The following is a 53950-nucleotide window of genomic DNA, read 5'->3' as shown; positions in this document are numbered from 1 at the left end:
ACCATCTAAATATCGTTTCACCGCTTGGATTTTTTCTTTTGAAGAAAATTTAGCCATAAAAAATGCACCTCCAATTGTTAGACTGTGTCTAACAATTGGGGTGCACTTCATGTTAAGGATACGGCTTTCTCTTATTTTTGACTTGTACGAGCTGAAATGCTAATTGCTCTATCTGTTGCTTTGGCAGCTTCATCTAACGCTTCTTTACTATTCTTCCCGTCATACATCGCTTCTAATGCTTTTACAACTGCATCTCGTGATTCTGGGAATACACTAATTAAAGCACCTTGTGTTGCTGGAGATTGCTTCGTTGCTTGCAGTTGATCTACTGTTACTTTCAACTGTGGGTATTTTTCATATTGCTCTTTTACTAATGGCTCATTATATGCATCTGGATTAATTGAGAAATAGCCTGTTGCCGTATGCCATTTCGCTTGTACGTCTGGCTTCGTTAAATATTTCATAAAGTCCCAAGCACCTTGTTGCGTTTCTTCTGAAACCATATTCGTCATCCATAATGATGCGCCTCCAATGACAACACCATTTTGTTTCGAATCCCCTGGATATGGAATATATGAAACACCTACATTAAACTTAGATGCATCAATTAAATCACGAACACCTGCTGAAGAATCTAAATACATAGCAACTTGTCCAGACTGGAACGCGGCACGAATATCATCCCAACTTGCTCCATACTTTCCAAGTGCGCCAGCTTTATTTAAATCATCTAACATTCCAAATACTTTCTGTCCTTCTTTACCGTTAAATACCGCCTTCTTTGCAGCATCCTTACGACCGTTTTCGTTATCTATATATAAAGCACCTTGTGTCGCTAACAATTCTTCAAAGAACCAACCATAGTTAAGCATGGAGAATCCATATTGTTTTACATTTCCGCCTTCTTTAATCGTTAACTTTTTCGCTGCTTCTTGTAATTCCGCATATGTTTTCGGAGCTTTCTCTGGATCTAAGCCCGCCTTTGCGAAAGCATCTTTATTATAAATTAATACTGGTGTAGATGAATTAAATGGCATAGAATACATTTTTCCATCAACTGAATAATAATTTGTAATTGCTTTTTCTAATTTTGACGTATCGTACTTATCTTTTTTTATCCAGCTATCAATTGGTGTGATTTTTTTACTATCAATCATATATTTCGTTGTAATTTCACTCGATTGAACAAGAGCTGGCGCTTCTTTCGTTGCAGACATCGTTCTAAATTTCGTTAAAGACTCTTCATATGTTCCTTGGAACTCTGCCTTTATCTCATATTTATTTTGCGACTTATTATAGTCTGCAACAAGACTATCTAGTACACCTTGTGTTTTTCCACCCATCGCATGCCAGAAGCGAATTACAGTTTTATCACCATTTTTTTCAACTGGTGCTACTTTTGCCTGTGCTTCAGGTTTTCCTTCTGTTTTACTATTTGAACAAGCGGCACTAGATAATGCCATTGTTGCTACCATTAATAGAGCAGCACCTTTTTTAACTAGACTCATTTAAATCTCACCTTCTCTTAGTTATTTAATTGCACCTTTTGTTAATCCTTGTTGTAATTGCTTTTGCCCTAAAAATAGTAAAATCAATGTTGGAATAACGATAACCGTAACACCGGCCATTACGCTTCCCCAATCAGTTGCAACTTCTTGAGACTGAAGCTGCTTTACACCGATTTGCACTGTTCTTACTTTTTCATCAGTGGTCACTAAAAGTGGCCATAAATACATATTCCATGTTGTTAAAAAGCTATATACTCCAAGCGTAATAAAACTCGTTTTACAATACGGAATTACAACGCTGAATAAAAATCTTATATTTCCAATCCCTTCAATAAATGCAGCTTCTTTCAGTTCATTCGGAAGTGTCATAAAATGTTGACGTAACAAGAAAATACCGAAAGCTGTCGCAAAAAACGGCACTGTCATCCCAGCGAAACTATTGATCCAGCCAAAGTTTTGAATCGTTAAAAAGTTAGGTACCATCGTTGCTTCCCACGGAATAAGCATCGTCGAAATAAACAGGAAGAAAATAAGATTTCTTCCTTTAAACTGAAGAAAAACAAAAGCATACGCCGCTAAGCTTGATACGATAAGTTGTCCAATCATAACGACTATCGATACAATTAAACTGTTATATAAGTATGTAAAAAGCGGTACTTTTTGAAAAATATTAATGAAATTATCAAAAGTAAATTGAGTTGGAAATAACCTTCTCATTTGAATATCGTCTGGTGTCATAAAGCTTATTAAAAACGCATACAGTACAGGAAAAAATACCATTACTGCACTAATTATGAGCAGCATGTATAATAGGAAATTTTGCTTCCACTGTTTAACAATCATTTATAATGCACCTTTCTCTCAGCAAACTTAAATTGAAGTAATGTAGCAATGAAAATGAAAACAAATAATACCATCGCTTGTGCACTTGCTGTTCCAAATTGATGATTCACAAACGCCTCTTTGTAAATCGAGTACACAATTAAATTCGTTGCATCATTCGGTCCACCGTGCGTTAAAATATCAATTTGTCCAAAGCTTTGGAACGCACTAATTAACGTTACGGTTACAATAAAGAATAAAGTTGGCGATAGCATCGGTAATGTAACACGGTGAAGCTTATATAAATAACTAGCACCATCTATAGATGCACTCTCATATAAAGACGTATCGATATTTTGTAAACCACCTAATATAACTAAAAATGCAAATCCTGTATTCACCCAAACTGTTGTAACTGATACAGAGAATAGTGCCCAGTCCGGACTCGTTAACCATGCGATTGCAGGAAGATTCATAGAGCCTAATATATTATTAAATAATCCTACACTTGGATGAAATAAAAATAGCCAAATCACTGCACTAGCAGCTACTGATATTCCCATCGTCGAAGAAAACAGAACTCGGAATAACCCAATACCTCTTACCTTTCCATTTGCAATCAATGCAAGAAACAAAGCAAATATAATACTCGTAGGCACTGTATATAAAACAAATAATAAAGTTGATTTTATACTTTTGTAGAAGGCTGGATCAGAGAATAAATATTGATAATTTTCTAAGCCAACGAAAAGATTAGCTTCTCCATGTATATCGGTTAAATAAAAACTATAGTAAATCGTCCTAAACAATGGATAGAACAGAAAAATCGAAAATAGCAAAATAGATGGTGCCAAAAACAATAATCCTATTCTTAAATCTTTCGTTCTCCCCCATAATTTTTTCTTTTTTGACACCTTTGTTTGAACTGGTAACTTACTTACTTCGATCATTATTCCGCCACCACTTTCAACTCTTCTTTAGCTACCACTTTTAAGCGTTCATTCGTGTTTTCGTTAAAGAAGCATAACTTTTCTTGCGAGAATAATAATTTTACTTTGTCACCTTTGTTCAAGAGTAACTGTCCGATAACTTTCGCACTCCAAGTTGTTCCATTTACCGCAAAGTTCAATATAGATTCATTCCCTAATACTTCTACAGATTGCAACGTCACTTCTTGTCCTTCCTCAGACAGTGCAATATGCTCAGGACGCATGCCTATGCGAATTGTTCCTTCTGGTAATTGCTTTAACTGTCTAATAGATAATGGAACTTGCAATTTCCCTATATGTAATACACCTTTTTCTTTATTCACTTCCCCATCATTTATATTCATAGAAGGAGAACCTATAAAGCTTGCAACAAACTCGTTTGCTGGTTCGTTATATATGTCAAGTGGTGTTCCAACTTGCTGTATACTTCCTTTATTTAAAACCATGATACGATCTCCCATAGTCATCGCTTCTATTTGATCGTGGGTAACGTAAATCATCGTAATTCCTAATCGCTGCTGAATTTCTCTAATTTCTATTCTCATTTGCGCACGTAATTTCGCATCCAAATTCGAAAGTGGTTCATCCATTAAACAGATTGGTGCCTGACTCACAATTGCCCTGGCTAGTGCAACACGCTGTCTTTGTCCGCCTGATAATTGGCCTGGTTTCATTTTCACATACTCTTTCAGTCCTACCATTTCAATAGCTTCCATTAATCGCTTTTGTCGCTCTTCTTTTTGTAATTTTCTTACCTTAAGTCCAAATAAAATATTTTCTTCTACAGATAAGTGTGGATATAATGCATAATTTTGAAATACCATTGATAGATTACGTTCTTTCGGCTCTAGATCATTTGCAACACATTCATTAATAATTAAATCTCCCGAAGAAATCTCTTCTAAGCCAGCGATCATTCGTAATAATGTGCTTTTCCCGCATCCCGAAGGTCCAACTAAAACAAAAAATTCGCCCTTCTTAATATGAACCGATACGCCTTTAACCGCTGTCTCTTCTGCATTTTTATATACCTTTGAAACATTTTTCAATTCAATCACAAGGTTGCACTCCTTTTTTCTTCTTGTATCCATACTTCATAATGACTTGTTGAAATCGCACTTGCTCCTGCACGAATTGCAATTTCCGCATCTTCTCGAGTTTGAATCAGCCCGCCTGCAATAATAGGAAACTCTAGTTCCTCTACTAGCTGTTTAATAATAGAAGGCATAATCCCCGGCATAATCTCTACTGCATTCGGTTTAGTCGTTTTACAATTTTCAATTGATTTAGTAAGAGATAAAGTATCTACAATAAAAATACGTTGAATTGTTTTCAATCCAATTTTATTAGCATTTCGAATTGTCGAACCTTTTGTTGAAATAATACCTTGTGCCCCGATAACATCTTGAATATACAAAAGCGCTTCCTCTGTATTCGTATTTAAGCCTTGTATAAAATCACAATGAAGAAATACATCATGTCCATGTTTCTGCAATTCATATACACGCTCTGGTAATTCCAGCATTGAACCAGTCATAAGAAAAACTGTTTTCGGCAATTTTTTGTATGCTTTGTATCCTTCCCAATCCTTTATCATCGCAATATAAGGTTTTTCAAACATTCATTCCACCTAACTGTTCTATTTTTATCCAAACTAAAAACACCTACTTACATAGAACGCCTTTCTCCTTATTTGAACTCTAGGGAATAGAGCACACCTAAGAAAGTGGCATATTATATGTAAGTGGGTGTTCTCAAATGTTCTCTACCCTAGTTATTTTGTTACCTTTACTATATTACGCATTTATTAAGTCAGTTTTGATAGATTGTTAATTAGGTGTTAATCGAATGTTAATATTCACCACATCATCATTTACATTAATCTATATATTTAAATATAAAATTATAACGAAACAATACTTAAAATTCAATCAATATGTAAATTAATTCCATAGTTAATGATTTTTAGTTTGCTTACCACTGCTTGCAAAGCAAAGTTATCCCAAGCAGTACTATAAAGTGGAATGCGCCTTTCCTCTTGTATTGATATAGCCCAGGCTGTAACAACATCAGTACCATATCCGGTCCCTTCAAACTCCGCTAAAGTTTCCACACTTGCCTCAGCAGCTACGGGCGTACTTCTTGCACTGCAACAAACAGAAACTACCTTTTCATTTTTTACAATTGCAAAATAAGGCTTCCTCCTTATTTACTCCATTTACCATCCATTCATAATCTATTTTTCATGTTCAAAACAAAAATCCCATTCAAATACACATTACTGAATCCATCATACTAACTGATTTCTTCATTCTGTCTATCTAAATGGGATTATTTTTCGTTTTTTACTCTACTGGCTGTTGTGGCTGTACTACTTCATTCGCTCCAGCTACCCTCAACATATTTACAATATCTTTAAAACCTCTTTTTTCAGCGTATTGCAGTGGCGTCAGATGTTCCTTGTTAGCCATGTTTACATCTGCACCGTGATCAATAAGCAATTGAATTACTTTCTTATGGTTTTCACTACCATTTCCTAATACAATTGCTTCTAATAACGCTGTTCCACCACGTTCATTTTTATAATTCACATCAATATCTGTATGCTCTAATAATTCTTTAACAACCTCTACATGGCCACGCTCAGATGCAGAAATAAGTGCTGTCCCACCTGACCTAGTCGTTTCTTTCGTATTAACTCCTGCATTAATTAATACTTTTACAATATCCGTATATCCTTCTCTACTTGCATAAAGAAGTGGATTACTTTTTTTCTCATCTTTAATTTCAATATTAGCACCTGCACCAATTAATGCTTTAACTGTCTCTACATGATTTTGGTACGTCGCTGCAAGAACAGGCGTTTCTCCGTTGTCACCTTCTACGTTTATATTCGCTCCATCCTGAATCAACTTCATAGTTGTCTCTGTGTCTCCAAGAGTAGCTGAAAGTAACAACTGTTTGTCCATTAAATTTATACTTTTCTCTTCTTTAGATTCTTCCTGTTCTTTATGCTTCTCTTTTTTCTTTTCATTTTTCACATGAACCGGTCTCGATTCTGGTTCTTCTTGCTTATCGCAAGCCACTACCGTCATTAAAAGTCCTAATAAAATACATAATAAAATTTTTTGTTTTCTCACAACTACAGCTCCTATGAAAGATAATGTTTTCTTAACCATTCCTCCATCACATACAATAACTCTTCTTGAGTACATTTATCCATAAGCCCTTTAGATTCCTTCTTTAAACGGATTATCTTAAGCTTATACTATGTTTCTCAACCTATTGAAATGATACGCCTGATGGCCCCATCATTAACATTATGAAGCAATTAGTTTAGCACGTTTTTACCGCATTTGTATACATTTCTAAAAAGTACATAAAGTGAAACTTTAATTAGTGGGGATTTTGTTCATCCACCACTAATTATTAGCCCACACCAGTCGGGCTTTTACGGGCAGCCCGACTCCACCTAACTTCTTTGCTTTCACTAAATTTTGAGGTGGAGATCTTACTGCCCGTTAATGCGGGATAAACGATTGCTTTAGGTTACTATATTCCATTGTAACCGTTCTTCTAAAAATTTTACACCTTTTCTATATTTGCACCTGAGTAATAATAGAAAAAGACAACTATATAGTTGTCTTTTTCTATTATTAATGATGTCCACCATGATTTCCTGCTTTCGGTTTCCCCATCATCTCTTTATTCATTTCCCATTTATGCTCTGCTAGCTCTTTATACGAAAGAACTTTCCCCTTATAGTTAGATACAAAGCTCTCTGCATCTTTTTTATTTTTAAATGAAATGACATTATAAGCCATCGGTGTCGTTATTGTTTTATCATATACGTAAGTAGCGTCTTCTAACAAAATCCAATCTTTCGAATCATAATCTCGGACAAATTTCTCTTTCGTCTTTTCATCTGAGTTAATCTCCATCCATTTATACATACAACCGATATCATCAAACTTTAACGCTTTTCCATTTTCTAAAATAATTTCTGTTGCAAATTGATTATCTGTTACCCCAATTTGGCAAATATCACATTTATCATGTTTCTCATCAATGGCAACAGCTGCTGTTTCCTTTTTCCCACACCCGACTACCATAAATACGAAACATAAACATATAGCAAGTACGACATATTTTACTTTCATCAATATCCCTCCCTAGAAACCGTATACTCCACGAAAAGAATACCAAAAGGTTGTGTGAGATTTGTGAAAAAACAATGTGCTTTTTGTAATATAGGAAACAAACAAAGATGTGTAGTTATTTCTACACATCTCTCATCACTCGCAACCTGTAATTAACAAATCATCTTCTAACTTAACTAATAATGTATCCGCACTAATTTCCTGTCCAACTTCTACATTTACCAATCTTATATTTCCACTAATCCCGACTGCGATTTTTTTAAGCTCACCGTCATTTTTTCGGATCATCAGTAATTTTTCCCATTCATATACGTAAGAAGATTCATTAATAAAAATCTCCTCTACTTTTCCTTCATAAGAGCTATAAATCTCTTCAATTCTCGTTTTCATATAACATCTACTCCCTATTTCACACTTCACTATTTTCATCTTATTCTACCATTCTTACGAGGAGCAGCTTACTTTTTAAAAATTCAAATTAACTACCGTGAACAAAATGAACAAAATAAAAATTATGCTTCTAATGATGTTATTTTTCAAATTATTTACCATTTGAATAGATGCTTTTATTATAAATAAAAAACCTTTTTCTGAATTTTTATTCTATTTTGAAAGCGCAATCATTCTTTAGAGGGGGAAATTACATGTTAGCACTACTTGGATTTGCGATGGTATTTGTCTTTATGTTTTTAATTATGACGAAACGTATGTCAGCGCTAGTAGCATTAATATTAATTCCGAGTGTTTTTGCATTAATTGGCGGATTCTATGCCAATATGGGGCCTATGATGTTAGAGGGGATTCAAAAGTTAGCACCTACTGGTATTATGCTTATGTTCGCTATTTTATATTTTGGGATTATGATTGATAGCGGTTTATTCGATCCTGTCATTAGTAAGATTTTAAAATTTGTAAAAGGAGATCCTTTAAAAATCGTTATCGGAACGGCTATATTGACTATTATCGTTTCTCTAGATGGTGACGGTACAACAACATACATGATTACAGTTTCCGCAATGTATCCACTATATAAGCGCCTTGGAATGAACCCCCTCATATTAGCTGGAGTTGTTATGTTAGGGGCGGGGGTAACAAATCTTACACCTTGGGGTGGACCCACAGCTCGTGTTATGAGCGCACTTGGACTTGAGGCTTCCGAATTATTTACACCTCTTATTCCAGGAATGATTGCTGGTGCAATTTGGGTTGTTTTCGTTGCCTACTATCTTGGAAAAAAAGAAAGAAAACGTTTAGGAATTATGGATGTACAGTATTTAAAACAAATGCAAACAATGGATGAGCAAGCTGCAACTGTCGAAGCCGCAGTGCATAAACGTCCTAAACTTCTATGGATTAACTTTTTATTAACCGCTACATTACTTGTCTGTCTCATACTAGAAGTTATGCCGTTACCTGTTTTATTTACAATCGCTTTTGCTATTGCTGTTATGATTAACTATCCAAACTTAGAACAACAGAAAGAACGTATTGCTTCTCATGCAGGGAATGTATTAGCAGTTGTTTCTCTCGTATTTGCTGCCGGTATTTTCACTGGTATTTTATCTGGAACAAAAATGGTAGATGCCATGGCTAACAGTGTAGTAACTCTTATACCAGATGCACTTGGACCACAATTGCCAATTATTACAGCACTTCTCAGTATGCCATTCACATTTTTCATGTCCAATGATGCATTTTACTTTGGGGTATTGCCTATTTTAACGAAGGCTGCTGCTACTTACGGAATTAGTGCAGCTGAAATGGGACGCGCTTCCTTACTTGGGCAACCCGTTCACTTATTAAGTCCTCTTGTCGCTTCCACTTATTTATTGGTCGGAATGGCCAAAGTTGATTTCGGTGAACATCAACGCTTCACTTTATTGTGGGCCGTTGGAACGACAATGGTTATGTTAATTACCGGTATTGTAATTGGGATTATTCCAATATAAGATGCAAAAAAACAGTAGAAGAAATAAAATCCTCTACTGTTTTTTATTATGAAGAAGTAAGAAAATAACGCCTCTCCGGTCTCCCAACACTTCCATATATTAGCTCTGCGTGGACTTTCTTCCCAGATATCAAATACTCTAAATAGCGCCTTGCAGTTGATCGACTTACGCCTACCATTGAACTTAGTACCTCTGCTGTAATCCCTTCTTCATTAACTGTTAACATATGTTTTTTTATTTTTGCTAAAGTTAAGGGGTCTATCCCTTTCGGGGCATATTCCATTTCATTTCCCTTTACGCCTCTTTGAGACCATAAATGTTCTATTTGTTCTGTAGATAATTGATTATTTTTCTTCAGCTGCATAATCTTTTTTTGATAACTTTCCAAACTCGCCTTAAATCGATCAAACATTAGTGGCTTTACGATATAATCTGTTACTCCGCCCCGCAGGGCGTGCCTCACTACATCTGTTTCCGATGCCGCTGTAATCATAATGATATCTGTATCGTGCAAATGATTCCTAATATATGTGACAAGTTCCGTTCCTTGCATATCAGGTAAGTACACATCTAATAACACGAGCTGTGGCTTCACAAGCTCTAGCCATTCTTTCGCTTGTTCTCCAGTCGTTGCCGTTCCAATTACTTTAAATCCCTCAATTTTTTCAGTAAAACGACGATGAATGTCAGCAATCCGAATATCATCTTCTACAATTAATACTTCAATCTCCTCACCCATTACTATTCGCCTCTCTCTTTCGGTAGTGCAATAATAAATAACGCACCACCTAAATCCCCTTTTTCAATTGCAATACTTCCATTTAAATCTTCTACTAACTCTTTCACTTTTGCTAATCCATATCCTCGCTCTCCTCCTTCTTTCGTCGAAAAGCCTTTATAGAATATGCTAGTAATTATTTCATCATGAATCCCTTGCCCTGAATCTTCCACTTCAATTACTATTTCTTCTCCAATATCAGTTACAAACATCCTTACTGTCTTATCATTCTCTTCATTTTTTTCAATTGCTTCAAATGCATTCGTAATTAAATTTCCTAAAATAGAAACGACATAATTACTCTCAATATGTGGACTTAATTTGTCTAAACCACTTTCTCTATCTAGCATAAAATCAATCTTCAACTCTCGTGCTCTATTATAAAATCCAATTAAAATTCCACCTAGCCATGGATTTTGAATCCGCTTCATAATAAATTGAACAAAATCTTGATATACCGCTGTTTCCTTATGAATAAGCTCTAAAGCATCTTCGTATGATTCTAATTGGATAAGACCTGAAAGCGTATACAATAAATTGTTATATTCGTGCGCTTGCGCTCGTAATGCCTCTGTATATTGCTTCGTCTGAGATAATTCTGCTGTTAACTGATCCATTTCAGATTTCAAACGTAAGCTCGATACAACGCCAGTTACTTTATTCTTTACTTTAATAGGTAGACGGTTCGCAATAACAGCCTGTCCTTTTATATTTAATTGGCGATCAAACTGTTCTTCACCAGTTTGAAGTACATCTAGTATCGTTGAATTAGGAATTACATTTAAAGTAAATTCCCCAATAATATTTTGTTGTTTATCTAGCGAAAGAATATCATAGGCTGCTTGATTGACTAAACTAATCATGCCATTTTTATCGATTACAATAATCCCTTCACGTACAGATTGAATCACTGTACTATGCTCTTCATATAAAGATGAAATTTCTTCTGGTTCCATACCGAACATCATTCTTTTTATACTTGCCGCTAAATATATAGAGCCGATTACTCCAATTAATAGCCCTATTATTGTAATCCAAAATACACGCTTTCCATACACCTCTACCGCTCCATGAATATCATCCATTGAAAATCCAACAGACACCACACCAATGATTTCATTTTCCTGATTACGGATTGGAACTTTTCCACGTAATGAAGGGCCTAATGATCCAGTTGCTTTCGAAACATATGATTTTCCTTCTAATAAAACACCTTTGTTATCTCCACCAATCATCGCTTCTCCTATTTTATCTCGCTCAGGATGCGCATATCGAATCCCCTCTTTATTTCCAACTACAATGAAGTCAGCCTCTGTATCCATTCGAATTCTTTCTGCAATCGGCTGAATGATAGAAGCTGGGTTTTCTTTTTGAAAAGCTTCCTTTATTTCAGGTATAGCAGCAACTGTTTTCGCAACATGCAAAGCTCGTTTCCCAATTTGCTCTTCTACCGTTTCAGATAATATGTAATAAAATAAATAACTCGTTAGCATAAGTACAACTAAAATAAGTGTACTTATAGTTAATGTAATTCTCGGTTGGAGTTTTAATTTTTTAAATTTCAAAACCATTCCCCTAACATGATTAAAGATGGAATTTAAAGAATATACAGTCTCTTTAATTATACTTAATCATAACACGGTTACTCTATATCTCTTTCTTTTTCTCTTCATAAAAAAAGAAACGAAGTAAAATTATTACCTCGTTTCTTAATATTTGTTATTATACTTTAAACTTACTAATCATCTCTTGTAATTCTTCTGCCATTTGTGATAAATGGACTGCTGCTGCATTTATTTCATCTACTGAAGCTAATTGTTCCTCAGAGGAACCAGCAATATTTTGAACACTTGCTGCATTTTCTTCAATCGTAGCTGCAATTTCATTAATAGATGCACTTACTTGCTTTGCATCTACCGTCATTTGTTTTGCTACATCTACCATGCTATCAATTTGTACAACTGTATCATTTGTAGACTTCAATATTTCGGCAAAGCTTTGCTTCGTTTCATTTGCAACTACAAGTCCTGATTGTACTTCTGTTCCAACTTGATTCATAGAGCTTACTGTTTCTTTTATATCAAATTGAATCTCTTTCACTAGTTTCCCAATTTCCGTAGAAGACTGTCCTGATTGTTCTGCTAGTTTTCGCACTTCATCTGCTACAATTGCAAATCCTCTTCCTTGCTCTCCAGCTCTCGCAGCCTCAATTGCCGCATTTAACGCTAATAAATTTGTCTGTTCTGCAATATGTTGAATCACTTCGAGGATTGCTCCAATTTGTTTCGACTTATCGTCTAATAAACCAATGATTTTGTCTGACTGTGAAACAGACTCATGAATTAATTGCATTTGATTCACTGTTTGTTCAACTAACTTCCCACCATTTTCAGCTTTTTTCTTCGTATACATAGAGGCTGTAGATACTAATGAAGAACTATCTGCAACACGCTGAATTCCTTCTGTAACTTCTTCTAACAATGTTGCTCCTTCTTCAACTTCTTTCGTTTGTATTTCTGCACTACTTGATACTTGCTCTATCGCCTGTGTAATTTGTTCCGTTGCTTCGCTTGTCTGCTTCATACTAGCTGTTAATTCTTCTGAAGATGCCGCTACATGACTTGCTGAAGTGTTTATATTGGAAATGACACTTTGTAACGATGCAGCCATCTCGTTAAAACTTTCTCCTAGCTGTCCAATTTCATCTTTAGAATGAACTGTAATTGATTCTGTTAAATCACCTTCACTAATCTTCTTCGATGATATGACAAGTTGTTTTAACGGTTTAATAATAGACGCAATTATGAAGTAAATTACAATCCCACCGATTATTAGTGAAATTCCAAGAACAGTTATTGTTTTATAGAAAATAGGTTCAGCCGCTTGGATAATTTCTTTGGAAGGCATAATTCCTGCTATTTTCCATCCAGTTTTCTTATTCGTTTTAAAAGTGATATTGCGATCTTCACCATCTAATGAATAATGAACATCCCCAGCTTCCTGTTTATACAATTCTTTACTAAGTTTCTCTTCTAATTTCTCTCCTGGCTTCAGTGTCGGGTGCGCTACTACATTTTTATCTTGATCAAATATTGCTACATACCCTTCCTTACCGATATTAACCATCTTGGAAGTAGTAACAATATCATTAATGATTAAGTCAATCCCAAGAACGCCACTTTTATCCTCGTTTTGTTTTGCTAGTGTAATAACAATATTCCCTGTCGTTTTTGACTTATATGGAGGAGTTACAATTACTTCTCCGCTTTTCTTCACAGCCTCTTTATACCAATCTCTTTCTGTAGGGTTATATCCATCTGGCATCTGAATAGCTGGTGATTGAATGAACTGTCCATTACTAGATCCTGTATAGATTGCTTCCATTTCTGGATGCAGTTTATTGTATTCTTCTAGTTTATTTTGTATGTTTTGAATTTGATCTGCTTGGTAACTTGATTGTGTGAATAATTTCGTAAAATAAGTTGCATCTACTTTTTTACTATCCAATTCTTTATTAATTACATTATCCAAAATTTTTATATTATCTTTAGCCGAGTTTAAAATCGTTTCATTAAAATTCGTCTTCGCCTGTTGATAAGACGTCCAACCAATTACAATACTTGGAAGAATTAAAATAATAATAAATGATACAAGTAACTTTGTTTTTAAACTACTACTCCTTAATTTCCCTTGAAACATACTTCTACCCCTCCATGCCGTTTTAAATGTAATTAATTAACATTTAATCTTTCTATAAAAATAATACGATTTAAATGCATCGATGAGACTCTCTATTTTTTCTACATCATAAAGAATCGATACATATCTTTTTCATTCTATATAAATTAAATAATTAAAACAATGTATAAAAATGTATATTATTCGAAATATTATAATTCATGGAAGAACCTCTAGTATTTCACTTACTAGAGGTTCTTTCCACCTTACTATTCTTTATCTTTTTCTACTTCTTTTTTCTCATCTTCTACTACAGATACAACAGGTTTATCGCTTGACAATTGTTGTACCGCTCCTTTTCCTGCAAATCCTTCTAATAGCTCTTTTAAGTCAATTCCAGAAGAAGCTTTTAACGTTTCTTGCATCGTTGCCATTAAATCAGTCGCATAACCTGCAACTTTTCCGGCCCCGCTATTTTTACCACCGCCGCCTGTATCGACAACTGTGATTTTATCAATGTTACTAAGCGGACTTGCAACTTCCTTCGCATAACTTGGAAGCATTTTAAGAACCATATCCATAATTGCTGCTTGACCATATAATTCAAATGCTTCGGCAATTTTTTGTTTCGCTTCTGCTTCTGCTAAACCTTTTAATCTAATAACATCTGCTTCCGCCGTACCTTGTGCTTTTTGTACTTCCGCTTTTGCTTGACCTTGCGCTTTTTCGATTTCCGCCTTCGCTAAACCTTCTACACGTACTTCTTCCGCACGAGCTCTCGCTTCAGCTTCAATCTTATATTGATCCGCATCTGCCTTTTTAATTTGTTTTACTTTTTCTGCTTCCGCTGATTGCTCAACAGCATAGCGATCTGCATCTGCTTTTTTCTTAACTTCTGCATCGTATTGCTTTTCACGACGCGCAATCTCTTTTTCTTCTAACTCGATTTGCTTTTCACGCTCAATGATTTTAACGCGCATTTGCTCTTCTGTAACACCTTGTTGTGCTTTCGCTTGTTGTAATTCGTAAGAAAGATCCGCGTCTGCTCGAGCTTGTTCTTGCTCTCTCTTATAAGATTGTACTTTTAATTCTTTATGTTTTTCAGCTTCAGCGATTTGAGCATCACGTTGATATTCAGCTTCTTTTGCTTCTTTCTCAGCACGTGCTTTTTCAATACGTGCTTCTTTTTCACGCTCTGCGTTCGCAATTGTTGCATCACGCTTAACGGTAGCAATTTGCGGCTGACCAAGCGCATCTAAGTATCCGTTTTTATCCATTATTTCTTTAATTGTGAAAGAAACAATGCGAAGTCCCATCTTCTTTAAATCTGTAGAAGCTACTTCATGTACCTTTTGAGCAAATTGCTCTCTATTACTATACGCATCTTCTACTGTCATAGAAGATAAGATTGCACGTAAGTGACCTTCTAAAACCTCTTTTGCTTCTACTTTTAACTCTTCCGTTTCTTTTCCTAAATATTGCTCAGCTGCAGTAGATACTTCTTCAATTGTAGAACCTACTTTAATAATAGAAACACCATTTACTGTAACTGGAACACCTTGCTTCGTATACGTATCGCGTGTACCAACTTCTAATTTGTAGTTTAATAGGCTTAAAGGTTCTGCTCTTTGCATAATTGGAACTACGAAAGTACCGCCCCCGCGGATAATCTTAATCTTCTTTCCATCATCAGTGGTAACAACATTCTTTCCTCCACCAAGCCAGTTCCCTGTAACAATTAACGCTTCATCTGGACCAACCGTACGATACTTCGTAATGAATACTAAAATGAGTAGAATTAAAATTGCCAGTAAAACTCCACCGATAATTAATGGAATCGTCATGTAAATTCCCCCTTATAATTTTGGTTTCTTTAAAGAATAAGCGATGTTTTGTACAAGTAAAACACCATCTTGGACTCCCTCGATAATAACCTCTGTTCCTTGCGAAATATCTTTTTTCCCAACTGTTTTAGCTGGGATTGCATTACTTCCAAATTGGGATGAAATTAATACTTCACCAAATCCTTCTGTAGGAATTGTCGTAATGACTTCTCCTTTGCAACCGATAAATTCATCCATACGTTGTACGGTATTTTGTTCTGCTTCTGCAATCGGTTTTAAAATTAGTATTTTCATGATGAAAACACCGATAAAAGATATAGCAAATGCAGCCCCGAAAATAGTAATACTATTAAAGGAAAATAAGTACTCTCCTATATAACTAAGCCCACATAACATGGCGAAGAAACTAAGTAATAAAGTAACAACGGATACAGATCCGCCCCCAAAACTAAATATCGATTCAAATATATCTCCAAAGAAGATATAAATAACAGTGAGTATAGTAGCAATAATAAATCCGTATAAATAAATTGTTTCAAGTGGATAACCAAACAAAACCATTTCTTATCCCCCTCTCTTAAACAATCCCTTTTTTGTTATGTTTATGCCCCACCTCTTTCAAAGATTATAGTTCTTAATTTTCAGTTATTTATCTTTTAAAGAAAAACCTGTAAGACAGGCCTCTAAAAAAGAACAGGAGAAACCTATTGTGACAGGCTCCTCCTAGAAAATAACCGATATATTATATATCTATATAATATACTATTTTCCACAAAAAGTAAAGTTAAACATACATTGGAAAAGCACTTATTTTCCCCCGCGTTAACGGGCAGTAAGACTCCCACTGATTAAAGTTCACTTTACTGATAATGAGTACGTTCCATCGCCATTATCATATTTATATACATACAAGTAATACTTGCCTGGTTTTGCATTAAATTTCGCTTCTATATGATTCCCATTGGCTTGACCGTAAGCTGCATAATTTTGCATATCTGATTCATGGTGAAGTACCCATGTCATCCCAATTCCATACTCATTTAAAACAGAAATGTCGATATCTTTCGCTGATGCTACATTAAATGTATAAACATCAGTGTGGTCCCCGCCAATAAGACTGCCTTTTATCGTACTATTTAGCCCGATACGATTTGCTTCCTCTGGACGATTATTTGGTTCTGATTCTGTTAAACTTCCATCTTTAATCGTAACAGTTGTTTCGCTTCTGCTCTCTTTGCCTTTATCATCTTTTACTCTTAACGATACTTTATAAGAACCTTCTCTTTCATATACATGTACTGGATTCACTTCTGCACTTGTGCTTCCATCTCCAAATTCCCATAAATAAGAAACAATTTTTCCACCTTCATCGTTTGAGCCATCACTTTTAAATTGAATTCCCTCTTTTACAAGACCGCTATAAGGGCCATTTATATTAACCGTTGGAGCTTTATTTTCTCCATCATCTTTTGCGATTCCATGGAAGACTACATCATATTCAAATTCATTTGAACTATTCACACGATAATTGACGAAGTATGCTGTAACAGTTTTGTAGCCACTCCATTCTTTTTGCGCCAATTGTTCTAAAGATTCATTTACTCTTTTACTCATTGCTTTCCAATCTTCTGATTCACCTTTTGTGACACTGCCTGTATACGTACCTTCTAATGTAAATGTATTAAAGAATTGAGAATTATGTTTTGTCATTTTTGTATCTTTCATAGGCAACGTATCACTAATTTCTTTTTTCACTTCAGTTAACGATTTCGGTGCATGTTCAGCTAAATAATCATCTGCTACTTCCGGTACATTATATTTATCTTGATTATCAATTAACTGCTGCATATACTCTTGATACTCTTTATTTAACTTAGGATCTTTACTTAGATTTTCACGATATGCATCATAATTTTTCACGTCATTCGCACGAATCAAATCTTGAATTTTATCAAACGTTTCAAACTGATGCGTATATAAGTAAGACTGCAATGCGAACGAGTAATTATAGAAATCCCAAGAACCGTATTTAGCAAATAGTGTACGCTCTGCGGTATAACGGCTTGCAGGATCAGATGATAATCCGCTAATTATACTCTTTCTTGGTACAACGTTATTCGTACGAGTAGATCCTGCGAAAAACTCTGCATTTCCTTCTTGGAACCAAGTTAGCCTTTCATTTTGATACATATCTCCTCTTCCAAATAAACCAGGAACTTCATATCTCCCTTGCAGATAATGAGTAAATTCATGACGGAATAACTCTTCTAAACTATAAATACTTTGCTCCGGTGTACGCTCATATGTAAAGAATGTACCTGTCTCTTCAATATAAATTCCACCGTTGTTTGTTTCATATCCATACAATTGTCTATTTAACTGATATTCATCTGGACTATTATAAATTACGATCGTTAATACATCATCCGCATTTCCTGGCTCTAACGCTTTGTCATTTCCAATTACACGGTGATACTGTGCCTTTACTTCCTTCGCAGCCCAATATAGTCTCTTAATTTTTTCTTCTGATACTTTATCTCCTGTTTTGAACACAATTGATCCATCGTCGAATGTATACGTTTTTGGTAAGTATTGCTCTTTTCCTTCTTTACGTATTTTCTCTAAATCTACTGTATTCCCGCTATAATCTTTACCATTATAATTTGTTGTAATTTGTTCTACCGCAACAAAATACGGTTCACTTAAGCGCGGGTACATATGCATTGCTTGTGTAACAACCTCTAATCCTTTATTTGGATTGCTATGAAACTTCCCTAAACGGCTAGCAAAATAAATGCCATTATTAACGAGCCATTTATTTTCTGGCGTTACTTCATTTAGAAGAGCAATACGATTTATTTCATTAATAAACCCATCTACTTTTCCATACCACATCGTTTCATTCGCTTCTTTACGAGCCTCAGTTAAGTACGACTGTATATCATAGTCAATACCTTGCATAATATCGTATATTGCTTGTCCCTTCATTCGATCATTTACATAAGTAGTATAATTATCATTGTATTGCTTTAAAATATTCGATGCGTATTGAACCGTTTCAACATCGCTTGAAGCATTACTAATTAATTTACCGTATGCAGATACGACTGTATCTTGTTCAACTGTACCAAGCTTAAAGTTTGGATTTTTTGCGATTGCTTTTAAAGCAGGTAAACATTTATCCTGAAAGCTTCTTTCATTTAAGTCGCTTAATTCACTATTATAAAATGCAAGATAAAAAGCTGAACGCAGCACTTCAGTAAACGTTTGAATTCCTTTTGAATCATCTTTCGTAAATGTACTACCTCTATGAGCTAATTCATCTATAACAACTTGCATTTTTCCTTTGTCTTTATAAAAAGCCTTTGCATCTTCATTAAACTGGAATAAGTCTGTGATTTGGTGCCACTTAATACTGCCTAACGTTTCAACTAATTCTTGATCATTCATTTTGTTTAAATCAGCCATTGAATAGCTTTCTTTAACTTGCTTTACTGCAGTTTTCTTCGTAATAGATGCTGGTCGCTGTGAAAAATCTCCTACTTTTAAACGTTCTTGAAATGATAAAGTTTCATCAACTTTTGAAATATGCCCAACTTCATCTACCGACTTTTCAATTCCAACCGGTTTCGTTTTCAACACGTTATACGGTACTTTTTCTTCCGCTGCTGCATGAGTTTGAAGTGCGCCTAACGATAAAGCCATTGTACTAATGCTAAGCATCACTTTATTGATCTTTGATTTCTTGTTCATATCCTTGCCCCCTATTTTAATATTCCATTCAAGAATTTAACATAAAATATGGATATAACAATATAAAATGCAATATTTCATATTATTTCTTCCTATAATTTGTACATATCGTGAACACATTGCTCTTTACCTCCCTAAAATAAATTGCATCCTTTCACATTATAAAAAGGGAATTTTTTGACAATTAAAAACTTAATTGTTATGATTATTATAATTGTTAACTTTATTAAATAAGGGTGGGATTCTATGATAAAAAAAGAAAACAGTGTATTTTATATCTCCTTCTTGCTAACAACATTATTCATTATATGGGGAATTACCCCAGCAAGTTGGATACAAGGCTACGATTTACAAAGTGTTACATCTTCTTTAAACTCATTTATCCTCAATAAATTTGGATGGTTTTACTCTCTACTTATGACTACAATGATTATTTTGGCTGCTTATTTAGCATTTTCTAAGTACGGTTCTATTCGTCTTGGTAAAGATGGAGAAAAGCCAAAATATAATTATCCATCTTGGCTATCCATGTTGTTTGGGGCAGGAATGGGAATTGGACTCCTTTTTTATGGAATCGCTGAACCGATTTCACATTTTACAGATCCATTAACAGGAAAAGCAGGTACAGAAGAAAGCGCCAAACTCGCTATGCAATATTCATTTTTCCACTGGGGACTCTTTCCGTGGTCACTATACGCAATGGTCGCTTTAACAATTGCATATTTCACATTCCGCAAACAAAAAGGTAGCACTATCGGGGCTACAGTTACTCCATTATTTAATCGATCGAAAAATTCCCGTATCGGAAAAACAGTTGATATTTTAGCTGTTTTAGCTACAGTATTTGGCATTGTACCATCTGTTGGGATTGGTGCTCAACAAATTGCTGGGGGATTAAGCTATTTATTCCCTTCTATTCATAACACTTTACTTACTCAGCTCGTACTTATAGCTATCTTCGCCGCTTTATATTTAACAAGTGCACAAACCGGCTTAGATCGTGGGATTAAATATTTGAGTAACTTGAATTTCTCTCTTGCAGGTATTTTACTCGTCTCTTTCTTACTTTTAGGACCAACTGTATTTATTATGAAATACTTTACCTCTACACTCGGTTCTTATATCGGGGCTTTACCTAGTATGGGATTAAATTTAGGAGCATTTAATGAAAAATCCTCTTCTTGGATTGAAAACTGGACTATTTTCTATTGGGGATGGTGGATCTCTTGGTCTCCATTTGTCGGTACATTTATCGCCCGTATTTCTAAAGGACGCACAATAAAAGAATTTATTTTTGGAGTTGTATTAGTCCCGACTCTTATCTGTACATTTTGGTTTGCAGTATTTGGTGGTACCGCAATCCATATGGAAATGTTCCAATCGCTTGGAATAGCTGATGAAATTGCAAAAAATGGTACAGAGATTGGATTATTTGCTGTTATTTCACATCTACCATTCTCTACATTTTTAACGATTATCGGGTTAATTTTAGTAGCCACATTTTTCGTTACTTCTGCCGACTCGGCAACATTTGTTGTTTCAATGCAAACGAGTAACGGAAGCTTATCACCGAAAAATAGTTTAAAACTTATATGGGGATTAACAATCGCGATAATTGCCGCTATTTTATTACAAGCTGGAGGATTAAATGCACTACAAATTGCAGCTATAATCGCAGCACTACCATTTTCTATCGTAGTCGTTCTTATGGTTGCTTCGCTCTTTAAAGAGCTACGAAAAGAAGATGTTAATTTGCAAACGAAAGAAGTGCCGAAAAAAATAAAAAAGGTTATGTAACGATTGGCGCCTCAAATCACTTCTAAATCCGTAATAAAACCCATTCATATGAAATATCATTTTCATATGAATGGGTTTTTCACTCTATTATATAGTGTTGTAAACATGCTTTTTCCTCAAAACCTACTTTCTTGTACAATTTCATCGCATGATCATTATTCGTATTTAAACATAGTACTATCTCTCTCATCCCTTGGAAAGAGAAAATATACTGAATTGCAATTTGTAATAACTGCTCTCCGACACCTTTTCCATTTATATCCCCCTTAAAAAAGACATTATCATAAGCCTATTTCAAAATGAAACTGCCATGATAATGTCTTCTCAAAAACTTATACAATTATTTTACAATATAATAAGATAACACGTTATTTATTTCTTAAATAATCTCTTTCTAAATACAAACATACTCAGTGCTGAAAGAACTAATGCTAGGCCACCAAATAAAGATACTTTATTTTCTTGCCCACCTGTTGCTCCTAATGATTTCTTGCTTTCTTCTTGCTTGTTAACAGCTGGTTTATTTTCTTTCACGTTTTGATTCTCTACTAATTTTTCTTTCACAACTTGATTGTTCGCGCTTTGTTCTTGAACTGCTACTGATTGATTTACTGCGTCTTTTGAACCTTGAATTTCTTTTACTGGTTCTTTTACTTCTTCTTTCGGGCCTTCAACTTCTTTCGTTAATTCTTTTAGCTCTTCTTTTGATTCTTCAACTTCTTTTGACGGTTCTTTTACCTCTTCTTTTGATTCTTCAACTTCTTTTATTGGTTCTTTTGGCTCTTCTTTTGTTGGTTCTTCAACTTCTTTTGCTGGCTCTTTTTGCTCTTCTTTTGAACCTTCAATTTCTTTTGCTGGCTCTTTTACTTCTTCTTTCGGTTCTTCAACTTCTTTTGCTGGCTCTTTTTGCTCTTCTTTTGAACCTTCAATTTCTTTTGCTGGTTCTTTTACTTCTTCTTTCGGTTCTTCAACTTCTTTTGTTGGTTCTTTTATTTCTTCTTTCGGGCCTTCAACTTCTTTTGTTGGTTCTTTTTCTTCTTCTTTCGGTTCTTCAACTTCTTTTGCTGGTTCTTTCTGATCTAGTTCCTCTATTACATTCTGTACAACTTCGCCACTAAATAATATACCAAGCCCATCATAGTCTCTTCCATCATAAGCAAAATCATATTTTTTGTCTCCTGAAGTACTCCATATGATTGTACCTTCTACCCTATTAATTGTACCGCCGTCACTCTTTAACGTAATATTCTCAAGTGGATTTCCTTCTGCATCATATACAGGTATTTTCACCTCTTCATTGATTGGTACATTATCTAGAATAATCTTTTGCCCTCTAATATCAATTGTTATTATTTGAGACAATTGTATAATCGGTTTTATATCCTGAATCTCATTTCCAGAAAGTTTTAAACTAAAGAACTGTATCATTGAAGTGAAAATTGATATATCCTTAATTTTATTATCTGATAAATTCAGCCACTGTAAATTTTTCAACTTACTTAATGGCTTAATATCCACTACTTGATTTCCTTTCAATTCTAATTCGTTCAACATACTTATTTCACTAATTGTTTCTACACTACTAATTTCATTATTATTTAATATTAATACATACAAGTTCTTTAATTGCTGAATTCCTTGTATAGTAGCATTGTTAATTTTATTATTTGAAGCATTTAAATTTGTTAATGAATTCATTTTAAATAATGATTCAATGTTTTTAACATTATTATGGCTTATATTTAGTTTCTCCAATTTTTCTAGTTTAGATAAAGGAGCAATATTTTCAATTTTATTATTTGCTAGACTTACAGATTTTAAATTTCTCAAATTCGAAATAAAATCTATATTTTTCAAATCAATTTTTTCTAAATCTAAGTTTTCTAAATTTTTCATAAACTCTATACCAGAGATATCTTTTATCCCTTTACTTTGCCCATCAGTTATCTTTAATGTTTTAATCCCTAATAAATCTTCTTTCGTAATAGGGGCATCTAAATTGGTTCTACTCAAGTTATATTTATTAATATATCGTTGTAATTCTTTGTCTTGGATAACATTCGTATCCTCTTGTTTTTCGACTACTTTTTGAATTACGGTTCCATTAAATCGTATTTTATTCTCAGCAGAATCGGTCTCTAATTCAAATTCATATATTTTTTCGCCAAGACTATTCCATTTAACAAAGCCATTATGAACCGTTCCACCTTCACTCTTCATTTTAATATCCTTGAGAGTTTCTCCCTTTAAATCGTATACAGGTATTTTAACTTCCTTATTTATTTCTACATCATCTAAAAAGATTTTTTGTCTTTGAATATCGATATACATTCTTTTTCCTAACTCTTGAACAGGTCTAACATCACGAATTTCATTTGACCCTAGCTTTAAATCATATAAACCTGTTAATTGACTAAGTGGTGTTATATCTGAGATATAGTTTTCTTCTAAATTAAGTGATTGTACAGTAGACAATCTTGATAAAGGTTCGATGTTTTCTAATTCATTTTTAGAAAGATCTAACTCTACTAACTTTTTCATTGGTGTAATATGCTCTATATTAGTAAGTCCATTGTTACTTAAAGATAAATTCTTCACCTTTTTCAATTGCTCAATCCCAGCAAGATTAGCGTTACTAATTTGATTATTCGCTAAAGCTAGATCCCTTAAAGAAGTTACTGTAAACAATGGCGTTATATCTTTTATAGCATTACTACTTAAATCTAATATTTTAATCTTCTTCATTTGACTTAATGGGCTTAAATTTGAGATTTTATTGTTTCTTAAACTTAAACTCTCAATATTCTCTAACTCAGCCAAAGGTTCAATATTTTCAAGTTCACTATAAGTTATACTTACTGATTTCAACTGTCTCAACTTCGAGATAAAGTGTATGTTGTCTAACTTAACTTCTTCCAACATTAAGTTTTCTAAGTTCGTCATATACTCCAAACCACTTACGTCATTTATCCCTTTACTTTTTGCCTCAACAACTATTAAAGACTTAACTTTTAATAAATCTTCCTTAGTTATTGGAGCATCTAAATTATCTCTACCTAAGTTATACTTATTAATATGTTTTTGTAATTGTTTATCTAATATTACATTTCCACTGTCATCTTGTTGATCCACTTTATCCTCTGTATTTTCCTTTTGCTCTTCTTGAACAATGTTCCCCAAATTTAATGCATTTACTTCAAACTGTACTTGATACTTATTGTCGTAGGCCATTGTCGGAATATAAATATGCATTTGCATATTATATCTTTTTCCTAATTCTCCAACTTCAAATTGAATAACCTTCGTTCCATTTTTCTTTTTATCTTCTGATATTACTTTTACATCATGGAACACACCTGGAGTATGAATATCTTCTGTTTTCAAGTATTGAAAGAAATCACTATCACTTAACGTTGCGGTTACAATTTTCTTTCCATTCTCAATTTTTAATTTCGGATCCTTTATATAAACGGCTGCCATAGACTCTTCATTCGTTTTATCCTTATACGCTTTAATTACAGCATCATATGTACCATCTTCTAAAGTATGTCCAGCCTTATTCGCCTCAATTGCTACAGTTGCTAAAGCAGGTGTTGAATACGCAGCAAATGGCAACGACAACGTCGCCGCTATTAACATTGCATTTATATATTTTCTTTTATTATTTTTCACTTTAAACTTTCCTCCAAGTTATATAAAATGTAATTTCTTAACATGCAAATTTTTGGTTATTATCTCCAAAACAGATATTACTCCCATAAAGATGAACACTTATTAACGTCTAATTTATTTTCTTTTCAACTTTACATACCCTCCACAATATATAAATCAAAATGTAATTATATCTCGAGTAAATGATAATGATTTTCATTTTCAATGTCAACTAATAATATAAATATTTCGCACAAATTTCTTAAAAACTTCACAAAAAAATAACCCCTTTACAAGGGGTTACGCCATTTTCTCTCCTGCTTCTTCTCTAAAGAAGCTCTTCATCGCATGAAATACATCTGCTTTTTGCTTTAAAATATAATATCTGAAATTCTCATCTTTAATATTTTTATAGGCTGACATAAGTGTACTATGGCGGTTGTACTGGTTTAGTTAGCAAGAATATACCCGTATTACAATTCTAGATAAATATGACAAACTAAGAATTATAAGAAGGTGTCCCTAAATGACATCCACAATACCCAACATAAACTTTTCAGCTACAGAGTAATAAGTTCTGGTTGTACGCCCAATTTTTATATGCCATCCAAATAATCTTTTTATAGAGTAATACTATCAGTATGTCCGAGTGTAGGAGATTATTTGCAAAAGTTTTAGAGTTTTTGTATCAGAACTTCTTTGATAAGAGGAATACCAAGCGGCCCTTGTCCCCCCTTTTTTGATATAGTTTTTTACATCTTGTGGATGATAGGACATACTTTTCAATTTCATATATAATTAATTCATTGAGAGCGTTTCATTCTTCATATTGATAAATAATCCCCTCGATTGTTTGTCTATCGATTCCACTATTTCCTCTATTCCATTCTGCCTTTCTCCACGCTTCATTCAAAATGTCAGAACAATAAATTTTGTCATAAAACATATGAAATTCCAGAAAATTTTATGTTACGATATATTGATTTGGGCGAACTTCTATTAGCAGTTAAGTTACTTTGTCATAGTGCTTCAATCTTTGGATTTCTCCACCAGTACTTGTCAGCTATTAGGTAACTTGGCTTCACCAGTAAGCTGTACCTAAACTGGCTGGGCGCGCAATTAAAAAAGCTGTTTCCCTTCAGGAAACAGCTTAGGCTGTTAAAGATTTTTCATTCAAATATATCAGCCCACTGGTAAAATGAAACTATTATTTTTTTCTGCATTCCAAAATCGAAAACTTACTTGGGGTTTGTATAACATTCAATAAATTTAACCCTGCATTTTCAATTAACTTGTCAAATTCATTTTCCTTTCTAACCCTTCCACCATCGGAACAAACTAAAAATAACAAATCACGAAAAGCTTCTTCTGGTGAAAGCTTCTCATTGTTCGGTACGTTCTCAATAATAATAAGCCTTGAATCATCAGACATAACATCAGATATATTTTTAAGGATTCTTACCACATTTTCATCATCCCAATCATTTAATACTTTACTTATAATATATAAGCTACCGCCTGAAGGAATTTGTTCAAACATACTGCCAGCTACAAATTTACAACGTTTACCAATTTCTGTAGATGCAAAACGATCTTTCGCACTTGATATCGTCTTTGGCAAATCAAATAATATGCCTCTTGCTTCAGGAACTGAATCTAATATCCCTGTTATTAGTTGCCCCATTCCTCCCGCAACATCAACAATAACCTCAAATTGTTCAAAAGGATATGAAGACACTAGGGCTGGTAAACTCATTTTAGAATAAATTTCCATAGCTTTATCCATTATTTTTAAATATTCTTGATCATGCTTATTATATTCATACCATTTTTCACCGTACACTGCTTCAAAAGAAGATTTTCCAGTACGAATACTGTAATCCATTTTGAACATAGACTGTACCACTGTTTCATGTAACAAATATTCTACCAATGGTTCAATAGACTTTGATGTTTTACCAGGTATAAGAGTAGCACCATACTCTGTAACATCATAGTGGGAACTTTCCTCCTGAACTACTAGCCCAATAGATTCTAACGCTTTTAATAGCCTACTTAGTGCCGAAACGTTTAAATGTAATGAGTCAGCCAAAGCTTCAATTGAAACCTTCCCATTTTTAAATGCAGAAAAGATTCCTAGTTCTACCGCTGTTCTAACTGCAAGAGAAAACCCTAACCCTGATACCATTTGCATGACCACGGCCTGAGGATATTTTTTTTGCTCTTGAGAATTATCTTTAATTGTATTAGTCATATCGCTAACCCCCGATTAAATTAAGTTTATGCATTTATGATTTCTATGTCTTTTATCACTTTATTTAAATTTTCCATGTATTGATCTAACAGTGTTTCAATTGTTGCTCTGTTATACTGCTTTTGATTGTATTCAACCCTAATATTTAATTTATTCTCTCTTACCAAAGCAATAAATTTCAATTTATAGTTCCAAACCTCCTCATTACTTATGTCTTTCCCACTTGGTAATGAGGATACAGTAAAGTTTTCCGTATTTATGTCCGTATCAAATTCACCCATGTAGTTAAATGAAATCTCCGGTTTTAACGTAAAAGTCATCTCCGATTTATTGCTGCTCAAATATTTTAAAATCCCATGTCCTATCCCTTTATTAGGGATATTATCCAAGTAATCATTAACATAATTTAAAGATGAGCCGATATTTTCTGTTTCGACCAGTTGCAAAGCTACAGGATAGATCACAGATAATCTTCCTACTGTTCTGAAAACATCAACATCTTCACCATAATAATTGCGTCCATGATTTCCTAAATTAACAACAAGTTCATCTCTTCCTATCCATTTTTTCATTGTTAATCCCAAGGCAGTCAAAAATATACTTTCGATTTTTAGATTTCTGTTGGCTTTAATTATTTTTATGGCATTTTTAGTTTCTTGTTGACCAAACTGTCTATATATTAACTGATTATCTTTTACTCTATTAAGATTAGAATCAAAATCAGTAGGTATTGGCAACATGTGAATACTTTCAACTTTGCTCCAATATTCTTTCTCGCGTAACAATTTTTCACTATCCGCATATTTATAAAGATATTTTGACCACTTTAAAAATGAATCTGTTTTATTCGGTAACTTAATATCTTTATTATTTTTTAATTGAGTATATGCAATATTGAAATCTTCCAATATAATTCTCCAGGACACGTGGTCAATAATCATTTGATGAATAATTATTAACAAATGCTCACCATCCATCGCCTTGATTAAAGCTAGTTTCACGAGCGGTCCCTTACCTAATTCCATACTCGATTGTATTTGATTTACTTTTACTTCTAGATTAATGTTTGACGAATCCACTGCATCGATAATATGAAAATCAAATAATTCCCCCTCCAATCCCCTATTTATTTGCACTATTTCTCCGCCTTTGTCTTTGAACATTATTCTTAGAGCATCATGATGTTGAATAATCTTAGTAAAAATCTTCCTAATGTTTTCTTCTCCAAACCCTTCTTTTCTATATAAAATAAAAGAAAGATTTCTATGATTTAATGTTTCTTTATGATGTTCCATTAACCAATTTTGTATAGGTACAAGCCCAGCTTCACCAGTAACTACACTGTTATCAACTACCCAATTTCTATCTTTTATCTTACTAGCTATCCCCTCGATTGTTTGATATTGGAATATATCCTTCACTTCTAGTTTCACGTTATACTTTTCCATTCTGTTAGCAGCTTTAATTGCCTTTATTGAATCACCACCTGAAACAAAAAAGTTATCTCTTATACCAATTTTAGGAATATTGAGTATTTCAGCCCAAACTGTACTTATTATTTCCTCGATATGATTTCTAGGAGCAATATATTGGGTTTCATCATTTATCGATTTCTCAAAATTCGGCAATACACTTATATCCACTTTCCCATTGTTTGTAATTGGGATTTCTTCGATAGCCATAATACCTGAAGGAATCATATAATCCGGCAGATATCGCTTTAGATATTCTTTCAAATGAAAAAGTAAATCCTCATCCTTACATACAACATATGCGTAAATAGAATCCTGTCTTACAATCACAACAGCTTCTTTTACTCCTTGAAAAGATAGAATCCTATTTTTAATCTCATCTAGCTCAATCCTAAACCCTCTTATTTTTACTTGACGATCACTCCTTCCTATGAATTGAATATTACCATTCTCTGTCCATTTCCCTAAATCTCCGGTTTTATACATTTTCACTTCTGGATTAAACACATCTGGAATAAACTTAAAATCAGTTAACTCTTCATTATTACGATATCCTCTTCCTACCCCTTCTCCTCCTATATATATTTCTCCAATGATTCCTTTAGGTACTAGTTTTTTCTTTTCATCAAGTATATAGATTGAGCAATTTTTTATTGGCTTGCCAATTGATATTTCTTTAATAAAGTCAATTTTTTCCGGGTCAATCATATATGTCGTGGCATCAACACAACATTCAGTAGGTCCATACACATTCGTAATATACGGCGGTTTAGTCAGTTTGAAATTATTATAAAAATTTTTAATTTCTTCTATTAATAATGTTTCCCCACCTATAATAAAATGCTTTACCCCTATATCACTACACAATAATGTCTCAGATAATAAGCTGATATAGGCTGGTGTACCATCTGATATATCAATCTTATGTTCCTTATAATATACTGCGAGCTTTGTAACATCTTGTCTGGCATCTTCAGGTATAATGTGAAGAGAATGTCCGAGAAGCAGTGCTGAAAAAATTTGTTTTACCGACGCATCAAATGCAAAAGGAGCTAGCAAAGCAACATTCAAATTTGAACCATGCATATTATAAATTCTTTCATCAAGCGCATTAACTAAATTCACTATACTTTTGTGCTCAATCATAACTCCTTTAGGATATCCAGTTGATCCCGAAGTATATATCACATATGCAAGGCTTTCTGGTACTACTCTATCGCTCAGATTATCACTACTTTCTGAATCTATATCTTCTAAATATAGTTCCTCTATACTATGCTTAACTAGATTTCTTTTTTCACTTTCAGTAAGCAACATGCGGGCACCACTATCTTCTAGCATATACTTAATTCTTTTTTCAGGATAATTTATATCTAATGGTAAATAAGCTGCACCAGCTTTTATAATCCCCATTATTCCTGCTACAAAGTTGGTGTTACGATTTGCTATTATTCCAACAACGTCTTCTTTTTGAATCCCTTTTTTAATGAGTAATCTGGCAATTTGATTTGCTTTCTTATTCAATTCTCTATAAGTTAATGTTCCATCTAATCCCATAACTGCAACATGATTTGGCATCAGTTCTGCCTGTTTCTCAAAAATATCACAGATAGTTCCATTGTTTCTGTTACTTGGTATTAATATATTACTATGACTAGTAATTTCTTTTTTCTCATTTTCATCCAAGATATTTATATCACCAATTAAAATATTCTCTTGCGAAACAATACTCTCAAGAATCATAAGGAATCGCTGAGAAAACTTTTCTATAGTATTTCTTTTAAATATTTTCGAAGAATAAGTGAATTCAAATTTAATATCCTCCTGACCAGGAAAAGCCTGAAGCAACAAATCGAATTTAGCTGTTTTATTCTCATAATTATATGGTGTATATTTCAATTTATTAATTTCAATTGTCGGATTGTCCATTAGCTGGAGTACAAACATTACATTGAATAAGGCATTTCTATCTAAATCTCTGTCAATGTGTAATGCATTAACAAGCTCTTCAAATGGATAATCCTGATTTTCATATGCTTTTAATGCACTATCTTTCACTTGTTCAAGTAGTTCTTTAAAGGTTTTTTCTGCCGAAGGGTGATTTCTTAGTGCAATTGTATTTACAAACATACCTATCATATTTTCAAGTTCTTTATGCTTTCTCCCAGCTATAGGCGAACCAATAATTATATCCTCTTGACCCGAGTGTTTAAATAAAAACACATTAAATGATGCCATTAAAGTCATAAATAAAGTGACTTTTTCTTTTAAATTAAATTGATTTAGCTTAGATGTAAGCTCTTTTCCTGCAAAAAATGAGAGTCGCGCTCCCTGATCACTCTGATCAGAACCTTTTGAAAAATCTCCTGGTAAATCGAGAATCGGGAGCTCTCCTTTAAATTCATTTAACCAATATTCTTTTTGCTTTTTCATATCATTCGTTTCAAATAATCTATTTTGCCATTTTGCGAAATCTTTAAATTGAATTTTTAATCGCGGTAATGATTGATCCTCATATAAATAGATTAATTCCTTCTGTAATATCGGTATAGATGCTCCGTCCGCTATAATATGCTGTACATCTATCATTAAAAGATGCTTATCACTACTAACTTCCACTAATCCTCCACGTATTAAAGGCGCTTTTTCTAAATTAAAAGGTCGTACAAAATTATTGATTACATGTTCTAGTTCAGTTTCCCTAGCACTATATCTCTCTAATTGAAAATGAACATTTTCCTCTATTACTTGTATAAGCTTATCATCCACAAAACCAAAAGAAGTTCTTAGAACTTCGTGCCTTTTAATAAGTTTCCTGAATGCTAATTCTAAGTGTTTTTCATCTAACTGTCCTTCTATCATTAGAAAAAATGGTATATTATATGATGTACTATTATGATTCAACTTATTTAAAATAAAGATTCTCTTTTGTGCTGAAGACACTTCATAATACTCTGCCTCTTCTACCTTTGGAATAGCCATATAATCATTGAGTTCCGTATGACTACTCTTATAATGTCTTTTAATATAACCGGAAAATTTCTCTATATTAGGATATTTAAATAAATCTGCTACTGAAATATTGATTTTCATTCTTTTATTAATTCTATTAATAATTTCAATTGCTATAATTGAGTCGCCACCCATTTCATAGAAATCTGATGTTACATTTATTGGATTTATTCCAAGAGCTTCTCCCCATACTCGTCCGACCATCATCTCTATCTCTGAATACTGATAATCCTTTCTACCATTAAGACAAATCTTTTCAACTCTATTTTCAATATTAATGTTCTGTTTTTGTTGCACTGGTAATTTTTTGTGTAGATTTACCCAATGTCTTTCACGTAAGAAAGCATATACAGGTATACTAATTTTTGTTCTCTCTTCCCCCTCATATAAACTTTCCCAATCAATATCAATACCTCTTTTATAAAGTTCGCATATTTCATGTAATACCGTCATATCTTTCTTACCACTTTGTTTATAATACTCAATCTTTTGATTCGCAATGTTTTTAAGTTTACGCTCTTCCATATATGAAAGCTTTATTACATTTTGAAAATCAAGCGACACGTTTCGTAACTTTTCAATTTTTCTTTTTAAATCTTCCTTATCTTTTACCATTAAGCATATCCTGTACTCCCAGTGCTTTCTACCTGTGTTAGCTGTATAACAAAGATTTGAAAGGTTTAAATCAGTTTCTTCAATAATAAAATCCATATATTTTTCTATTAAATTGTATAACGATTCTTTATTTTTAGCTGAAAGAGTAAATACTTCCATAACCTGTTCTTGGCCTATTTTCTCATCTATTATTGGAGCTTCTTCTAAAACAATGTGACAATTTGTTCCACTGAAGCCAAACGAACTGACCCCCGCTCTTCTAGGCGTTTCATTTTTCTTCCATTTACGTATTCTATCGTTCACATACACAGGTGAAGTCGTAAAATTAATTAAAGGATTAGGTTCATTAAAATTGATACTAGGAGGAAGTACCTGCTCTTTTAATGCCATAACAGCTTTAATCAAGGAAGCCATTCCTGATGCTCCTACAGTATGCCCAATATTAGGTTTTACTGAACCAATACCACAAAACTGCTTTTTATCAGTGTACTTTTTAAAGGCATTTGTTATCCCTTTAATCTCAATTGGATCCCCTAAAATTGTTCCAGTTCCATGAGTTTCAATATACGATATAGTATCTGGACTGATTTTAGCGTTCTCCCAAGCCCGAGAAATTAGTTTTTCTTGTGCATCCGCATTCGGAGCTGTAATCCCATTTGAAGCTCCATCATTATTAATAGCGCTCCCTTTAATAACAGCATATATATTGTCCCTATCTTCAATAGCTTTATTTAGTGGCTTTAATATTATGGCAGAGATACCTTCTCCCCATGCTGTTCCCTTCGCATTTTTATCAAAAATACTTATATGTGCATTTTCTGCTTCTATCTCATTCATCGTACCTATATTTTCAGGTCGTAAAAATAAATTCACCCCCCCTGCAATAGCCATATTACATTCTCCATTTTTAAGAGCCTCACATGCCAAATGGACTGAAACTAATCCAGAAGAACATGCAGTATCAATAACAAGGCTCGGTCCTTTAAGATTGAAAATATAAGAAGTTCTGCTGGCAAGTATTCCAGGATATGTCCCTGTCATTGCAATCATATCGGCATTTTTCACCAATGAATCATACGAAAACTTTAGATCCCCACTGTGATCATGGCCAACAAAAATACCAGTATTTGATCCATATATTTTATTCCCAGCATATCCTGAATCTTCAATTGCTTGATATACTGTCTCTAAAAACATTCTTTGTTTCGGATCCATAAGCATAGCTTCTCTTGGTGAAATTCTAAAAAATGCTGAATCAAACTTATCAATCTCATCTAAAAATCCGGCTTTAAAATATGAATTCTTATTAGGATTATTTAATAATGGATCAATATCTATTCTTCTCTGCTGCGGCAAATCCCTAATGCAACAAGTCCGATTCAAAATATTATTCCAATACTCCTTTATATTATTGGATTCAGCAAATCTACCAGAAATACCAATAACAGCTATATCTCTATTACTTTTTTGCGATTTATTTGATAGCTCCTTTAAAATACGTAGAGCCATTTCACTATCCATTTTTTTCTCTTTTACTTGCTCTAAGATATATTTATTTATTATAGAAATATCATCCACGGTTTTATCACCCTTATACTGTTTTCTTTATTGAGATACATGTAGTATTATGGTTTATTACAGAACTCCCCCTTAAAGTAAATTGGCATAATGAGGTTCATCTATTTTTGTATTAAATATTTTCTCATCTTCTTTACACAATACCTGAACCAAATTTCTCGCTTGTAATACAACACTTGGCAATCCGCCTCCAACTTGACTCCAATGCCCTACCATATAAAAATCCTCTAAACCATGAAGTGTTCTTTTTAATTTTTTTTCATGTATAATGGCAGCCATTTGTTTCTCCCAGCCCTGCCAACTCCCATTTCTATTATTTGTATATCTTCTGATTGTATATGGCGTAGAAACATCTACTACATCAATATTTGATTTAATATCTCCGAACCTTTTATCTAATAAATCAATGATTTCATTAGCTATCGCTTTCTTCTCCTTCTCATACTTTACACGATTATTTTTCTGCAAAGCCTCCCAATATTCACTTGAGGTCTTTGCATATACCACAATGCTGGTTTTTCCTTTTGGAGCAAAAGAAGGGTTTTTATTATATATTTTTACAAATATATTGTTTACATCCTTACAACCGTGATCATTAAGAGGACGCTCTAATTCCAAACACATATAGTGCGGGACATTCTCAAATGCTTTTGATACCCCTAATCCTACATAAATTTGTGGCGCACTTGTTTTAAAATTATCATAACAATATTTCAAATCTTCATTCACATATTTCCCCTCTAACATTTCATAAATCGTATTATATCCATCTGCTGCGGAGATAACAAAATCTCCTTTATATGTTTGACCATTTTTTAGCTTTATTCCTATTGCTTTATTATCTTCAACTAAAATATTGGCGACTTTTGATTTATAATGTATTTCCCCACCCAAATCAACATATCTTTTCTCTATTATCTTCGCAAATTGTAATGATCCTTCTACAGGATGGCCCGCAGATTTACTATTAACCCACCCCATAGTTGCTATAAAATAAGATATGGATGTATCGATATTAAACCAAAAAATTCGGCTAAAATTTTCCCGCACTAGGGGACTTTTAAAGCGTTTGGAAAATTCCTCAATTGTAACCTTTCCCCACTCTTTCATAACTTTCATATACGGGCCGGCTTTGGCTTTAAATCTTTCAAAGTCTGAAAGATCGAACAACTCTGGTGCCTTATCTAAATCCAAATCAACACTAGAAATTACTCGAATAGCATCTGTTAAAACTTTAATTGTCTCTTCATCTTCTGGAGCAACTCTAAGAAACTCTTGTTCTAATTTATCTACATCAGAATAAAGTGTAAATGTTGATCCATCTTTAAAATTAACAACTGCAAACTCTTCATCATTAATAAATTCCATATTTTGTATAACATTTAATTCCTTCCAAAATTTATGAAATGTATTATTAGGACCTGAGCCGACAAGCCAACTAATACATCCATCAAAATAATAACCTTTCCTACTCCAACCAGTGCAAAGCCCTCCAGGTAATAAGCCCATTTCATAAATTTTTGTTTTATAACCATTCATCTGTAGATAACATCCCGCAGCCATTCCTGCAACACCCGCTCCAATAATAATAGCTGTTTTATTTCTCATAATTCCTCTCCCTCTCATCACATTTTTAAAATAAACTTATTTTCCTAATATTTCTAACCCATCTTGTATATCTATATTTCCTTTTTGAAGATCATCAAATAAATCCCTAAGTTCCTTCTCTAAATTATTATCGTTATTTACATTCGTTTCTCCGTTTTTCAAATGATCATTCTCATTAATTTCTCCATCTATATATTCAGATAATTCTACAACGGAAGGGTACGTAAAGATATCTGAAATGTCAACCAGATTAGGATATTTTTGATTAATGAGTTTTAATAACTGTGTTGCCATAATTGAGTCTCCACCCATGGCACTAAAACTCTCATATAAGTCTAACTCTGGAATATCTAAAACCATAGAGTACATTTGTGCAATATTTTTTTCTGTTTCAGAATAGTATTCTCCTTTACCTTTTATTACAACATCACTAGTACTATTCTTTAAAGAAACTTTTTCTGTCTCAACCCTAGTTTTTTTTGCTTCTTTTAGTTTATTTTTGATACTTATTGACAGTTCAAAAGGTAATTCACCTTTAGCAACTTCTAATATATCCATATTTAATTTACCTGGTATAACATTTGTTAGGGCATTGTCCACAATTGTATCTAATATACTAAGGGCTTTATTAACCGTTAATAATTTAAAAATGGAAAATTCATCAGTAACTCCATAATCTACAGCTATCCCAACTTCATCCCATGCTGGCCAATTTATAGAAATAGTCTTTTTTCCTTTTTTGTTTCTATAATAAGAGAAAGAATCTAAATATGCATTCGCAGCTGTATAATCACCTTGTCCAGCTCCACCAAAAATTGAATTAATTGAAGAGAACAAGATACTAAAATCTATATTTTCGTCTTTGGTTAAGTAATCAATTAACCAAGTTCCACTTATCTTTGGATTTATAACTTCTTTAAAAACAGCCTCCTGTTTTCTAAATATAAATCCTTCACCTGCGACTCCTGCGCAATGGAATATACCATTTATTTTTCCATATTTTTCTTTCACTTCTCCAATAACTTTGCTCATACTACTAAAATCAGAAACTTCACAGCTATAGCACTTTACTTCTGATCCCATTCCCTGAATACTTCTAATTATCTCTAACTTTCTTGAAAGCTTTTGATCTGAACCATCATTAATAATATCTTCCCATAATTCCATCTCTGGTAACTTAGAACGATTTAGCAATACTATATTCACTTTATTTTTTCCAGCCAAATATTTTGCGATTTCAAGTCCTATTCCACCAGTTCCACCTGTAATCATATAAACTCCATTTTCCTTAATCTCTAATCCAGCACCTTGTTTATCAGGATTATGTTCAACGACATCTAGCTCACTTATATAACGGATGTTATTCCTAAAGGCAATTTGATAATGTTTGTCTTCACTCTTTATTTCTTCAATGATGGAGGTAATAGCAGTGTGATCATCTACATCTATCGCTCTACATTTTATATTTGAAAACTCTTGTGAAATTACACTGCCTAACCCAAACATTGCAGCCCCCAAAGGATTAATTGTCTTCTCATTTCCAGTTACTTCTGTCACGTTGTTAGAAATTAAAATCAAATCAATATTTCTTTTGACTTTATTAACACTTATACCCCTAACTAAATAAAATAGACTATACAATCCGTTATGTTGTAATTCTTTTAAGTTACTAAAATGAATTGCTTCACCATTAGTCATTGAAGATAAGTGAATGATTTTAGTAATATTTCGTTCCTTTACTTCGTTTATTAAATTACTATAATCGTCTGCCATTCCATTAATAATAAATTGTTGATCATTAATCTTTTCAAAGCGGTTACCAAATTCTACCTGAATAATATTATGATTATCGTATTGTAGCTCTTTGATAACTTTTTTATAAATCTCCTGTTTATCTTTGAATACTAATATCGTTTCACTAGTATTGGTATTAACTTTAACTGGTTTTGATCCCTGAACCCACTTTATATGGTAAAACGAACTTTCTTTTTCTAAATTTTCGTCAAAAATAGTGTCTAAGCGATCAGCCTTTTTTAATACATAGTCCGTAATCTCTGCAAAAACAACACCCGCAGTATCAATTAATTGTATATTACAAACCTTCGTCTCTTTATTGCTTGATTTTTTTATGACATGTGCATAAAAATGCTGAGGCATCACTGAATATATCTTCACACTTTTATAAGAAAGTGGAAGGAATGTACTGTCATCGTCATCTTCTCCAATAAATACGTTGGCTGCATTGTCCAGTAAAGATGGATGTAATAATAAATCTTTTAAGTCCCCTTTAAATTCATCAGATAGTTTCAATTCTACCAATTGTTCATCATGATCCAAGATTACTTCTTTAAAATTTAGCCACCTAGGTCCAAACGTAAATACATTGCTGGTCAATTGCGTATCATCTTCATATTCAACTTTAATTTTTTCTCTGTTGGCATCCTTTTTCATTAAACTCAAATCAAACATTATTGATTTCATTTCCTTTAATTCATAAGCTCTCCCTTCCGCATGAGGGATCCATTTCTCTCCTTCCTTGCTAGCTATAGTGAATCGGACACCCTCTTTTTCTTTCTTTATAATGGTATGAACAACTTTATTTTCATCTTGATGTACCAGTAATGGAGTAAAAAAGATAACATCTCTTAATTCCAAATTGTTATTTCCGAAGAATTCAGAACTTGCCTTTCGCCCCATCTCTAAATAAGTTGTTCCAGGGATTACACTAACCCCCATAATTTTATGATCACTTAAAACCCAATCCTTATCCACATTAAATGTTGTAGAATAAATGGTTTCATTCATTGAATCTGCCAAACACTGATCAATCAGTGGATGGCTAATATTTTTTTGAATCGGTGTTTCATCTCGTCTATCTTTCACCTCTCCCCAACACTGTATTCTTTCAAATTGATACGTAGGCAAACTGACAATATTTCTTTTTTCATCTACGTATATCTTTTTCCAATTAACCTTAGCTCCTTTAATATATAAATCACATATTTCTGTAAGGTTTAACACTAAATATTCATTACTCTCGTTTGAAATATCTAACAATAAATTCTCTACTTTCGTATTCATTTTTCGATGTTCCGATAACGTAATTTCACCTTCATCCATAACTTTCTTCCGATCAGAGCCAATTTTATGATAGCCGAAATATACTCCTTTCTCTGATATATCATTTAAATTTTGATTACAGAGCAAGTCAATTTTTTGTATAAGTTCTTCATAGCTTTTGACTATGATAGCTAACCTATAGCCATAATGACCTCGACCGGTATTTACGGTATAACAGATATTCTTTAGACTTTTTTGAGTTCCTTTTTTGAAAAATTCATTATATTTTTTGAGCAATTGAATTAAAGATTTTTCTGTTTTAGCTGATAACGTGAATACTTCAAACGTTAATTTTGAGCTTAACTCATCATTTGATTGAATACTCGGTTCTTCTACAACAATATGAGCATTAGTTCCTACAAATCCAAATGAACTGATTCCCGCTCTTCTCGGTACAATACCTCTTGGCCACTTATGCGGCTTATCAGTTACAAATACCGGTGAATTGACAAAATTGATCAATGAATTTGGTTCTTTAAAATTAATACTTGGAGGTATTATATTATGTTTCATTGACAAAACAATTTTAATTAAAGATGCTAAACCCGAAACAGCAACAGTATGACCTATATTAGATTTGACAGAGCCTACTCCACAAAACTGTATTTTATCTGTATATTTCGAAAAAGCATTAGTAATCCCCTTAATTTCTATAGGATCACCTAACTTTGTACCTGTACCATGTGCCTCAATATACTGAATAGTTTCTGGGTTTACCTGTGCATTTTCCCAAGCTTTAATTAGAACTTCTTCCTGTGCTATTGCATTAGGGGCGGTTAAGCCATTAGAAGCTCCATCATTATTGATTGCACTCCCTTTAATGACAGCGTAAATATTATCGCCATCCCGTCTAGCTTTATTTAAGGGCTTCAATATAACAGCAGCTACTCCATCACTAAAAAATGTACCATCTGCATTTTTATCAAACGCATTTACTTTATCGCTTTTAGATTCCATCATAGATTTTCGAGATGTTTCGAAACGTGGAAAGAACCCTAATGAAATCCCACTAACAATTGCCATTTCACATTCCTTGCTTTTTAAAGCATTACAAGCTAAATGCACTCCTAGTAAACCTGAACTACATGCGGAATCTAAAACCATAGAATTTCCTTTTAAATTCAATAAATAGTTTATTCTTCCCGCCATCAAACCAGGCCAATTCCCTGTCATACTTGAAGATTCAGATTCTGTAATATAACGATACAAAGTATTATTTACATGATCTTTTCCGACAAATAAAGAAGTATTACTTCCATAAATTTTATCCCCACCATAGCCAGCATCCTCAATCGCGGTCCATACGGTCTCCAGCAATACTCTATGAGAAGGATCGATTGCCTTTGCTTCTTTAGGAGAGATATTGAAAAATTCAGCATCAAATTTATCCACATCCTCTAAATAACCACCAAGCTTCCAGTCATCAGCCTGCTCTTCCGTCAAAAATCCAGATCCAAGAAAATCTGTAAATCCCTTATTATTTACAATAGGTTTAATATATTTAATCATTTCTTCCTGATAATTCACCTTACAATCTAAAGAATTTATTAAGTTATTCCAATATTCTTCTGTATTATTAGCTTTAGGTAATTTACAAGATATACCAATAACAGCAATATCCTCACTCTGCATACTTTCACTATTTAATTCTTGAAGCATCTTTTTTGCTTGTTCTTGTGTTATCTTGCGCTGCTTTACCTGTTCTAATATATAGGTTTGAGTTACACTCATTTTCTAATCACTCCTACATAAGTTTTTTGTATTAATTCATTTTTTATTAGGCGCAAACCGGCAATCCTGACCTTTGCGACGAATAGAATCACCGAATTTCCTAGTTTCTTAATATTAAGTTACATAAATTTTAAGTGAATATTTCTTTGAGAAGCGCTAAGAAATGACACTTCATCTGCCTTCACACTTCCGAATACTATTCCAAAAACAAACCCTTTTTATAGCTGTCTCGATTGTGAAAAGAGGACCTTCTTTTTTCACAATCGAGACGTCTTTCTATGATTTTTGGCCTGAATATATCAGTTTATTTGCCTCACCTACTTCCAACTCACCGGAAGCTAATTTACTCAAAATAGTATCAATATCATCCTCTTTATGATGATCCTCAAAAATTTGGCTAGGTACACAATCATCATCATTTTTTAATTCAGATTCAATATATAATGCCATTTCACGTATTGATGGGTAGGTAAAAATATCTGATACATCAATACGTGATGGGAATTCTTTTTCTATTTCCTTCATCAAATAGATAGCCGATATTGAATCCCCTCCTAAATCGTAAAATTTATCATCGATACCGATTTGCTCTAATCCCAAAACTTTTATCCAAACCTTTAAAATCTTATTTTCTATACTGTTATAATCAATATGATTAACCCGTACAAAATTCATTTCTTCACTGATTTTCTCTTTTGAAACTGTTTGATCTATGCGTTGTAAAATATCTGAAGATATCAGAAATTTAATCAAGCCTTTATGAACACCAAGTACTTTATAATCAATTTCTCCAATAATAACTTTTGAAATTTCCTTTTGGATGATTTCATCAAATGTATATATTGCTTCAATAGAGTTAATAGTCTTAAACCCATTATTATCCTTATGCTCTTCTTTACGCTTATCAATATACTCAGCGAGCATCCCTACATCATTCCAACCACACCAATTAATAGTCAATGTCTTTTGTTCAGGGACTACTAGACTCCTAAATTCCTCAAATGAATCCATGTAAGCATTGGCTGCCGCATAATCAGCTTGTCCCATACTGCCTCCCAATGACGTTATGGATGAAAACATAATAAAAAAGTCCAATTGATCATCTTTTGTAAGTTGATTCATTATCCATGTTCCATGAATTTTGGGTTTAATTACATTATCAAATACTTCTTTCTCTTTTCTAAAAATAAATCCCTCTCCAGAAACACCAGCCCCATGTATAACACCGTCTATTTTATTGAACTTTTTCCTTATCTCTCTAAATACTTCTTTTATTTCATGTTCATTCGCAACATTCGCTTTATAACATTCAACTCTCGAACCGCTCTCTTGTATTTCATTAATAGTTTTGATTTTATAAGCAATCTTACTTTTCTCACTCGCCGTTGCTGACAAGCCGGAACGCCCAATTAAAATTAAATTAACATTTTCCTTGGACGATATATATTTCGCCATTTCTAGACCTATTCCACCCATGCCACCAGTAATAACATAGACGCCATCTTTCTTAAATTCCACTTTCTCTTCTGGAAGAGCTTTTATATCAACATTCTGCAATTCTTGAACATATTTATCTTTATCTCTGTATGCAACCAGTTCTACTTGTTTTTTTGAGTTTATCTCAGTAATACAATCCTCCACACAAATCTTATCATCTATATCAATACATCTCACACTTAGTTTTGGATATTCCTTTTCTATGACCTTTCCAAAACCAAAGAAAGCTGCATTATGTGGTTTTATTTTAAATTCCTCACCATTAACCCGATGCGCAAAATCAGTGAATAACAATAGTTCCATACTATTTTTTGTATTCTTCATTATTGACTTAGTTAAATAAAATAAGCTTTCTAATCCTATAGATAGTTTTTTCTGAAGTTGTAGTAGCTCTTCATCTGTTTCATTATTGATTGTCATTAAATGAATAATTTGATTAATATTTTCATTTTCTATAGCTTCAAATAATTTGTCGTAATCCTCTTGTTCTCCACGAATTGTATACTTCCAATTACTAATTTTAGAAAATTGCTTTCCTAGTTCTACTTCAATAACAGATTTCCCATCGACTCTTAATTGCTTTGCAATTTTGTTAGATAATTCCCCTTCATTTTTGAACAATAAAATATTACGATTATCATATTTTCTTTCCAATATGTAATCTTTCTTGCTTACCCATGCTAACTTATGATACATTTGCTTGCTTTTATCTATTTTTTCTGTGGAACCATGAACTTTCTTTACAATATAATTACTTATTTCCCCAAATACCTCTCCAGCCTCATTTAATAGCAATATATCAAATTTACCAGTTTCCTCATTATCATTAGTTTTCTTTGTTATATAGCTATAAAACTTTTTAGGCGTAGATCCAAAGATTCGAAAGTTTTTATAATAATAAGGCAAATAACTTTCATCATTTATCGTAAAAGTAGCTGCATTTACAGCACAATCCATCATGGCAGGATGCAAACTATAGCAATCAAAATCGTTCTGGTACTCTTTCTTAATTTCTAGTTCGCATAATACTCCTTCACTATTTCTATAGATTGCATTTGTGCATTTCCACCTATCACCAACACTTACTATACTTTCTGACCTGTTTGTATCTTCTATAAAATAAACAGATTCATAGTCTTTTTGGTTTACATCTACTAAACTACGATTATTTTTCTGAATGATGTAAACAGACTCATAATTCTTTTTTAAAACTTCAATATCGTATTTTTTGGGTCTCTCTTTTACTTCCTTAACAATTAACGCTTCTGCATGCTTGACCCATTCCACTTCTCCTAACTTACTGACAACACTAAATTCTAACGCATCCTCTTTTATATTTATAATTGTATGGACTTCCCTTGTTTCCACATCTTTTACTTGTAAAAGGTGTGGGAACATTACGTTCTTTAAAACAATGTTCCATGAATCACCAAAATAGCGTTTTCCAATTTCTCTTGCTGTGTCTATATATGTAGTACCAGGAACAACATAAGAATTTTCCACTTTATGCTCATTCAAAATCCAATGATCTTTAACATTTAAATGTGACACATAGACTTCCATATTAAATGATTGTAAAACAAGATTATTGATTAAAGGATGTTTATCTTTCTCGCTAGAAATTGAATTACTCTTTTCTTTTAAATCTATCCACAATCTTTTTCCATCAAAAGAATAAGTAGGTAAGCTCACCTTTTGGAAATTAAATTGCCGATATAGTTCTTCAAAATTAACATCTGCTCCATTACAATACACTTCACTTAAAAACTGTAAATCACATTTGTTAATATGAGTGATATCTTTTCTTATTCTATTAATTATCCTCTTTATCTGATGGCTTGTATGCGACTCATTAATACGTGTAAAAAAAATGCTCCTCCCTATGAACCTAGTATTTTTTTCAATCATTTGAAAATAAATATCTTTATCTGGATATGTTTTCCATTCAGATCGAACTAATAACTCTAGTTTTTCTAATAATTCTTCTTTTGTTTTTATAATAAGGGCGAGCCTAAATTTATTAGCTAGCCTTCCAGTATTCACCGTATAACAAATGTCATGTAATTTAACTTCTTTCTCTTTCCCTAAAAATTCGACATAGCGGTTTAGTAAATTGAATAATGATTTTTTTGTTCTTGCTGATACTGTAAAAATATTTTCAGAAAAAACAGTTTCTTCGTGTTGCTCAATTTTAGGTGCTTCTTCTAAAATGACATGACAGTTGGTTCCACTTAAACCAAAACTACTAACACCACATCGATATACTCCGTCATTATTAATCCAATCCTGCACTCTATCATTCACGTAAACAGGCGACTCATGAAAATTAATATTTCTATTTGGAACTTTAAAATTTAAGCTTGGGGGAATTTTTTTATGTTTTAACGCCATGACTGCTTTAATTAAACCTGCTAATCCTGCCAAACTATCCAAATGACCAATATTGGTTTTTACAGAACTAATCGCACAAAATTGTTTACGATCTGTAAATTTGCTGAAGGCCTGTTGTATCGCACTTACTTCTATTGGATCACCCAATTTAGTGCCTGTACCATGAGCCTCTATATAGGTAATCGTTTTAGGATCTATATGTGCATCCTTCCAGGCATCTAAAATAACATTCTCCTGTGCAGTTACATTAGGGGCTGTGATTCCAACTGAACTACCATCCTGATTAATTGCACTTCCTTTAATAACCGCATAAATTTGATCTTTATCAAGAATTGCATTCTTTAGCGGTTTAAGTAGAATTGCGGCCACACCCTCACCACTATTTGTGCCATCAGCCTCATTATCGAATGTTTTTACAATTGAATCAGACGATGTAATACCAATATTCCATTTGTTCTCTTCTTCTGTTTTAGGAAAAACCTTTATATTTACTCCTCCAACTAAAGCCGTATCACAATCACGATTTCTTAAAGCTTGGCAAGCGGTATGGAGGGTAACAAGTGATGAAGAACAAGCTGTATCAATTACCATAGTAGGACCTTTAAAATCCAATATATAGGCTAATCTACTCGCAATAACCGACTTAATATTACCCGCAGTTGCTAAACCTAATAATGATTGATCTCCTTTTTCAATTAGCTTAAAATACTCATTTGATCCATCACTACTTAGCCCTACATATATTCCTGTCTTGGTTCCACATAATTTTCCGCCTCCATAGCCTGCGTCTTCTAAAGCATTCCATGCTGTTTCGACAAATAATCTTTGTCTAGGATCAATTAACTTAGCTTCATTAGGAATTATTTCAAAAAAATCACAATCAAATTTATTAATTTCATCTAAATAGGCTATTTTTGTGTAGTTCACATCTTTATTTTTATTTTTAATACCGCTGTATTCTAAATAATTATCAGCGTCTTTCTTTCTGTTTATAGGAATATCTCTGATTAATTCTTCCTCGTTTATCAATAAATCCCAATAATCATTTAAATTATTGGCCTTTCCAAATTTACCAGAAATCCCTATAATCGCAATGTCAGTTTCAGAAATATTATTAATTCCAATAACTTCTTTCCTCTGCTTCTCTTTAATTTCTAATTTATCATTTTTAAAAACAGAAGACTTTAAATCACTTAAACTTATAAAATCTGTTTTCATCTTCTCACCTCACTAATAGTAAGCAAAATTTGGTACCTTAAATCAAATTTCAAAATTCTCAAAATAGCGTTTCGTATTTGTTTCTTCAAACAATTGATTAAATCTTTCCTGTTGTTCATCTTTAGGAGTTCCTTTAGTTTGAAATACTGATTTTAGCATTTCTACAGCCATTTGCATTTGATCTATTGTAGGCATTTTGTTAGTTTCCTCTAGTTCAGTTTGAAGCATCGCAATTTTTTCATACGGCTTAATAACACCTCTCATGTATTCTTCATTATTCCAATTATTATTTTTAGTAGCCACCGCTATCCCCAAACTTCTTGAAATAATAGAATATTTGTTTTTTTGATGAGAGACTTCTTTTGCAAAAATTTTCTCCTTCATTTCTTTTACATCTTCTTTTTTGTCATAACTATATGCCCCAATATTTGATATATTGTTTCTTACAAGGTTCCTTAGCGTGGCCTTAGGGCCAAACTCAATCACATTATCTAATTCTTGTTGCCCCAAGTATTTCATTATCGCATGCCAATTTACAGGCTTTACAATCTGTTCTCCTAAAATATCCAATATTTGGTCCTTATCTTCATAAGGCAACGCCGTAACATTTGATAAGATCTTATATTTAGGGTCTTTAAAAGCGTATCTATTCAACTCATTTTTAAATTTCTCAGCTGCTAATTCCATTATCGGGGAGTGGAATGCAGCACTAACATTTAATTTGAAAATTTCTGCCCCTTTACTCTTTAACTCTTCACAAACCTGTACAACAGCCTCTGCTTCCCCTGATATCACAACATCTTTTTCCCCATTGTAATTTGATATACCGATAACCCTTCCACCTAAAGAAATTTTATAACTTTCTTCTTCAACAATTTTTTCATCTATATTTCTAATAACTGCCATAGCTCCTAGTCCATCATTTGCTATTTCTTTCATAAACATACCTCTGGCTCTTACAAGTTTTACAGCGTCTGAAAAATCAATGACCCCTGCACATACCAAAGCAGTATATTCTCCCAGGCTATGTCCTGCTAAATAATGAGGTTCTTCCCCTATCTCTTCCATGTAAACTCGGAATTGAGCCATACTAGTTGTAAGTATTGCAGGTTGTGTATTTTCAGTCTGAGAAAGCTCATTAGCATTACCTTCAAAACATAACTTCCCAAGATCAAACCCTAATACTTCACTTGCCTCATCATAAGTTTCCTTTGCAATAGCGAAATTATTATATAAATTTTTACCCATTCCTATATATTGAGATCCTTGTCCTGAAAATAAAAAACCTAATTTTGACATTTGAAAACCTCCAGCTATCTTATTTTTAATAATTAATTTAACTTAGCAAAGTTAACCTTACACTTTGATTATCCCTCATCTAAAAATGCAAGATTAACTTTGCCTCATTCTTACATTTATATTGAACCACTTACTGTACTTTTTGTTATAGCTCGAATCAACTCGATATATTTGTAAAATAAATCCTTAATTTTACTTTGATTCAGTTTTTGATCATTATATGTACATATAATTTCTACTTCACTATGTCCCTCATAAATTTCAAAAACCAAATCGTAAAACCTTAAATAATTAACATTCGGATTGTTCGATACTCTAAACAATGGGAAAATACAATGATCAATTACCGAATCAAATACTTCACTTAGAGAATTGATAGAATACTGTTGAGATTTTTTTACACTTTCAATTTTATCTTTTATAATTCTTATAATGTCATAAAAATTTTCTATATCTGATATATCAACAGATAATTGACTTATTTGCTCTTCCCCTTGATTATCTAGTTGAATAGTAACAAGATTTTTTCCACATGTATCAGCTAATAGGAACACATAACATGCTAGTAACAGATGATAGATTTCATAATTATCACCACAAATCCCCAGTAATCCTGAATACTCATATTCTGTTAATTTAAATTTCAAAAGAGGTTCTTCGTTTAAATAATCTTCCAACCAAAAATATTCTAAAGGTAATTCAATTGGCATTATATCCTGAGCTACTGGAGTGGATAGTTCTTCAAATTTCTCAATAGATTCAATAAATTGTGCCAATCTGTATATAGTTGGATGTGCAAAAATATCAGTAATTTGAATTTTTTTAGGATACAGTTTTTTAATTTCATTATGCATAGCTACAATTTTGATAGAATTGCCTCCTGCCTCAAAGAAATTATCATGAATTCCAATTTTTTCAATACCCAAAATACTATTCCATATATCCCTAATATTCCTCTGAACATCAGTCACCACTTCTTCGTAATCACTATTTAACTGTGGACGATTCTGAGTAGGTTCAGGCAAAGCTTTTCTATTTAATTTACCGTTTGTGGTCAACGGAATTTCATCAATCTCCATGTATATCTGTGGAATCATATACGTAGGCAGCATAGACGATAAATATTTAATTAATTCTGATGTATTGATTTTTTCTTCTGCTACATAATATAGCACTAATTCTTGTTCCCCAAATGAATTTGTTTTGCCAACTGCTATACATTCCTTAATCTTTCCATATTGATTTGCGACAATTTCAATCTCACCTAACTCTATTCGATATCCTCTAATTTTCACTTGATCGTCCATTCTTCCAACAATATCTATCTCTCCGCCAGGTAGCCACTTAGCCAAATCTCCTGTTTTATACATTTTCCCTATATTAACAAATGGATTTTTCACAAATCTTTTTACAGTTAATTCTTCTCTATTTAAATAACCTCTGGCCAAGCCATCCCCAGCAATACATAATTCACCTACACTCCCTATAGGAACTGTATTCCCAACGTCATCAATAATATAAACATGCGTATTTGCAATAGGTTTCCCTATATTTATACTATTTTCTTTGGTTAAATCTTTTATAGTCGACCATATAGTAGTTTCAGTTGGACCGTACATATTATAAATTTTGGAGTTTGTATATTCTTTAAGTTGGTAAAGTAAATCATCAGGAAAGGCCTCTCCGCCTACCATTATTAAATTCAATTTTTGAAAACATTCTTTGCTATTACTACTGTTTAACATTAATTTCAATCTAGAAGGAGTAAGTTGGATTGTATTTACTTCAGAATTAATAATAACTTTATTTAATAGATAAGGATCTTTTTGCTCCATCTCATTAGCAATTACTACTTTAAGACCCTTGATTAAAGGTAAAATCGTCTCTAAACCAAAAATATCAAAAGAGCATGTAGTCACTGAAAGGATTACATTATTATAAGTAAAGTCAATTCTTTCTGTTATTCCCTTAATAAAATTATGAAAGGCTCGGTGCTCGATAGCTACTCCTTTGGGCTTTCCAGTAGATCCTGAAGTATAAATTACATAAGCTAAATCCTCCGCTGCATTTATCTTCCCTATATTAGAATCCATTTGATGTTCTAACTCCTGTGAATCGATATTAATAATTGGTCCAGTAAAGCTCAAATGTTTCGAAAGATTCCCTTCTGTTAAAAGTAAATTCCCTTTACTGTCTTCCAACATATAGTCAATTCTATCTACAGGGTATTCTGGATCTAAAGGTAAGTAACACCCTCCAGCTTTTAATATCCCTAAAATTCCTACAATAAGATTACAAGATCTCCTTATTAAGATAGGAACAACAGTATTTTCCTTCACATAATTTCTTCGCAAAATTCGAGCTAATTTATTTGCCTTTTTATTTAATTCATTATAAGTTAAGGGTTCTCCATTAAACTCTAAAGCAACTGCTGTCGGTGTTCTTTCAACTTGTTCTTCAAATAACTCTTGAATAGTCTTTTCTTTTGAATATATTACTTCTGTATCATTAAATTCTCGTAATAACTTATTCCGTTCTACACCACTCACCATATCAATATCTGATACTTTCACTTCCCAGTCAAAACTCAAATTTTTTAAAATATTAATAAGATTATAAAGAATCGCACTTATTACGTCTTTACTATAAATATTGTTATTATATGTTATTTTCATATTTAACTCATTGCCAGGTATGATTAAAAGCTCTAAATCATAATTTGTTTGTTCAAACCCCGAAGTATCAGTTATTTTTAATTCTGATTCATAATCGCTATGAAAACTGGCTAGATTCATATCAAGTGGATAATTTTCATATATCACTACATGATTGATAAGTTTATTCTTCATATTGGTCAGCGTCTGGACCTCTGCTAACGAACAATAACTGTATGTATTAGCTTCAATAAAATCTTTATTTATTTTTTTGGCAAGTTCAATAAAAGATGTAGTATCTTTTGTTCTGACCCTTATAGGCACAGTATTAATAAATAAACCAACCATATTTTCAATACCATCAATCTCACTTGATCGACCCGAAACAACTGAACCAAATACAACATCATTTGTATTATTATACTTTTGAAGCAACACACCCCAAGCTGTTTGTATAATTGAACTTAAGGTAATACTATTTGCTTCTGCTAAATTTTTCAATTTGGCTGTTATGTTTTCAGTAAGCGATATTCGCTCTTGTCTACGTTTATATTTATCAACCTTTAATTGCTGTTCCGGAAACACTATCTCTTGTTCGTATGCATGAAGATAATTTTCCCAATATTCTAATGCGACTAACTTATCCTTTTGATCAAGCCACTTTAAGTATCTGCTATATGATACAGTTTTTTCTATCGGAAGTTCTCTTCCTTTAACAGCTGCTTTATAATTATCCATTATTTCTTTAAGTATGATTCCAATACTCCAACCATCCATAATGATATGGTGAAAACTATATATTATTTTAAATATATTGTTTTGAACCTTTATTACTGATACTCGAATTAGAACATCCTTTGTCAATTGAAAGCGATTGTCTCGATCCCTTATTTTAAAATGTTCTATATAATTTTCTTTTGTTTCGATATCCCAATGACTTATATCCTCATAATGGATTTTAATCTTCCTTTTTCTTAAAACCGCTTGCTTAAACAAACTAATATTCTCATAGAAAAATACCGTTCTTAATATTTCATATTTCTCTATAATTTTATTTAATATGCTATTGAGAATTTCCACATCAATTGTTCCTTCAACGGTCAATTCACTCTGCTCCAAATAAGCACTTGAATCATTTTCAATAATAGAGTTATACAACATACCTTCTTGCATTGGAGAAAGAGAATGAATTTTCTCAATTTCTTTACCACATGCAGTTATTTTCTTCAAATCCTCTAAATCTAGATCCGGATCTCCATAATCCCATGGAGTCTTTTCAGCTACTTTCTTGTTCTCACAATGATCTATGACTTCACTCAAACTTTTTTTGTAAATATTAGCAAACTTTTCTATTGTTTTCCGTTTATATTCCTTCGCATTATAGTTAAATATAAATCTTAACTGTCCTTCAATAACGAGACCATTAATCTCAATACTATGTAATTTTTTGTTTTCCCTTGAAATGCTAATACCAGTTGGGATATTAGAATAGCGGAACAGACCTTCACTTTCTTCTTGACCAAATTCACCAAGATAATTAAAACTAATTTCTGGTTTTAACTTAAAATGACTACCTTTTTCAACGTTTGATAAATATTTAAGAATTCCATATCCAATTCCTTTGTTAGGAATATGCCTTAATATTTCCTTTGTAAGTTTAATTGAATACGAGAGGTTATCGCTATAGCTCATATCCAAAGTAACTGGATATAATGAAGTAAACCAGCCTATTGTTCTATTTATTGAAATGTCTTTTAAAATATCCTCTCTTCCATGTCCTTCAAGACTCACACAAACTTTGTCAATGCCACACCATTTATTTACAGCCAAACCTAATGAGCAAAGTAGTATATCATTAATATGTGTATTATATGCTGCATTTGTTTTCCTCAATAGTTTCTCTGTTTGTTCTCTGGTAAAGCTTATACTAATCTCTTCCCCCTCTTTAGATAGGATATCGCATTCAGAAAAATCTTTTGGTAGCGTCTCAAACGGCGTTTCATCTATTTTTTTCCAAAATACTAATTCTTTCTGAATTTCTTTTCCCTTTGCAAATTCATTGAGCTTTTGAGCCCACTCTTTAAAGGATGTAGTTTTTTGAGGTAATTTTACTTCTTCTTCATTTTCTATTTTTAAATACAGTGTTTCTAAGTCTTCCAACAATATTCTCCATGATAGTCCATCAATAACTATATGATGAATTGCTACAAGTAGGTGGTCTCCTATTTTAGTCTTAAATAAACCTAGTTTTATTAAGATACCATCTTCTAAACTCATTCCTTTTTGAATTTCACTAGACAACATCTCGATATTTCTTTCAGGATTTTCCTCTTCTCTTAAATCATATAGATTTAAGCTAAATGCCTCTTCAGCTTGCTCAATCCCTCTATTCCATTGCTTAAATTCATTATTTTCTTTTATATACATCATTCTTAAGGCATCATGGTGTTTTACTATTTCTAAAAATACCTTTCTTAATACTTTTTCATCGATGCCATCTTGCTTGTAAAACATAAAGGCTTGATTATAATGATTTTCTTGTGAAAATTCCTGTTCGATAAACCATTTTTGAATCGGAACCAAATCAGCTTTACCTTCAACTGCCGACTGATTCACCTGGGTATCATCTAATTTAACATGTTCACGTAATTCTTTAATTCGAGGAAATTGCATTAAGTCTTTTATCTCGAGCCTCAAGTGATATTTTCGAAGTTCTGATACAATTAATATTGATTTTATTGAGTCTCCTCCAATTTCATAATAATTGTAATTAATACCTATCCGATCTATTCCTAGAATCTTCTCCCAAACTTTGACTAAAATCTCTTCTATTTTATCTCTTGGCTCTTCATATTTTGATTCTATTAATTCTGTTACATCAATAACGGGAAGCGCCATCGTATCTATTTTTCCATTTGAACTTAAAGGAATCTTGTCAATTTGAATAATATAACTTGGTACCATATACATCGGAAGTTCTCTAATTAATTTTTCTTTAATTTTTGAAATTCTCACTTTTTTATTAGATGTTATATAACTACAGAGAAACACATTCTCATTTTGATCTTTTTTTGCTATTACTACAGCTTCTTTAACATCTTTAATCTTTAAAAGCCGATTTTCTATTTCTCCGATTTCTATTCTATATCCCCTTATTTTAACTTGATTGTCTATTCGCCCTAGGTATTCCACATTACCATCTGGCATCCATTTCACTAAATCTCCAGTTTTGTACATTTTATTATTAGGTTCAAATGGGTTTTCCACAAATTTCATCGCTGTTAACTCTTCTCGATTTATATATCCACTTGCAAGTCCATCACCACTTACACATAATTCTCCAGCTACCCCAATTGGAAGTAGCTCCATGTTCTTCCCTAAAACATATAGTTTTGTATTACCTGCAGGTACACCAATCGAAACTGAAATCCCCTTATCTTTTTCAGCATTATATTTATAAATCATACATCCCACTGTTGCTTCTGTCGGTCCATATTCATTGTATATATCTATACTCCCATTGAATGCTCGATATACCTTTTCAGCTTGTTCTACTTTTAGCTCTTCTCCACCAACTATTAATTTCTTAATTTTTGATTTTGATAAATCCATATTTTCCAACAATCTTAAGTGCGTTGGTGTTAATTTTATAATATCAATTTTATTTTCCTCTATTATTCTTCTTATCAGTAGCGCTTTATCTCCCCCCTCATATATAACAATCTTGTTTCCTGTAATAAGTGGTATGTAAAGAGAAGTTACCGTTAAGTCAAACGCTATTGAAGAATATAGCGGAAAATTAAATGTACCATTATCTACATAACTCTTTTTTGCCCAATAAATATAATTAACAACCCCTTTATGCTTAACCATCACTCCCTTTGGAGCTCCTGTAGTTCCAGATGTATAAATTACATAGGCTAATTGATGTGGTTGATTACTATTCATTAAATTGCTCTTTTCTTGTTCATATAATGAATAATTTTTTAAATTTATCACCTTACCACTGTACTTAATGTCTTTTGCTAATTGATCTTTCACTAACAGTATAGAAGCTCCACTGTCACCTAACATGTAACTTATTCTGTCATTCGGATACTCTGGATCTATGGGTAAATATGCTCCCCCAGCCTTTAGTATCCCTAAAATCCCTACAATCATTTCTAAAGATTTTTCTGCTAAAACCCCCACAATGGACTCTTTTTTTACACCATTTTTTATTAATACTCTAGCTAAACTATTCGATTTTTCATTCAATTCCCTGTATGTCAATTTTTCATTATCACATACTACAGCTATATGTTCCGGCGTCTTTTCCACTTGTTCCTCAAATAATTGATGTATAGTTTTATCCTTCGGATATTCAACCACCGAATCGTTAAATACATTCAGTAATTTATCTTTCTCTTTCGCACCAATCATTTCCAACCTACATAGTGCCACTTCTAAATTTGATACTACATTATGTAGGAGATTAGTATAATGCTCTCCCATTCTTTCAACTGTTTCTCTTTTAAATAATTTACTACAGTATTCCAAATTAAATGTAATATGTTCATTGACCTCTATGGC

At 32.9% G+C, this 53950-nt stretch carries 25 protein-coding genes and 4 pseudogenes; 2 read left to right on the top strand and 27 right to left on the bottom strand.

The genetic code is table 11. The annotated features are described in order from the left end of the window. Positions 1-131: 131 nt before the first annotated feature. The 9 genes and pseudogenes from ACTFRH_RS28785 to ACTFRH_RS28745 all read right to left on the bottom strand — a co-directional run bounded on the left by ACTFRH_RS28785 (position 132) and on the right by ACTFRH_RS28745 (position 7869). On the bottom strand, positions 132-1508 hold the full coding sequence (locus tag ACTFRH_RS28785; RefSeq protein ID WP_000060605.1) for an ABC transporter substrate-binding protein: 1377 nt from the start codon (positions 1506-1508) through the stop codon (positions 132-134). Positions 1509-1529: 21 nt separating this feature from the next. After that, on the bottom strand, positions 1530-2351 hold the full coding sequence (locus tag ACTFRH_RS28780; RefSeq protein WP_000635939.1) for a carbohydrate ABC transporter permease: 822 nt from the start codon (positions 2349-2351) through the stop codon (positions 1530-1532). Then, on the bottom strand, positions 2348-3280 hold the full coding sequence (locus ACTFRH_RS28775) for a carbohydrate ABC transporter permease (RefSeq protein ID WP_000573804.1): 933 nt from the start codon (positions 3278-3280) through the stop codon (positions 2348-2350). The genes ACTFRH_RS28780 and ACTFRH_RS28775 overlap by 4 nt, the downstream gene beginning before the upstream one ends. After that, positions 3280-4377 carry an ABC transporter ATP-binding protein gene (locus tag ACTFRH_RS28770; RefSeq protein WP_000571375.1) on the bottom strand — a complete coding sequence of 366 codons (1098 nt, stop codon included), beginning with the start codon at positions 4375-4377 and terminating at the stop codon, positions 3280-3282. The genes ACTFRH_RS28775 and ACTFRH_RS28770 overlap by 1 nt, the downstream gene beginning before the upstream one ends. Next, positions 4374-4940 (bottom strand): glycerol-3-phosphate responsive antiterminator, encoded by a 567-nt coding sequence (locus ACTFRH_RS28765; protein WP_000462084.1) that lies wholly within the window; start codon positions 4938-4940, stop codon positions 4374-4376. The genes ACTFRH_RS28770 and ACTFRH_RS28765 overlap by 4 nt, the downstream gene beginning before the upstream one ends. A gap of 306 nt (positions 4941-5246) precedes the next feature. Then, a pseudogene (locus tag ACTFRH_RS28760) lies at positions 5247-5522 on the bottom strand (GNAT family N-acetyltransferase); the annotation flags it as partial. 142 nt (positions 5523-5664) lie between these two features. Then, positions 5665-6534, bottom strand: coding sequence for an ankyrin repeat domain-containing protein (locus ACTFRH_RS28755; RefSeq protein WP_000287343.1), 870 nt, complete (start codon positions 6532-6534; stop codon positions 5665-5667). Positions 6535-6975: 441 nt separating this feature from the next. After that, positions 6976-7479 (bottom strand): nitrous oxide reductase accessory protein NosL, encoded by a 504-nt coding sequence (locus ACTFRH_RS28750; RefSeq protein WP_000865662.1) that lies wholly within the window; start codon positions 7477-7479, stop codon positions 6976-6978. A 135-nt stretch (positions 7480-7614) separates the two neighbouring features. Further along, positions 7615-7869 carry a hypothetical protein gene (locus ACTFRH_RS28745; RefSeq protein ID WP_000857376.1) on the bottom strand — a complete coding sequence of 85 codons (255 nt, stop codon included), beginning with the start codon at positions 7867-7869 and terminating at the stop codon, positions 7615-7617. 254 nt (positions 7870-8123) lie between these two features. On the opposite strand from ACTFRH_RS28745, the gene ACTFRH_RS28740 reads away from it, so the two are divergent. Beyond that, complete coding sequence (locus tag ACTFRH_RS28740) at positions 8124-9428, top strand: CitMHS family transporter (protein ID WP_000880466.1); 1305 nt, start codon at positions 8124-8126, stop codon at positions 9426-9428. Positions 9429-9474: 46 nt separating this feature from the next. On the opposite strand, the gene ACTFRH_RS28735 is transcribed toward ACTFRH_RS28740, so the two are convergent. From ACTFRH_RS28735 to colA, 7 genes and pseudogenes are all read right to left on the bottom strand, one after another. Then, the gene (locus tag ACTFRH_RS28735; protein ID WP_000503469.1) at positions 9475-10167 is read right to left on the bottom strand and encodes a response regulator; all 693 of its coding nucleotides are present in this window, start codon (positions 10165-10167) and stop codon (positions 9475-9477) included. 2 nt (positions 10168-10169) lie between these two features. Further along, positions 10170-11777 (bottom strand): ATP-binding protein, encoded by a 1608-nt coding sequence (locus ACTFRH_RS28730; RefSeq protein ID WP_003303784.1) that lies wholly within the window; start codon positions 11775-11777, stop codon positions 10170-10172. Between the two features lie 151 nt (positions 11778-11928). Continuing rightward, positions 11929-12789 (bottom strand): methyl-accepting chemotaxis protein, encoded by an 861-nt coding sequence (locus ACTFRH_RS28725; RefSeq protein WP_374221656.1) that lies wholly within the window; start codon positions 12787-12789, stop codon positions 11929-11931. Positions 12790-12870: 81 nt separating this feature from the next. Then, positions 12871-13905 (bottom strand): annotated as a pseudogene (locus tag ACTFRH_RS28720) (HAMP domain-containing protein); the annotation flags it as partial. Positions 13906-14153: 248 nt separating this feature from the next. Beyond that, complete coding sequence (locus ACTFRH_RS28715) at positions 14154-15728, bottom strand: flotillin family protein (protein WP_000155019.1); 1575 nt, start codon at positions 15726-15728, stop codon at positions 14154-14156. Between the two features lie 12 nt (positions 15729-15740). Beyond that, positions 15741-16289, bottom strand: a complete 549-nt coding sequence (locus tag ACTFRH_RS28710; protein WP_000242447.1) for an NfeD family protein — start codon at positions 16287-16289, stop codon at positions 15741-15743. A gap of 294 nt (positions 16290-16583) precedes the next feature. Then, on the bottom strand, positions 16584-19481 hold the full coding sequence (gene colA / locus ACTFRH_RS28705) for a collagenase ColA (protein WP_440048880.1): 2898 nt from the start codon (positions 19479-19481) through the stop codon (positions 16584-16586). Between the two features lie 246 nt (positions 19482-19727). Here colA and opuD point away from each other — a divergent pair, with 246 nt between their 5' ends. Next, positions 19728-21278 (top strand): glycine betaine transporter OpuD, encoded by a 1551-nt coding sequence (gene opuD, locus ACTFRH_RS28700; protein ID WP_000591571.1) that lies wholly within the window; start codon positions 19728-19730, stop codon positions 21276-21278. A gap of 79 nt (positions 21279-21357) precedes the next feature. On the opposite strand, the pseudogene ACTFRH_RS28695 reads toward opuD, so the two are convergent. The 11 genes and pseudogenes from ACTFRH_RS28695 to ACTFRH_RS28645 all read right to left on the bottom strand — a co-directional run. Further along, positions 21358-21528 (bottom strand): annotated as a pseudogene (locus tag ACTFRH_RS28695) (GNAT family N-acetyltransferase); the annotation flags it as partial. 122 nt (positions 21529-21650) lie between these two features. Further along, the gene (locus tag ACTFRH_RS28690; protein ID WP_000794536.1) at positions 21651-24950 is read right to left on the bottom strand and encodes a leucine-rich repeat domain-containing protein; all 3300 of its coding nucleotides are present in this window, start codon (positions 24948-24950) and stop codon (positions 21651-21653) included. A gap of 279 nt (positions 24951-25229) precedes the next feature. Beyond that, positions 25230-25382 (bottom strand): annotated as a pseudogene (locus tag ACTFRH_RS28685) (sporulation protein YhbH); the annotation flags it as partial. Between the two features lie 364 nt (positions 25383-25746). Beyond that, entirely contained in the window at positions 25747-25875 is a 129-nt protein-coding gene (locus tag ACTFRH_RS28680; RefSeq protein WP_003303775.1) for a hypothetical protein, read from the bottom strand. 261 nt (positions 25876-26136) lie between these two features. Further along, entirely contained in the window at positions 26137-27183 is a 1047-nt protein-coding gene (locus ACTFRH_RS28675; protein WP_000185574.1) for a methyltransferase, read from the bottom strand. A gap of 26 nt (positions 27184-27209) precedes the next feature. Beyond that, positions 27210-33860, bottom strand: a complete 6651-nt coding sequence (locus ACTFRH_RS28670) for a non-ribosomal peptide synthetase (RefSeq protein WP_003303771.1) — start codon at positions 33858-33860, stop codon at positions 27210-27212. 72 nt (positions 33861-33932) lie between these two features. Then, the gene (locus ACTFRH_RS28665; protein ID WP_001244922.1) at positions 33933-35468 is read right to left on the bottom strand and encodes a phytoene desaturase family protein; all 1536 of its coding nucleotides are present in this window, start codon (positions 35466-35468) and stop codon (positions 33933-33935) included. 36 nt (positions 35469-35504) lie between these two features. Then, a complete protein-coding gene (locus tag ACTFRH_RS28660) occupies positions 35505-40319 on the bottom strand; it encodes a type I polyketide synthase (protein WP_000117520.1) in 4815 nt (1604 codons plus the stop codon). A 276-nt stretch (positions 40320-40595) separates the two neighbouring features. After that, positions 40596-45425, bottom strand: coding sequence for a type I polyketide synthase (locus tag ACTFRH_RS28655; protein ID WP_000845234.1), 4830 nt, complete (start codon positions 45423-45425; stop codon positions 40596-40598). Between the two features lie 42 nt (positions 45426-45467). Beyond that, positions 45468-46724 carry an ACP S-malonyltransferase gene (gene fabD, locus ACTFRH_RS28650; protein ID WP_000040013.1) on the bottom strand — a complete coding sequence of 419 codons (1257 nt, stop codon included), beginning with the start codon at positions 46722-46724 and terminating at the stop codon, positions 45468-45470. Positions 46725-46840: 116 nt separating this feature from the next. Next, positions 46841-53872 carry an amino acid adenylation domain-containing protein gene (locus ACTFRH_RS28645; protein WP_440049338.1) on the bottom strand — a complete coding sequence of 2344 codons (7032 nt, stop codon included), beginning with the start codon at positions 53870-53872 and terminating at the stop codon, positions 46841-46843. Between the last annotated feature and the right edge of the window lie 78 nt (positions 53873-53950).

The sequence above is a fragment of the Bacillus cereus group sp. MYBK216-1 genome (genome assembly GCF_051916495.1).
In the GTDB taxonomy this organism is placed as follows: Bacteria; Bacillota; Bacilli; order Bacillales; family Bacillaceae_G; genus Bacillus_A; species Bacillus_A thuringiensis_K.
Note: the sequence above shows the minus strand (reverse complement) of the source record. Positions and strands in the feature narration are given on the sequence as shown.

Excerpts from the sequence above, each read along its gene's own strand:
- ACTFRH_RS28785 (WP_000060605.1), bottom strand. The coding sequence starts at position 1,508 with ATGAGTCTAGTTAAAAAAGGTGCTGCTCTATTAATGGTAGCAACAATG.
- ACTFRH_RS28780 (WP_000635939.1), bottom strand. The coding sequence starts at position 2,351 with ATGATTGTTAAACAGTGGAAGCAAAATTTCCTATTATACATGCTGCTC.
- ACTFRH_RS28775 (WP_000573804.1), bottom strand. The coding sequence starts at position 3,280 with ATGATCGAAGTAAGTAAGTTACCAGTTCAAACAAAGGTGTCAAAAAAG.
- ACTFRH_RS28765 (WP_000462084.1), bottom strand. The coding sequence starts at position 4,940 with ATGTTTGAAAAACCTTATATTGCGATGATAAAGGATTGGGAAGGATAC.
- ACTFRH_RS28755 (WP_000287343.1), bottom strand. The coding sequence starts at position 6,534 with ATGTACTCAAGAAGAGTTATTGTATGTGATGGAGGAATGGTTAAGAAA.
- ACTFRH_RS28750 (WP_000865662.1), bottom strand. The coding sequence starts at position 7,479 with ATGAAAGTAAAATATGTCGTACTTGCTATATGTTTATGTTTCGTATTT.
- ACTFRH_RS28745 (WP_000857376.1), bottom strand. The coding sequence starts at position 7,869 with ATGAAAACGAGAATTGAAGAGATTTATAGCTCTTATGAAGGAAAAGTA.
- ACTFRH_RS28740 (WP_000880466.1), top strand. The coding sequence starts at position 8,124 with ATGTTAGCACTACTTGGATTTGCGATGGTATTTGTCTTTATGTTTTTA.
- ACTFRH_RS28735 (WP_000503469.1), bottom strand. The coding sequence starts at position 10,167 with ATGGGTGAGGAGATTGAAGTATTAATTGTAGAAGATGATATTCGGATT.
- ACTFRH_RS28730 (WP_003303784.1), bottom strand. The coding sequence starts at position 11,777 with ATGGTTTTGAAATTTAAAAAATTAAAACTCCAACCGAGAATTACATTA.
- ACTFRH_RS28725 (WP_374221656.1), bottom strand. The coding sequence starts at position 12,789 with ATGAAGCAGACAAGCGAAGCAACGGAACAAATTACACAGGCGATAGAG.
- ACTFRH_RS28715 (WP_000155019.1), bottom strand. The coding sequence starts at position 15,728 with ATGACGATTCCATTAATTATCGGTGGAGTTTTACTGGCAATTTTAATT.
- ACTFRH_RS28710 (WP_000242447.1), bottom strand. The coding sequence starts at position 16,289 with ATGGTTTTGTTTGGTTATCCACTTGAAACAATTTATTTATACGGATTT.
- colA (WP_440048880.1), bottom strand. The coding sequence starts at position 19,481 with ATGAACAAGAAATCAAAGATCAATAAAGTGATGCTTAGCATTAGTACA.
- opuD (WP_000591571.1), top strand. The coding sequence starts at position 19,728 with ATGATAAAAAAAGAAAACAGTGTATTTTATATCTCCTTCTTGCTAACA.
- ACTFRH_RS28680 (WP_003303775.1), bottom strand. The coding sequence starts at position 25,875 with ATGTTTTATGACAAAATTTATTGTTCTGACATTTTGAATGAAGCGTGG.
- ACTFRH_RS28675 (WP_000185574.1), bottom strand. The coding sequence starts at position 27,183 with ATGACTAATACAATTAAAGATAATTCTCAAGAGCAAAAAAAATATCCT.
- ACTFRH_RS28665 (WP_001244922.1), bottom strand. The coding sequence starts at position 35,468 with ATGAGAAATAAAACAGCTATTATTATTGGAGCGGGTGTTGCAGGAATG.
- ACTFRH_RS28660 (WP_000117520.1), bottom strand. The coding sequence starts at position 40,319 with ATGAGTGTAACTCAAACCTATATATTAGAACAGGTAAAGCAGCGCAAG.
- ACTFRH_RS28655 (WP_000845234.1), bottom strand. The coding sequence starts at position 45,425 with ATGAAAACAGATTTTATAAGTTTAAGTGATTTAAAGTCTTCTGTTTTT.
- fabD (WP_000040013.1), bottom strand. The coding sequence starts at position 46,724 with ATGTCAAAATTAGGTTTTTTATTTTCAGGACAAGGATCTCAATATATA.
- ACTFRH_RS28645 (WP_440049338.1), bottom strand. The coding sequence starts at position 53,872 with ATGGGAGAGCATTATACTAATCTCCTACATAATGTAGTATCAAATTTA.